The sequence below is a fragment of the Shimia gijangensis genome (assembly GCF_900142085.1).
Classification (GTDB): Bacteria; Pseudomonadota; Alphaproteobacteria; order Rhodobacterales; family Rhodobacteraceae; genus Shimia; species Shimia gijangensis.
On record NZ_FQZQ01000019.1, the window covers coordinates 1 to 57,671 of the forward strand.

The 57,671-nt window shown below is 54.4% G+C and carries 50 protein-coding genes and 2 tRNA genes (1 of these 52 running past the window's edge); 28 read left to right on the forward strand and 24 right to left on the reverse strand.

Going from position 1 to position 57,671, the window contains the following annotated elements:
- Positions 1 to 277: 277 nt before the first annotated feature.
- From BUC32_RS15190 to BUC32_RS15200, 3 genes are all read right to left on the reverse strand, one after another.
- Positions 278 to 351: transfer RNA gene (locus BUC32_RS15190), tRNA-Gly, on the reverse strand.
- A 67-nt stretch (positions 352 to 418) separates the two neighbouring features.
- Complete coding sequence (locus tag BUC32_RS15195; RefSeq protein ID WP_073254717.1) at positions 419 to 1,765, reverse strand: T6SS phospholipase effector Tle1-like catalytic domain-containing protein; 1,347 nt, start codon at positions 1,763 to 1,765, stop codon at positions 419 to 421.
- A gap of 82 nt (positions 1,766 to 1,847) precedes the next feature.
- Positions 1,848 to 3,902, reverse strand: coding sequence for an ASKHA domain-containing protein (locus BUC32_RS15200; protein WP_073254720.1), 2,055 nt, complete (start codon positions 3,900 to 3,902; stop codon positions 1,848 to 1,850).
- Positions 3,903 to 4,155: 253 nt separating this feature from the next.
- Here BUC32_RS15200 and guaB point away from each other — a divergent pair, with 253 nt between their 5' ends.
- The 3 genes from guaB to BUC32_RS15215 all read left to right on the forward strand — a co-directional run bounded on the left by guaB (position 4,156) and on the right by BUC32_RS15215 (position 9,155).
- Positions 4,156 to 5,604, forward strand: coding sequence for an IMP dehydrogenase (gene guaB / locus BUC32_RS15205; protein ID WP_073254723.1), 1,449 nt, complete (start codon positions 4,156 to 4,158; stop codon positions 5,602 to 5,604).
- Positions 5,604 to 6,767 (forward strand): RsmB/NOP family class I SAM-dependent RNA methyltransferase, encoded by a 1,164-nt coding sequence (locus tag BUC32_RS15210; RefSeq protein ID WP_073254726.1) that lies wholly within the window; start codon positions 5,604 to 5,606, stop codon positions 6,765 to 6,767. The genes guaB and BUC32_RS15210 overlap by 1 nt, the downstream gene beginning before the upstream one ends.
- Positions 6,768 to 6,860: 93 nt before the next feature.
- The gene (locus BUC32_RS15215) at positions 6,861 to 9,155 is read left to right on the forward strand and encodes an ATP-binding protein (protein WP_073254729.1); all 2,295 of its coding nucleotides are present in this window, start codon (positions 6,861 to 6,863) and stop codon (positions 9,153 to 9,155) included.
- Here BUC32_RS15215 and BUC32_RS15220 read toward each other — a convergent pair.
- The gene (locus BUC32_RS15220; protein WP_073254732.1) at positions 9,137 to 9,733 is read right to left on the reverse strand and encodes a sulfotransferase family 2 domain-containing protein; all 597 of its coding nucleotides are present in this window, start codon (positions 9,731 to 9,733) and stop codon (positions 9,137 to 9,139) included. The genes BUC32_RS15215 and BUC32_RS15220 overlap by 19 nt on opposite strands.
- Positions 9,734 to 9,926: 193 nt before the next feature.
- On the opposite strand from BUC32_RS15220, the gene recA reads away from it, so the two are divergent.
- The 4 genes from recA (at position 9,927) to BUC32_RS15240 (ending at position 15,100) form a co-directional block, all read left to right on the forward strand.
- The gene (gene recA, locus BUC32_RS15225) at positions 9,927 to 11,009 is read left to right on the forward strand and encodes a recombinase RecA (RefSeq protein WP_073254905.1); all 1,083 of its coding nucleotides are present in this window, start codon (positions 9,927 to 9,929) and stop codon (positions 11,007 to 11,009) included.
- Between the two features lie 236 nt (positions 11,010 to 11,245).
- On the forward strand, positions 11,246 to 13,918 hold the full coding sequence (alaS, locus tag BUC32_RS15230; RefSeq protein WP_073254735.1) for an alanine--tRNA ligase: 2,673 nt from the start codon (positions 11,246 to 11,248) through the stop codon (positions 13,916 to 13,918).
- 3 nt (positions 13,919 to 13,921) lie between these two features.
- The gene (locus tag BUC32_RS15235) at positions 13,922 to 14,209 is read left to right on the forward strand and encodes a DUF1330 domain-containing protein (protein WP_073254737.1); all 288 of its coding nucleotides are present in this window, start codon (positions 13,922 to 13,924) and stop codon (positions 14,207 to 14,209) included.
- A gap of 111 nt (positions 14,210 to 14,320) precedes the next feature.
- The gene (locus BUC32_RS15240) at positions 14,321 to 15,100 is read left to right on the forward strand and encodes a class II glutamine amidotransferase (RefSeq protein ID WP_073254740.1); all 780 of its coding nucleotides are present in this window, start codon (positions 14,321 to 14,323) and stop codon (positions 15,098 to 15,100) included.
- Positions 15,101 to 15,104: 4 nt separating this feature from the next.
- Here BUC32_RS15240 and BUC32_RS15245 read toward each other — a convergent pair whose 3' ends face one another.
- The 5 genes from BUC32_RS15245 to BUC32_RS15265 form a co-directional block, all read right to left on the reverse strand.
- A complete protein-coding gene (locus BUC32_RS15245) occupies positions 15,105 to 16,112 on the reverse strand; it encodes a ligand-gated ion channel (RefSeq protein ID WP_175556949.1) in 1,008 nt (335 codons plus the stop codon).
- Positions 16,113 to 16,277: 165 nt separating this feature from the next.
- A complete protein-coding gene (gene typA / locus BUC32_RS15250; RefSeq protein WP_073254746.1) occupies positions 16,278 to 18,098 on the reverse strand; it encodes a translational GTPase TypA in 1,821 nt (606 codons plus the stop codon).
- Between the two features lie 60 nt (positions 18,099 to 18,158).
- Positions 18,159 to 18,494, reverse strand: a complete 336-nt coding sequence (locus tag BUC32_RS15255; protein WP_073254749.1) for a DMT family transporter — start codon at positions 18,492 to 18,494, stop codon at positions 18,159 to 18,161.
- A 150-nt stretch (positions 18,495 to 18,644) separates the two neighbouring features.
- Positions 18,645 to 19,265, reverse strand: coding sequence for a YitT family protein (locus BUC32_RS15260; RefSeq protein ID WP_245815193.1), 621 nt, complete (start codon positions 19,263 to 19,265; stop codon positions 18,645 to 18,647).
- 138 nt (positions 19,266 to 19,403) lie between these two features.
- Positions 19,404 to 20,618 carry an NADP-dependent isocitrate dehydrogenase gene (locus BUC32_RS15265; protein ID WP_073254755.1) on the reverse strand — a complete coding sequence of 405 codons (1,215 nt, stop codon included), beginning with the start codon at positions 20,616 to 20,618 and terminating at the stop codon, positions 19,404 to 19,406.
- A 182-nt stretch (positions 20,619 to 20,800) separates the two neighbouring features.
- On the opposite strand from BUC32_RS15265, the gene BUC32_RS15270 reads away from it, so the two are divergent.
- Together BUC32_RS15270 and BUC32_RS15275 are read left to right on the forward strand one after the other, a co-directional pair.
- Positions 20,801 to 22,624, forward strand: a complete 1,824-nt coding sequence (locus tag BUC32_RS15270) for a glycerophosphodiester phosphodiesterase family protein (protein ID WP_073254758.1) — start codon at positions 20,801 to 20,803, stop codon at positions 22,622 to 22,624.
- Entirely contained in the window at positions 22,611 to 23,174 is a 564-nt protein-coding gene (locus tag BUC32_RS15275) for a hypothetical protein (RefSeq protein WP_073254761.1), read from the forward strand. Before BUC32_RS15270 ends, BUC32_RS15275 begins: the two co-directional genes overlap by 14 nt.
- 1 nt (position 23,175) lies before the next feature.
- Here the strand turns inward: BUC32_RS15275 and BUC32_RS15280 are convergent, their stop codons facing one another.
- The 3 genes from BUC32_RS15280 to BUC32_RS15290 are packed head-to-tail and all read right to left on the reverse strand — an operon-like array spanning position 23,176 to position 24,655.
- Entirely contained in the window at positions 23,176 to 23,766 is a 591-nt protein-coding gene (locus BUC32_RS15280; RefSeq protein WP_073254764.1) for an HD domain-containing protein, read from the reverse strand.
- Position 23,767: 1 nt separating this feature from the next.
- Complete coding sequence (locus BUC32_RS15285) at positions 23,768 to 23,995, reverse strand: hypothetical protein (protein WP_073254767.1); 228 nt, start codon at positions 23,993 to 23,995, stop codon at positions 23,768 to 23,770.
- 3 nt (positions 23,996 to 23,998) lie between these two features.
- The gene (locus BUC32_RS15290) at positions 23,999 to 24,655 is read right to left on the reverse strand and encodes an alpha/beta hydrolase (protein WP_073254770.1); all 657 of its coding nucleotides are present in this window, start codon (positions 24,653 to 24,655) and stop codon (positions 23,999 to 24,001) included.
- A gap of 157 nt (positions 24,656 to 24,812) precedes the next feature.
- Here BUC32_RS15290 and iscR point away from each other — a divergent pair, with 157 nt between their 5' ends.
- From iscR to BUC32_RS15345, 11 genes are all read left to right on the forward strand, one after another.
- Positions 24,813 to 25,274: a Fe-S cluster assembly transcriptional regulator IscR gene (gene iscR / locus BUC32_RS15295; protein WP_073254773.1), complete on the forward strand. Its 462-nt coding sequence runs from the start codon at positions 24,813 to 24,815 to the stop codon at positions 25,272 to 25,274.
- A complete protein-coding gene (locus BUC32_RS15300; RefSeq protein WP_073254776.1) occupies positions 25,271 to 26,317 on the forward strand; it encodes a cysteine desulfurase family protein in 1,047 nt (348 codons plus the stop codon). The genes iscR and BUC32_RS15300 overlap by 4 nt, the downstream gene beginning before the upstream one ends.
- A gap of 20 nt (positions 26,318 to 26,337) precedes the next feature.
- Positions 26,338 to 27,861: a Fe-S cluster assembly protein SufB gene (gene sufB / locus BUC32_RS15305; protein WP_073254779.1), complete on the forward strand. Its 1,524-nt coding sequence runs from the start codon at positions 26,338 to 26,340 to the stop codon at positions 27,859 to 27,861.
- Positions 27,854 to 28,081: a hypothetical protein gene (locus BUC32_RS15310; RefSeq protein ID WP_073254782.1), complete on the forward strand. Its 228-nt coding sequence runs from the start codon at positions 27,854 to 27,856 to the stop codon at positions 28,079 to 28,081. The genes sufB and BUC32_RS15310 overlap by 8 nt, the downstream gene beginning before the upstream one ends.
- Before the next feature lie 2 nt (positions 28,082 to 28,083).
- Complete coding sequence (locus BUC32_RS15315; RefSeq protein ID WP_073254785.1) at positions 28,084 to 28,398, forward strand: heavy metal-binding domain-containing protein; 315 nt, start codon at positions 28,084 to 28,086, stop codon at positions 28,396 to 28,398.
- A 46-nt stretch (positions 28,399 to 28,444) separates the two neighbouring features.
- Positions 28,445 to 29,200, forward strand: a complete 756-nt coding sequence (gene sufC / locus BUC32_RS15320; RefSeq protein ID WP_073254788.1) for a Fe-S cluster assembly ATPase SufC — start codon at positions 28,445 to 28,447, stop codon at positions 29,198 to 29,200.
- Entirely contained in the window at positions 29,200 to 30,486 is a 1,287-nt protein-coding gene (gene sufD / locus BUC32_RS15325) for a Fe-S cluster assembly protein SufD (protein WP_073254791.1), read from the forward strand. Before sufC ends, sufD begins: the two co-directional genes overlap by 1 nt.
- Positions 30,486 to 30,971, forward strand: a complete 486-nt coding sequence (locus BUC32_RS15330; RefSeq protein WP_073254794.1) for a YIP1 family protein — start codon at positions 30,486 to 30,488, stop codon at positions 30,969 to 30,971. Before sufD ends, BUC32_RS15330 begins: the two co-directional genes overlap by 1 nt.
- Complete coding sequence (locus tag BUC32_RS15335) at positions 30,968 to 31,549, forward strand: YIP1 family protein (protein WP_073254797.1); 582 nt, start codon at positions 30,968 to 30,970, stop codon at positions 31,547 to 31,549. The genes BUC32_RS15330 and BUC32_RS15335 overlap by 4 nt, the downstream gene beginning before the upstream one ends.
- Complete coding sequence (locus BUC32_RS15340) at positions 31,549 to 32,769, forward strand: cysteine desulfurase (protein WP_073254800.1); 1,221 nt, start codon at positions 31,549 to 31,551, stop codon at positions 32,767 to 32,769. The genes BUC32_RS15335 and BUC32_RS15340 overlap by 1 nt, the downstream gene beginning before the upstream one ends.
- Before the next feature lie 51 nt (positions 32,770 to 32,820).
- Positions 32,821 to 32,897, forward strand: a tRNA-Arg gene (locus tag BUC32_RS15345).
- 146 nt (positions 32,898 to 33,043) lie between these two features.
- Here the strand turns inward: BUC32_RS15345 and BUC32_RS15350 are convergent.
- The 4 genes from BUC32_RS15350 to BUC32_RS15365 all read right to left on the reverse strand — a co-directional run bounded on the left by BUC32_RS15350 (position 33,044) and on the right by BUC32_RS15365 (position 40,770).
- Positions 33,044 to 34,351, reverse strand: a complete 1,308-nt coding sequence (locus tag BUC32_RS15350) for an aspartate aminotransferase family protein (RefSeq protein ID WP_073254803.1) — start codon at positions 34,349 to 34,351, stop codon at positions 33,044 to 33,046.
- The gene (locus BUC32_RS15355) at positions 34,348 to 36,762 is read right to left on the reverse strand and encodes a GcvT family protein (protein WP_073254806.1); all 2,415 of its coding nucleotides are present in this window, start codon (positions 36,760 to 36,762) and stop codon (positions 34,348 to 34,350) included. Before BUC32_RS15355 ends, BUC32_RS15350 begins: the two co-directional genes overlap by 4 nt.
- Positions 36,759 to 39,146 (reverse strand): GcvT family protein, encoded by a 2,388-nt coding sequence (locus tag BUC32_RS15360; RefSeq protein WP_073254809.1) that lies wholly within the window; start codon positions 39,144 to 39,146, stop codon positions 36,759 to 36,761. The genes BUC32_RS15355 and BUC32_RS15360 overlap by 4 nt, the downstream gene beginning before the upstream one ends.
- A 91-nt stretch (positions 39,147 to 39,237) precedes the next feature.
- A complete protein-coding gene (locus BUC32_RS15365; RefSeq protein WP_073254812.1) occupies positions 39,238 to 40,770 on the reverse strand; it encodes a trimethylamine methyltransferase family protein in 1,533 nt (510 codons plus the stop codon).
- 113 nt (positions 40,771 to 40,883) lie between these two features.
- Between BUC32_RS15365 and BUC32_RS15370 the strand changes: the two genes are divergently transcribed.
- A complete protein-coding gene (locus BUC32_RS15370; protein WP_245815194.1) occupies positions 40,884 to 41,828 on the forward strand; it encodes a LysR family transcriptional regulator in 945 nt (314 codons plus the stop codon).
- 123 nt (positions 41,829 to 41,951) lie between these two features.
- Positions 41,952 to 43,295 carry an MmgE/PrpD family protein gene (locus BUC32_RS15375; RefSeq protein ID WP_073254815.1) on the forward strand — a complete coding sequence of 448 codons (1,344 nt, stop codon included), beginning with the start codon at positions 41,952 to 41,954 and terminating at the stop codon, positions 43,293 to 43,295.
- Between the two features lie 54 nt (positions 43,296 to 43,349).
- On the opposite strand, the gene BUC32_RS15380 is transcribed toward BUC32_RS15375, so the two are convergent.
- A complete protein-coding gene (locus BUC32_RS15380; RefSeq protein WP_073254818.1) occupies positions 43,350 to 43,919 on the reverse strand; it encodes a YcbK family protein in 570 nt (189 codons plus the stop codon).
- A 313-nt stretch (positions 43,920 to 44,232) separates the two neighbouring features.
- Here BUC32_RS15380 and BUC32_RS15385 point away from each other — a divergent pair, with 313 nt between their 5' ends.
- From BUC32_RS15385 to BUC32_RS15400, 4 genes are read left to right on the forward strand one after another with little or no spacing between them, the layout of a single operon-like run.
- The gene (locus BUC32_RS15385) at positions 44,233 to 45,855 is read left to right on the forward strand and encodes a L,D-transpeptidase family protein (RefSeq protein WP_139280750.1); all 1,623 of its coding nucleotides are present in this window, start codon (positions 44,233 to 44,235) and stop codon (positions 45,853 to 45,855) included.
- Positions 45,856 to 45,882: 27 nt separating this feature from the next.
- The gene (gene lpxD, locus BUC32_RS15390; RefSeq protein ID WP_073254821.1) at positions 45,883 to 46,974 is read left to right on the forward strand and encodes a UDP-3-O-(3-hydroxymyristoyl)glucosamine N-acyltransferase; all 1,092 of its coding nucleotides are present in this window, start codon (positions 45,883 to 45,885) and stop codon (positions 46,972 to 46,974) included.
- Between the two features lie 32 nt (positions 46,975 to 47,006).
- The gene (locus BUC32_RS15395) at positions 47,007 to 47,264 is read left to right on the forward strand and encodes an acyl carrier protein (RefSeq protein ID WP_073254824.1); all 258 of its coding nucleotides are present in this window, start codon (positions 47,007 to 47,009) and stop codon (positions 47,262 to 47,264) included.
- A 27-nt stretch (positions 47,265 to 47,291) separates the two neighbouring features.
- Positions 47,292 to 48,500, forward strand: a complete 1,209-nt coding sequence (locus BUC32_RS15400) for a beta-ketoacyl-[acyl-carrier-protein] synthase family protein (protein WP_073254827.1) — start codon at positions 47,292 to 47,294, stop codon at positions 48,498 to 48,500.
- Between the two features lie 58 nt (positions 48,501 to 48,558).
- Here BUC32_RS15400 and BUC32_RS15405 read toward each other — a convergent pair whose 3' ends face one another.
- The gene (locus BUC32_RS15405) at positions 48,559 to 49,143 is read right to left on the reverse strand and encodes an invasion associated locus B family protein (RefSeq protein ID WP_175556950.1); all 585 of its coding nucleotides are present in this window, start codon (positions 49,141 to 49,143) and stop codon (positions 48,559 to 48,561) included.
- A 430-nt stretch (positions 49,144 to 49,573) separates the two neighbouring features.
- On the opposite strand from BUC32_RS15405, the gene BUC32_RS15415 reads away from it, so the two are divergent.
- Positions 49,574 to 51,133, forward strand: a complete 1,560-nt coding sequence (locus BUC32_RS15415) for a helicase HerA-like domain-containing protein (RefSeq protein WP_073254836.1) — start codon at positions 49,574 to 49,576, stop codon at positions 51,131 to 51,133.
- 56 nt (positions 51,134 to 51,189) lie between these two features.
- Here BUC32_RS15415 and BUC32_RS15420 read toward each other — a convergent pair whose 3' ends face one another.
- From BUC32_RS15420 to BUC32_RS15445, 6 genes are all read right to left on the reverse strand, one after another.
- Complete coding sequence (locus BUC32_RS15420) at positions 51,190 to 52,491, reverse strand: branched-chain amino acid ABC transporter permease (protein WP_175556951.1); 1,302 nt, start codon at positions 52,489 to 52,491, stop codon at positions 51,190 to 51,192.
- Positions 52,488 to 53,498: a branched-chain amino acid ABC transporter permease gene (locus BUC32_RS15425; RefSeq protein WP_073254913.1), complete on the reverse strand. Its 1,011-nt coding sequence runs from the start codon at positions 53,496 to 53,498 to the stop codon at positions 52,488 to 52,490. The genes BUC32_RS15420 and BUC32_RS15425 overlap by 4 nt, the downstream gene beginning before the upstream one ends.
- Positions 53,499 to 53,571: 73 nt before the next feature.
- Positions 53,572 to 54,090 (reverse strand): hypothetical protein, encoded by a 519-nt coding sequence (locus BUC32_RS15430; protein ID WP_073254839.1) that lies wholly within the window; start codon positions 54,088 to 54,090, stop codon positions 53,572 to 53,574.
- A 3-nt stretch (positions 54,091 to 54,093) separates the two neighbouring features.
- On the reverse strand, positions 54,094 to 54,840 hold the full coding sequence (locus tag BUC32_RS15435; protein ID WP_407695252.1) for an ABC transporter ATP-binding protein: 747 nt from the start codon (positions 54,838 to 54,840) through the stop codon (positions 54,094 to 54,096).
- A gap of 55 nt (positions 54,841 to 54,895) precedes the next feature.
- Complete coding sequence (locus BUC32_RS15440; protein ID WP_073254845.1) at positions 54,896 to 55,678, reverse strand: ABC transporter ATP-binding protein; 783 nt, start codon at positions 55,676 to 55,678, stop codon at positions 54,896 to 54,898.
- Positions 55,679 to 55,775: 97 nt separating this feature from the next.
- Positions 55,776 to 56,960 carry an ABC transporter substrate-binding protein gene (locus tag BUC32_RS15445; RefSeq protein WP_073254848.1) on the reverse strand — a complete coding sequence of 395 codons (1,185 nt, stop codon included), beginning with the start codon at positions 56,958 to 56,960 and terminating at the stop codon, positions 55,776 to 55,778.
- Positions 56,961 to 57,124: 164 nt separating this feature from the next.
- On the opposite strand from BUC32_RS15445, the gene BUC32_RS15450 reads away from it, so the two are divergent.
- A protein-coding gene (locus BUC32_RS15450) for a PQQ-dependent sugar dehydrogenase (RefSeq protein ID WP_073254920.1) crosses the window boundary here: on the forward strand, positions 57,125 to 57,671 show its 5' portion. Its footprint extends 557 nt past the window's final position; the window shows 547 of its 1,104 coding nt (coding positions 1-547); the start codon lies at positions 57,125 to 57,127; its stop codon lies beyond the right edge, outside the window.

Here is a 57,671-nt window from a genome sequence, read left to right on the forward strand (position 1 = left end):
CTTTCTCATCTTCCACTCCTCAGTGGCTACGATGAGCCAGAAACTCTCCCTTATCAAATCACCCTAATTGGACCCATAGGCGCTGACGTCAGACATTGATTATGAGCCTATGAGACGTATTTTGTCGTTCTTCCTTGGGTACAACATAACGATAAGCATACACGTCACCGCGTTTATGCAGACCTTTGGGAAGATGAGACATTTCGGTATTCCTAGCTGGCAAAGCGTTTCTCCTAAAGTATAACTCAGGACGCTAAGTGCTTGGAAGTGTTGAACGTGGAGCGGGTAACGGGAATTGAACCCGTAACTAAAGCTTGGGAAGCTGCCGTGATACCTTTTCACCATACCCGCCGCTGGGGTTGAGATAACGCGCGGAACTTGGCGGGTCAATGTAGGATCGCCGCTTTCAAAACAATCTCTATGGAAGGTTTGGCGGATCGTAATTTTGGGACGGCGTGTCTCGACGCTGATAGGCGCTGTCATCCACATCGCTTTTGTCTGCAATTTTGCGGGGTTCTTTCAACGGCAGATACCAGATCAACCCACGCCTGAACCAATTTGTCTCTCCTTTTTCCCTACGCTTCAAAGACTTAGGTAGGATTTCTAATATGTGCCAAAGCGGAGCACCCTTGCTATGCCAGAAGGAATTGTGGATCGGCGCCAGGGGGTCTGGTTTGGCATAAGGCAACCCTCCGGGAGTACGGGCGTCTGGATCAAGACCTTTGAGGTCCTTATTGGCGCGACGGGTAGAGAGTTTCAGCCCATAAGACCGTGGACGTGGAAGGGGTGGTTTGCCGGCCTTTTTGCGCGCGGCGTTGTCTTCGGCATCTGCCTGACGCTCGGCTGTGGCCAGTTCATTCAGCGACCACAAAAGGGTCAGCTTGCCAATGCCGCTTTCATTTTCCGCGGGCGATCCGCCAATGTCCGAGTGAAATCCCGGAAACCAGCGTTGGATAAGGTATTGGCGGCGGCGGCGGGACTCGTGGCGAAAGTTGTTGCCGTAATAAACCGGCTGGCCGTCCGCATCCGGTTCCGGATCCCAGTGTTGGGCGCGAAACATTGTCCGACGTTCGTCAATGGACAGAGCATGAGTCACAATCCGTACCGAAACGTTGCTGTTGACGTTGGCATGTGTTCCGATCTCGGCCAGGCTGCCAAATTTCCGAAGGTTATGAAGCGGACGGCGGAACCGGATCAGTGAATTGACCGTGTCAAACAGCATCAGCGCGCGGATTGGAGCTGACTGTGGGCGCATGACCCGTTCATATTCGCGCAACGACTGAAAGACCTTGTCGTCACTGGCACTTTTGCCAAAGTCGGTTACCCGTCTATAGGCACGGAATACCGGTTCGATCAGGTGAATGTGGTTGGCATCCACCAAACCGAAATTATGGATGAATCCGGCCAGAATTCGAGCAGCATAGGCGCCGCGTGAAAACCCGACGATGTAAATCTGATCATTGGCAAAATTGCCCGAACCGCGCTCTTCCTCTTTATCTTCGTGGCTTTGGTAGGTCTCGCAGAGATAGCGATATGCGCCAAGCACATCATCTTCCAGGCCCAGCCCAAAAGTTTGCCCAAGAAAGCCTGTTACAGCCTGCCGAAGGCGACCAAATTTTTGCGACCCGTCATAGGTGCCTATGCCCATGAAATATCGTGCTTTTTGCGTCGTCTTATCGAGCGCACGATACAGTTTTAGCACGTTGGAATCGCGATCGCCGATCTCGTTTCCGGTGCCATCAATACATACGATAATCTTGGCCATAAATACGCGCGCCAATCATTGTTAGAATGGCGCGATAGTGCAGAGCCACAGGTTGTCCTGTCAAGCTTGGAGCAGATGTTGCTTATCCGCGGCGGCGTCTGCGACGACGTCCACCACCTTCGCCATCCGTGTCGCCACCGCCTGTGTTAAAGTTCACATCTGGCAGCGTCACGATCTTGGATAATTCCGGGAACGGGTCCGTCGCATGTGGGATAGCGCTGGCATTGATGAAATGCTCTTGAAACCTTGGCTCAATGGCGGTTTCGACTTTGGTGATCTCGCCAACTGTGGTCTCAATCTCGCGACGAGAGCCGACATTGCACAGCGCGATCCGCGCGCCTGTTCCGGCGGCGTTGCCCGCAGACGTGACCTTGTCCAGCGGTGCGTCCGGGATCATACCCAGCACCATAGCGTGTTTGTTCGAGATATGGGCACCAAAGGCGCCAGCCAGCACAACTCGATCCACGGTTTCGACGTTCATTTCATCCATCAAAAGGCGGGCCCCGGCGTAAAGCGCGGATTTGGCCAGTTGAATGGCGCGAATGTCGCCTTGGGTGACAGAAATCAGGGGCCCACCATCTGCGCGTGCGTCGTGGATCACATAGGCGTGGGTCCGTCCCTCGGGGATGCAGCGCTCGGTGCCAGTTTTTTCGGCCGAGCCTATCAGCCCGCTGGGGTCAAGCAAACCCGCCATGCGCATTTCGGCGACGGCCTCAATAATGCCAGATCCGCAGATGCCTGAAATGCCCGTGGTGGCGATGACATGTTCAAAACCGTCCTCATCGGACCACGTATCTGATCCAATCACCCGGAATCGGGGCTCTTTGGTGACCGGGTCAATTTCTATTCGCTCAATGGCCCCGGGGGCGGCCCGTTGGCCACTGCTGATTTGGGCACCTTCAAATGCAGGCCCCGTGGGGGAGGAACACGCCAGTACACGCTCTTTGTTGCCCAGCAGGATTTCGGCATTGGTGCCGACGTCCACAACCAGCACAAGGTCTTCGGATTTGCCCGGTTCTTCGGCCAACGCTACCGCTGCGGCATCTGCACCGACGTGACCTGCAATACACGGCAGGATGTAGACTTGGGCGTTTTCATTCATCACGTTGAGATCAAGATCCCGCGCATTCATCGCCAGCGACTCTGACGTGGTCAGCGCAAAAGGCGCCTGACCCAATTCCACCGGATCAATGCCCAACAACAAGTGGTGCATGACCGGGTTACACACGAATACGGTTTCCAGAATTTGGAAAGGGCGAATGCCAGCCTCGGTTGAGATGGCCTCGGTCAGACCGTTGATGGCGGTGCGCACGGCGGTGGTCATTTCTTTGTCGCCACCGGGGTTCATCATCGCATAGCTGACCCGGCTCATCAGGTCTTCGCCAAAGCGAATTTGCGGATTCATCACCCCGGACGAGGCTTTAACCTCGCCGTTGCGCAAGTCGCAAAGATGTGCTGCGATGGTGGTTGAGCCAAGATCAATCGCCAGACCATAGATGCGGTCTTCGGTCAGGCCCGGCCAGATTTCCACAACCTTGTGGCAGGTATCCTTGTGGGACTTGTGCAAAGCCACGGTGACCTGCCATTGACCCTTGCGCAAAACGGGCTGTAGGCGGGTCAGGACAGTCAAGTCGGCCGTAATGTGCTCAATGCCCCATTGATCCTGTAACGCACGTTCCAGCCGCTCCAGATCGCCAGTAGGCTCGTGCATATCGGGTTCCTGGACCTCGACAAAGTATAGATGCGTGGCCGGGTCCATAACGATGTTGCGTGATGAGGCGGCTTTGCGCACAACTTGCCTGTGCACCTGAGATTCTGGTGGAACATCAATTACGACGTCACCTTGCACAGCCGCCTGACAGCCCAGCCGACGCCCGTCGATCAGCCCGCGTTTGTCCTGATAGCGTTGTTCGACAGAATTCCATTCGCTGAGCGCGTCTTGGGCCACGGTGACGCCGTGCTTGGAGAATTCTCCATACGACGGTGTGATCTGGCATTTGGAGCAAATACCGCGACCACCACAGACCGAGTCCAAATCCACTCCCAGCTGACGGGCGGCTGTCAAAATGGGGGTTCCGACCGGAAAGTGTCCGCGTTTGCCCGAAGGGGTAAAGATCACGAGGGGATCGCTGCTCATTGATTAGTCCTGTCGTCTTGTTCGCTCGTTTCAACATATCTGGCCTTTGAAGGTGTGAAAGGCAAGGAGCGGCATCAAAAGGTTTACCTGCGGCATGGTAATCAAATTCGAGGCCTTCGGCAGGGGCGTTTTGGCAATTGGGGAGACCGAGATTGTCCGTTTCCCAATGGGTGTGGCGAATTTGGGGGTTTCGCAAAGACCCATTGCATGTAATAGGAAACCGCCAAACGAGGTCATGCCAAGGAGATGTGTGATGGAGATTCGTGAGGCTCTCACTTTTGATGATGTACTGTTGGTTCCGGCGGCGTCTGCCGTGTTGCCTTCTACGGCGGATACGCGCACCCGTGTGACGCGGTCGATCTCCATGAATATTCCTCTTTTGTCGAGCGCGATGGACACAGTGACCGAAGCCCGTATGGCCATTGCCATGGCGCAGGCTGGCGGTATGGGGGTTATCCACAAGAACCTTGATGCTGAAACTCAGGCACGTGAAGTACGGCGGGTAAAGCGGTTTGAATCCGGAATCGTCTACAACCCGGTCACTTTGACCCGCGATCAAACCATCGCTGATGCCAGAGCCTTGGTCGAACGCTATAACTTCACCGGATTCCCAGTTGTAGATTCGACAGGTCGGGTAGAAGGCATTGTGACCAACCGGGATATGCGGTTCGCGACGTCAGACGACATGCCAGTCAGAGAAATGATGACGACTGATAACCTTGCTATTTTGCATGAGCCAGCTGATTTGGAAGAAGCCAAGAGCCTGATGCGCGCACGCCGCATTGAAAAGCTGTTGGTGACCGATGGCGAAGGCAAGCTGACCGGTTTGTTGACCCTGAAAGATACTGAGCAGGCTGTTTTGAACCCAACAGCCTGCAAAGATGATCTGGGGCGTCTGCGCGTCGCGGCGGCATCATCAGTGGGTGACAGCGGCTTTGCGCGGTCTGAGCAATTGATTGATGCGGGTGTGGACATCGTTGTTGTCGACACAGCGCACGGCCACTCTGAGGGCGTGATCGAAGCGGTGCGACGCATCAAGGCTCAGTCCATTGATGTACAGGTAATTGCGGGCAATGTGGCCACCGGTGACGCGACCAAGGCCCTGATTGATGCTGGCGCTGACGCGGTCAAAGTGGGCATCGGACCGGGGTCGATTTGTACCACACGTATGGTTGCGGGTGTGGGCGTACCTCAACTGACCGCGATTGACGACTGTTCTTCAGCCGCCGGAGATACGCCGGTGATTGCGGATGGTGGCATCAAGTTTTCGGGCGATTTTGCCAAGGCAATTGCAGCCGGTGCCAGTTGCGCCATGGTTGGGTCGATGATTGCGGGCACTGATGAAAGCCCCGGAGAAGTCATTCTTTATCAAGGCCGTAGCTTTAAAGGCTACCGTGGTATGGGCAGCCTTGGCGCAATGGCGCGTGGGTCGGCGGATCGCTATTTCCAAAAGGATGCGGCCAGCGACAAACTGGTGCCGGAAGGAATCGAAGGTCAGGTGCCTTACAAAGGTGGCGCGGGTGCCGTCATTCACCAATTGGTTGGCGGTTTACGCGCGGCTATGGGCTATACAGGCTGCGCTACGGTTGAAGAAATGCGCAAGGATTGCAAATTCGTGAAGATCACCGGCGCAGGGCTCAAGGAAAGTCACGTTCATGACGTGCAGATCACCCGCGAAAGCCCCAACTACAGGGTCGGTTGATGACGCCGGCTGCACGCGTTCAAACAGCGATAGAGCTGCTGGATCAGATTCTCGAAGGTACGCCTGCGGAAAAAGTACTGACCGGCTGGGCCCGCAAATCCCGGTTTGCCGGATCAAAAGACCGGGCCGCCGTGCGCGATCACGTTTTCGACGTTTTGCGCAGACGGCGGTCGGTATTGGCGGCTGATACCGTTGAAACCGGGCGGTCCTTGATGATTGGGCTGTTGGCTCAGGATGGTGCGGATCTGGAAGACTTGTTTTCCGGGCAGGGCTATGGACCCAGTGTCCTGAGCGTAGAAGATCGTGCAATGGATGAGGTCATGCAATCGGAACGCGCTCTGGATTTGCCAGATTGGGTACAGCCGTTGCTTCAGGCATCGCTTGGCGACGCCTTTTTGGAGAATGCCAAGGCTTTGCGGAAGCGTGCGCCGGTATTCCTGCGTGTCAATTTGCAAAAAACAACCCGCGAGGCGGCGATTGATCTTTTGCGAACCGATGGGGTTGAAACGGTCGTTTGTCCCTTGGCGGACACGGCGCTTGAGGTGATCGAAGGCCCGCGAAAGGTGCCCAATTCACAGGCATTCAAGGAAGGTTACATTGAAGTTCAGGACGCCTCTAGCCAGGCTGCTATTGCACAATTGCCTCTGCGGGATGGCATGCGGGTGCTTGACTATTGTGCCGGAGGTGGTGGCAAGACACTGGCCATGGGGGGACGTATTGGCGGAACGTTTGTGGCGCATGATGCCCTTCCACAAAGAATGTCTGATTTGCCTGTAAGAGCAGATCGTGCTGGGCTTCAGGTCCAGATTTTTGATGATAATCAACTGACGCGGGAACCAGGTTTTGATTTGGTATTTTGTGATGTACCCTGTTCCGGGAGCGGTACATGGCGTCGCAGCCCCGATGCCAAATGGCGCTTTTCTCCCGATGACTTAAAGGCCCTTTTGGACGTGCAGTCTGAAATACTAGACAACGCTTGCGATCGCGTTAACTCATCAGGAACAATTGCTTACGCGACATGTTCAATGTTGAGAGAGGAAAACGAAAATCAAATAGATCGTTTTATAGCCAGACATAGTGACTGGACGTGCAGCGCAACCCATCATTGGCAAATCACCGAACGTTGCGATGGTTTCTTTCTGGCCCTGTTGACCCGAACCTGACAATTCCTGTATTCAACCTATAAGTGTATTCTGTTTTAAATGCCTGTTAAGGCTTTTGATACACCGTGTTCTAAAGTTTGACAGGAGGGCAGAATGGCGTTCACGGCGCAGGAAAAGCTGCAAGTGGCTAGCGTTGCCCCAACGGTGTTTTTGTGGGCCATGGCTGGGGGGCTTTTGGTGGCCTCGATGGCTTTTGTTCATCCTCAGTTGCGTTTTGCGCTGGGGTTAAGCGGCGGAATTGTTGTTGCGGTCAACTTGATTTCCCTCGCGCGCAGGCGGATGCAAAAACGCAACTCCAGTACCGTTTCGCGAGCGCTTGGCGCAATGATTGCCCGTAGACCGCATCAGCAGTATTTGAGTGATGCTCTCGGTATTGTGCTGGCGTCAAACTGTGACACCAGGGCTGAGGGAAGCCTGATCTCGACGCGGCTCAGGGATGCCACAGCAGATGCAGACGGGCTTGTGGCCTCCTTGCTTCAACAGGCTCGAAAAGAAGGCAAAGCAAGTGACCTGTGTGCGGTTCGCAACGGGCGTCTGAGCGTGCATGTGGCTGAAGTGGCTCAAGGTGTTTTCCAGTGGCAGATTGAGCGTGATCAGGGCGATGTGCGTAACACGCATGCTTCTGGTGTTCCCAGGTTGCCAATGATCACTGTCGGTCGCCGGGAGTCTATTTTGTTCATGAATGCCGCTGCTCGTGATATTCTGGGCGGACGCAAGGCTGTCCTAAGCGAGATTTTCGGTAAAAAGGACCCGGTTTCCGGAGAGGCGAACACGGTTGAAACGCCGGATGGGCGCCGCCAGTGTCTGGTTGCTGAATTTCCTCTGTCTTGCGGGCGGCGTGAAATCTATTTGCTACCCACCGTCATGCCGCCAACAAAAAACAGTGCAGTACAGTTTGACGATTTACCGGTGGCTTTGTTGAAAGTCGATGTGAACGGGCAGATTCAAACCGCCAATCGCGCCGCGCGAACATTGGTGCGCAGACCCATTGAGACGGGCACCAGCATGAGTGACCTGATGGAGGGGTTGGGGCGCTCGATTGGCGATTGGCTAACCGAAGCAGCGGCTGGCCACGGCGATCACCATTCAGAGTTTTTGCTCCTGAAAAACGATGATCGAGAAGTCTTTGTACAAGTCAGCTTGAATCGCATTGTCGAAGGCGAACAGACAACCCTCATTGCGGTTCTGAGTGACGCAACTGAGCTTAAATCGCTTGAGGCACAGTTTGTCCAAAGCCAAAAGATGCAGGCAATTGGCCAGCTTGCCGGCGGTGTTGCGCATGACTTCAACAACTTACTGACAGCAATTACCGGTCACTGCGACCTTTTGCTTCTGCGTCATGATCAGGGAGACCCCGATTTTGGCGATCTCACGCAGATCAATCAAAATGCAAATCGGGCGGCGGCTTTGGTTGGGCAACTTCTGGCGTTCTCCCGCAAGCAAAACCTGCAACCCAAAGTCTTGAATTTGCGTGATACCATGGCTGATCTAACGCATTTGCTGAACAGGCTTGTCGGGGAAAAAATTGCTCTAAACCTCGTTCATGATCCGGTCTTGCGTTCGATCCGGGCCGACAAGAGGCAATTGGAACAGGTTTTAATGAACCTTGTGGTCAATGCGCGTGATGCGATGCCGGACGGCGGGGAAATCACGATCAGAACAGAAAGCACTGTTCTGGAGCACCCACTTGAGCGAGATCGGGTGACCGTTCCTGTGGGCAAATACGTCGGAGTAAAAGTCTCAGATGAAGGGTGTGGTATTGCACCGGAAAAGCTTCAGAAGATTTTTGAACCCTTTTATACAACCAAACGCACCGGAGAGGGTACGGGACTTGGATTGTCAACGGCTTATGGGATCGTCAAGCAAACCGGCGGGTACATATTTGTGGACAGCGTATTGGGTGAGGGCACAACCTTCTCGCTTCTGTTTCCTGTGCACGAACTCTATGAGAAGCCAACGGAACCCCCTAAGCAAATGCGTGAAGAAGGTGATGTTGAAGTCCGCGGTGGGGTGGTTTTGCTGGTCGAAGACGAAGCTCCTGTTCGCAGTTTTGCCTCCCGTGCGCTGCGACTCCATGGATTTAGTGTTCTTGAGGCCGAATCCGGTGAGGAGGCATTGGAAGTTCTTGAAGATCCGGACGCGCATGTTGACTTGTTTGTCAGCGATGTGGTTATGCCGGGAATAGACGGGCCAAGCTGGGTCAGGCGCGCACGTGAAACCCGACCCAACATCAGAGTTGTCTTTATGTCTGGCTATGCCGAAGATAGTTTTTCAGACAAGCAGGCGGCTATAGAAGGGTCAGCATTTCTACCAAAACCCTTTTCTTTGAGTGACTTAACGGGACTTGTTCAAGAGCAGATTGGCCTAGGTCACGACAGGCTTTCATAAAGCTCGAACTCGGCCGGGCATCGGCTTCGTAGTTGTGTTTCAACGCGTGGCGATAGTCGCAATTCCATCGGTGGTGAGACATTCTCGCGTGATAACGCAATTTGGGTATCCAATCTGTCCTGTAAGAAGGCTAGCAACTTTGCTTGATCCTCATAACGAAACAAGTGTTTGACGCTGGTGCCATTTGGTCGAGGCTCAAGGAATTTGGCCTGGCTACCGACATTGGAAAAGCAAGGTCTGACGCCTCTGACATAAGCTTCAACAAACTCGTCAAAACTCACGTCGTGAGTAGAGTTTGGGCGCCCCTTCATAAAGTCCCGACGACGAAATCGATACCAGCTTCCTAACCAGCTTACGGGTTCGCGCATTACAGCGACCGTTTCCATATTGTCTTCTTTACAGGCCTTTTCAAACATTGGCCGGAAAAAGCGATTGTATCGGTAGACTGGCGCATGTTTTAGCTCAGGCGGGTCCGAGACAACTATGGAAGCCAAAGGTGCCAGAGCCTTTTCAAGGGCGGTGGTGCCGGTTTTGGGAACCGAGAGCAGAACTAGTTTTTCTTTCCAAAAAACAAGCATTTGAGAGCCTCAATCATTTTTTGTTTGGTTTCATTCTTTTTCGTAAACTACTCTTTAACGCTTCCGCGAAAAAGTATTTTTGAGAAAATTCTATTGAAATGTTCTTGTTTTGATCTCATAAGGGGTGAGAACAAGACGGGAACACAGGCAATCATTGCTGCCATCGGCGGTGTATGGAATAAGGATGCAAATCATGGCAACGGCAGAGCTATTTGAAATGAGCAGTAAAAAATCCGCAGACAAACAAAAGGCGCTGGACAGCGCCTTGGCCCAAATCGAACGTCAGTTCGGTAAAGGGTCGATTATGAAATTGGGTGCCGACAATCCGGCGCAGGAAATTGAATCCACTTCAACCGGCTCTTTAGGGTTGGATATTGCACTAGGTATTGGTGGTCTCCCTAAGGGGCGTATCATTGAGATCTACGGCCCCGAAAGCTCGGGTAAAACCACTCTGACCTTGCATTGCATTGCGGAAGAACAAAAAACGGGCGGTGTATGCGCCTTTGTGGACGCGGAGCACGCGCTGGATCCACTTTATGCAAAAAAGCTGGGTGTTGATCTGGACGAATTGCTGATTTCGCAGCCCGATACAGGCGAGCAGGCCCTGGAAATTACCGACACTCTGGTGCGGTCCGGGGCTGTAAATATGGTTGTGGTCGATTCGGTTGCGGCTCTCACTCCAAAATCAGAACTTGAAGGCGACATGGGCGATTCCAGTGTGGGCGTGCAGGCCCGACTTATGAGCCAGGCAATGCGCAAACTAACCGGTTCAATCTCACGTTCGAATTGTATGGTGATTTTCATCAACCAAATCAGGATGAAAATTGGTGTGATGTTTGGCAGCCCGGAAACAACAACAGGTGGCAATGCGCTCAAGTTTTATAGCTCGGTTCGTCTGGATATTCGCCGTATTGGCGCCGTCAAAGACCGTGACGAAATCGTCGGCAACGCAACGCGCGTGAAAGTTGTGAAAAACAAGGTGGCACCACCCTTCAAGCAAGTTGAGTTCGACATCATGTATGGCGAAGGGATTTCGAAAAACGGTGAGCTTTTGGATCTGGGTGTCACGGCTGGCGTCGTGGCCAAGTCGGGATCTTGGTTTAGCTATGGTGACGAACGGATTGGACAAGGCCGTGAGAATGCCAAGCAGTTTTTGCGGGAAAACAAGCGGATTGCCTATGAAATTGAGGACAAAATCCGCGCTGCTCATGGGCTGGAATTTGATATGCCCAAGGGCGAGGATGACAATGATGTCCTGATGGATGACGAAAAGTAGACCTGCCTTTTAGGCAAATCTTCTTGGATTTTTCAGAGAAGCGGTCATGTCATGAAAATGACGTGGCCGTTTCAATAAAAAGTTCTAACCTCGCGACCTTAGACAATCGACTTACAAAAAAGGCCGGCGAGGAAATTGATCATTTGGTCCTTCTACGCTTTGACATGTGGACAGGCGCGGGCAGGGGTTATAAACCCTCGTGGAACGTCTGAAACCAGCCGCGAGAGACCAATTTTATGCCCAGTCTGAACGACATCCGGTCCACATTCCTGAATTACTTCGCCAAGCAAGGCCATGAGATTGTATCGTCCAGCCCACTTGTGCCCCGTAACGATCCAACCCTGATGTTTGTAAACTCAGGCATGGTGCAGTTTAAGAACCTGTTTACCGGTGTTGAGCATCGCGACTACCAACGCGCCACGACCTCGCAAAAATGTGTACGCGCAGGCGGCAAACACAATGACCTCGACAACGTAGGCTATACCGCGCGTCACCACACATTTTTCGAAATGCTCGGCAACTTTTCGTTTGGAGATTACTTCAAGGAAGAGGCTATCCCGTTTGCCTGGAACCTGATCACCAAAGAGTTTGGAATCGATCCTAAACGGCTTTATACCACTGTGTATCACACAGACGACGAAGCCTATGATATCTGGAGGAAAATCGGCGTTCCGGAAGAGCGGATTATCCGCATCGCGACATCAGACAATTTCTGGCAAATGGGTCCCACGGGGCCATGCGGCCCCTGCACCGAGATTTTCTATGATCACGGCGACCATATTTGGGGTGGCCCTCCTGGTAGTCCCGAGGAAGATGGTGATCGCTTCATTGAAATCTGGAACATCGTTTTCATGCAGAACGAACAGTTTGAAGATGGTTCAATGCGCGCACTGGACATGCAGTCGATTGATACCGGCATGGGGCTCGAGCGTATCGGCGCGCTGTTGCAAGGCAGCCATGACAATTATGATACGGATCTTTTCAAATCCTTGATCGAGGCCTCAGCAGGCGCAACTTCGACCGATCCTTTTGGCGACAAGAACGTGCATCACCGGGTGATTGCGGACCACTTGCGGTCCACGTCGTTCCTGATTGCTGATGGGGTGATGCCGTCAAATGACGGGCGGGGATATGTGCTGCGCCGGATCATGCGACGTGCCATGCGACACGCCCATCTGTTGGGGGCCAAAGATCCGGTTATGTATCAATTGGTGCCATCGCTGGTCAGCCAAATGGGGGCTGCGTTCCCTGAACTGGGGCAAGCACAAGCCTTGATCGAAGAAACTCTGAAGCTGGAAGAAACCCGGTTCAAGCAAACTTTGGACCGCGGACTCAAGCTGCTGGATGACGAATTGGATGGTTTGGATGAGGGCTCGCCATTGGCGGGTGAAGCCGCGTTTAAACTTTATGACACTTATGGTTTCCCATTGGACCTGACGCAGGATGCGTTGCGCGAAAAGGGCCGTGAAGTGGACACCGACGGCTTTGATGCGGCAATGGAAGCGCAGAAAGCTAAGGCGCGCGCGGCGTGGTCGGGGTCAGGTGACGCGGCAGATAATGCTGTTTGGTTTGATCTTTTGGATGCAGATGGGGCCACTGATTTCCTTGGCTATGATACCGAAAAAGCCGAAGGCCAGATCAGTGCTCTGATTGTGGATGGTGCCGAGGTTGATAAGATTGACGCCGGAACGACCGGTTGGGTCGTCGTAAACCAAACGCCGTTTTACGGTGAGTCCGGCGGTCAGGTCGGAGACACAGGTGTGATCCGTCGTCTTGAAAACCGCAATGAGGTTGCGGTGGTCGAGGATACGCGCAAGTTTGCAGATGCGAAAATCTATGCCCACAAAGTGCGCGTAGAAAGCGGTGCGATGACCAAAGGTGAGCCGGTCGAGCTTGAGGTGAATCACGGGCGCAGAACGGCGATCCGCGCCAATCACTCGGCCACGCACCTGTTGCACGAAGCACTGCGCGAGGCTTTGGGCGATCACGTCGCGCAGCGTGGCTCGCTTAATGCAGAAGACCGTCTGAGGTTTGATTTCAGCCATGCCAAGGCGCTGAGCGCTGACGAATTGCACAGGGTTGGCTTGGATGTGAATGCCTATATTCGCCAGAACACGGCCGTGGAAACCCGGATCATGACGCCGGATGATGCCCGCGGGATTGGGGCTCAGGCATTGTTTGGTGAAAAATACGGCGACGAAGTTCGGGTTGTTTCGATGGGCCGCGCGGAAACTGGCAAAGGCATGGATGGCACAACCTATTCGCTGGAGCTTTGTGGTGGCACACATGTCAGGCAGACCGGTGACATTGGTGTTTGTGTGATCCTTGGCGACTCGGCCTCAAGTGCTGGGGTGCGTCGTATCGAGGCGCTGACAGGCGAGGCAGCTTTTACGCATCTTGAGCGCGAAGCGGGTCGCATGGCAGATGTGGCAGGCGCGCTCAAAGCTCAACCTGTGGATGTTCTGGATCGCCTGAAAGCGATGATGGACGAACGTAAGGCTTTGCAGAATGAGGTTGCGCAACTGCGCCGAGAACTGGCGATGGCCGGTGGCGCCGGGCAGGGTGGTGGCGCAGACGACAAAGAGATCGCCGGCGTAAAGTTCTTTGCGCAGGTGTTGTCTGGCGTGTCTGGTCGCGATTTGCCCCCTTTGATCGACGAACACAAAGCCCGCATGGAAAGCGGCGCGGTTCTTTTGATTGCGGATACCGGCGACAAGGTTGCGGTGGCCGCTGGTGTCACCGACGATATCAAAGGAAACGTGTCGGCGGTTGACCTCGTGCGTGCTGCCGTGGAAGCTCTGGGTGGCAAGGGGGGCGGTGGCCGCCCTGACATGGCGCAGGGTGGCGCCAAAGATGCAAGCAACGCCGAGGCCGCGATATCCGCCGCCGAAGCTGTGATCGGAGGATAAGATATGGGTGCGCTTTGGATTGCTCACGTAACAGTCACGGATGCAGAGGCTTACGGAAAATACGCAGCGCTGGCCGGGCCCGCGATTGCCAAGCACGGCGGTCATTTCATCGCGCGTGCCGGGCGGTTCGTGCAGCTTGAGGGCAAAGAGCGTCCTCGCAATGTTGTCGCAAAGTTTCCGGATGTGGACACAGCGGTGGCCTGCTATCACAGCCCCGAATACCAAGAGGCGCTGGCTCATGCGCGCGGAGCGTCGGAGCGTGAACTGATGGTTGTTGAGACGGACGAATAACCGTTCAGGCTTTTCAAAAATTCAAAATACGTTAACCTTACAAAAATACTTGGTTTTATATTGAACCTTTTGGGAAAACCGTATAGGCGTTCCCCAAAAGGAGTCTGGGTCATGTGTCGTTCGGCCGCCTATATCGGGCAACCCTGTTATCTTGAGGATGTCGTCACCCGGCCAGATCATTCGCTGATCCAGCAAAGTGTAAGCGCAACGGAATGTAAGACACAGACCAATGCTGATGGTTTTGGTGTGGCGTGGTATGCTCGGCGACCCGAACCTGGTTTGTACCGTGACACGCATCCGGCCTGGTCTGATCCCAACCTCAAGTCCCTGACCGCGCAGGTGCGCTCACCGCTATTTCTGGCGCATGTGCGGGCCTCAACCGGGACCGCGACCAGCCGAAATAACTGCCATCCCTTTGTGGTTGGACGTTGGTCGTTTATGCACAACGGTCAGGTTGGCGGGTTCGAAACATTTCGCCGGCGTGCGGACATGCTGATCCCGGATGAGCTGTATCACCAGCGCAAAGGCGCAACGGACAGCGAGGTGATGTTTCTGTTGGGATTGGTCGAAGGACTGGAAGAGGATCCCAAGGGTGCAATGGAAATTGCCGTCGGAATTTTACAAAGAATGAGCCAGGACAAGGGTAGCAGGCCGCATATGCGCATAGGTGCGGCCTTTTCCAATGGCGAGACCCTGTATGCGATCCGCTATGCATCAGACAATCGTGCACCAACCATCTATCACCGCTGGAGCGAGACACGGCAGGGACGCGCCGTGGTGAGCGAACCGTTGGACAAAGGCGAAGCGGGATGGCACGAAATTGCACCCAATTCGTTTTGTACATTCCGTGGACAAAACGTTCGGGTCGAGCCATTCGAGCCGTTGGCCTGACGTCTTAGATCAGATAAAACTTCACTGCCCAAAACAGGAAGCCCGCGTGAATTGCCGGATAAATCCACACCACAAGGTACCTGTCTATTTTGCGCGCCAAAGCTTCACGATCATTGATTTTGAGGCGTCGCAAAGCGATGTTCACCAAAACCATTGAGCCCGTAATGACAAACATGCCGACCAACAGGGAATCAATAAAGGTCAGATAACCCAGTTTTGGCAGAGTTGTTGAAATAGCAAAGTTAAACGCCACAAAAACCAATAGATTGGCCGAGGCCATATCAATTCTGCGGCGGTATTCCTGAAGGAAAAAGGTGGCCCAGCTAACCATCAAAATGATCATCAAAGGAAGCATGAGGCGAAGGACATAAAACACTATGTGTCGGCGTCCTTCAAACCGAAGCGCGATTTGCGATGTTTCGAGCCCAGTAAAGCCAGTGACAAATTTGGTTTCCATCTGGGCGCCATAAAGAACCCATTCTTCTTCGCCCAATAAGCCGCCCAATCCGGATTGATCTTCCAGAGGGAAAAACTCGACAAAGTTACGTGGGAAAAGTGAGGAAATTTCTACGTAAAATGTTTGTTTATCAAATGGGTATCTGCGAAAATTAAAGTGAGGGGCCTGCAGCGTTGCAGAGAACCTCTCTACATAGGCAGCATTTCCGTCACTTTGCAACATGACGATGGCTTGCTGGACAAACCGGCGACCTTGTTGGTTTTGCAGAAGGAACGCGGGCAGGGTAATTCCCTGTTCTGTAGCCAGTTCTACAAATTCATCGGGCCGGTATCTGCGGTAGTCCTGTGTGCTGTCATCATCGGCAAACGCAAGTCTCGGCAAGTTAAGTTGCATCACCAATGTGCCAACGACTCCAAAGTTTTCCTCTTGCTGGTTTACACCGGTGATTTGATTGATTTGGATGCCCACACCAACCTGCAAAGGCCCTTCCGAGGGGGGCGGAAGTCTGGAAAGCTGCGCCATATCAAAGCCGTCGGCGCGCGACTGCTGTGTCATTGCCCCAAAGGCAAAAGTTGCCACTGCGATTACGAGTACAATAGTTGTAAAAAGTCTATTCATTTCAATCGAGCGGCCCCCAAAGTCGGGTTTAACTTACGATCAAAAAACAGGTTGAAACAAGCCCGCAAAGAAAAAGGGCGACCGTTTAGGTCGCCCGATGTCTTACTGCGCTGATTTCGCCATGCGTTTGCGCTCATGAGGATCCAGATGGCGTTTGCGCAAGCGGATCGAGTTCGGCGTCACTTCGACCAGCTCATCGTCATTGACGTAAGCAATGGCTTCTTCCAGCGAAAGCTTGATCGGCGTGGTCAGGCGCACGGCCTCGTCTGTACCGCTGGCCCGCACGTTGGTTAACTTTTTACCCTTGAGTGGGTTCACTTCCAGATCATTTTCACGGCTGTGTTCGCCAATGATCATACCGGTATAGATTTGCTCTTGAGCGCCGATCATCATCTTGCCGCGATCTTCCAGGTTCCAAAGGGCATAGGCCACAGAGACACCGTTTTCCATCGAGATCAGAACACCAGCACGACGGCCCGGGATTGAACCTTTGTAGGGGGACCAGCCATGGAACACACGGTTCAGAACCCCGGTGCCGCGCGTGTCGGTCAAGAACTCACCGTGGTAACCAATCAGGCCGCGAGACGGGACATGTGCAATGATGCGAGTCTTGCCTGCCCCTGCGGGGCGCATTTCAACCAATTCACCTTTGCGGGCACCGGTCAGTTTTTCAATGACGGCGCCCGAGTATTCATCATCCACGTCAATGGTGGCTTCTTCGATTGGCTCCATCCGTTGTCCGTTGTCTTCCTTCATAATGACCTGCGGACGAGAGATTGACAGCTCAAAGCCTTCGCGACGCATGTTCTCGATGAGAACACCCATCTGCAATTCGCCACGTCCAGAGACTTCGAATGCTTCTCCTCCGGGGGTGTCAGCGATCTTGATGGCGACGTTGGATTCGGCTTCTTTCATCAGGCGGTCGCGGATCACGCGTGATTGAACTTTTTTGCCGTCACGACCAGCCAATGGGCTATCATTGATACCAAAGGTCACGGTGATGGTGGGCGGGTCGATTGGCTGTGCTTCAAGAGGATCATCCACCGCCAAGGCGCAGATGGTGTCAGCCACTGTCGCTTTGGACATGCCCGCAATTGATACGATGTCACCGGCTTGGGCTTCGGGAATGTCTTGCTGTGCCAAGCCGCGGAACGCCTGAACCTTGGTCACACGGAATTGTTCGATTTTTTGACCGACGCGGGTCAAAGCCTGAACCGTGGCGCCAACTTTGAGCGAGCCGGCTTCAACCCGACCGGTCAGAATACGGCCCACAAACGGGTCAGCGCCCAATGTGGTGGCGAGCATCCGGAAGTCTTCGTTCTGATGCGCCAGTTGCTTTGGAACCGGAACGTGATTGACGATCAGGTTAAACAGTGCGTGCAGGTCCTTGCGGGGACCATCCAGCTCGGCGTCGGCCCAGCCCGAGCGACCAGATGCATACATATGTGGGAAGTCCAGCTGATCTTCGGAGGCATCCAAAGATGCAAACAGATCAAAGCATTCATCCAATGCGCGGTCAGGTTCGGCATCCGGTTTGTCGACCTTGTTCAGGACCACAATTGGTCGCAAACCCAAAGCAAGCGCTTTGGAGGTCACAAACTTGGTTTGCGGCATTGGGCCTTCGGCGGCATCAACCAGCAATACAACACCGTCCACCATCGACAGAATACGTTCCACTTCACCGCCAAAATCGGCGTGACCGGGTGTGTCTACAATGTTGATACGGGTGCCTTTCCACTCAACCGAGGTTGGCTTGGCAAAAATGGTGATGCCTCGCTCGCGCTCAAGGTCATTGGAGTCCATGGCACGTTCAGCCACCTCCTGATTTTCCCGGAACGCGCCGGACTGTTTCAGAAGTTCGTCCACCAGCGTTGTTTTGCCGTGGTCCACGTGTGCGATGATCGCAATATTGCGAAGGTCCATAGGATAAGCCTTTCCTGTTCGCGCCCGCCCTATATCGCAAGCGCAGAAAAGGCCAGCCCTTTAATGGGACGCTGTATTGGAAAACAGGTGGATCACCAAAATACCCACAACGATCAGCCCCATTCCAAAGACAGCTGGCAGATCGAGCCTTTGATTGAACACGAAATATCCAATGATCGCGATGAAGACGATGCCAAACCCCGACCAGATCGCATAGGTGATGCCCACTGGAAGGTATTTCAAAGTTAGTCCCATCAAATAAAATGAGATCGCATAAGCGACAACAACCATCATAGAGGGCCACAGGCGGGAAAACTGCTGGCTGGCTTGAAGGGCGGATGTACCGATGGTTTCGGTGAGGACGGCTGCGATCAGCAGCAGGTAACCTTTGGGCATGAAGGGTCTTTCGGAGTCAGCGCGTCAGAGAATGTCTGCTTTGCTCCTAAACGCTCTGAGATGGAAATGATGATCGGATTCCGACATCTGGCGTTCAAATTTGAGTAATCATTCAAATACTATGAGCTATTGGTCTGAACTCAATCTGTTCTAGCGCGCGATATATCTGTCGCGGCGATGATTGGTGATAATCATAATGTTTGTGACCGCCGCTCCGATCAAAGAATAGAAAACGGTCATTGGTTCGAACATCATGATTGCCAACAGGAAAACGCAAGCGTCAAAGCTCAGTTGCACCCAACCAGCCTTGATGCCTTTTGCATCCTGAAGCCAAAGCGCGACTATTCCGACCCCTCCGAGGGTTGCCCCGTGGCGAAACAGAGCCAACAGCCCGGCACCTGCGGTAATGCCCGCCAACACAGCACCTGCCAATGGATGAAGGGTTGAAAACCCCATGACCTGCGGCAGCACAAAGGTCCAAAGCGTCATGGTGCCCACAGCGGCAAAGGTTTTGATGGTGAAACGTAATCCCATGCGCAAAAACGCCACCAGATAAAACGGCAGGTTCAACACGAAAAACACTGCCCCAAAGGTCCAGCCGCCCCAATAGGACACCAATAGCGAAAGACCAGCAATTTGCCCGGTAATCAATTGACCTGCCTGTAAGAATTGCACGGACAAAGCCATGAACAAGGTACCGACAAGGATACCTTGAATGTCTTCGTTCAGACTGTGACGGTCTGCGGGTGGGGTTTCTAACAGCATAGCCATGCGCGGCTATTGGATCCAATCTTGCTCCGTGTCCATAGCGTACGCTTTAAATTCCACAGGGTGAGACGCAACGCCGCGATCTGGCGAAACAAGAAAGACGGACCATAGGCCCGTCTTTTATTGTTTTGTTAAAGGGTTTTAACCCGCCAAGGCTTTGTTCAGATTCTCGTCAATCTTTTCAAGGAATCCCATAGTTGTCAGCCATCCTTGGTCGGGGCCAACCAACAGCGCAAGATCCTTAGTCATGTGTCCGCTTTCAACCGTGTCGACGATCACCTTTTCCAGCGTATTCGCAAATTTCATCAGGTCTGCATTATCGTCCAGCTTAGCGCGGTGCTTGAGCCCCCCGGTCCACGCATAGATTGAGGCAATCGAGTTGGTCGAGGTCTGCTCGCCTTTCTGGTGCTGGCGATAATGACGCGTGACCGTGCCGTGTGCGGCTTCGGCCTCTACAATTTTGCCATCCGGCGTCATCAATTGTGAGGTCATCAACCCTAACGAGCCGAACCCCTGGGCCACAGTGTCCGACTGCACGTCTCCATCATAGTTCTTACACGCCCAGACAAATTTGCCATTCCACTTCATGGCACAGGCGACCATGTCGTCAATCAGGCGGTGTTCGTACCAAATGTCGGCCTCTTTGAACTTTTCAGAAAATTCTTCTTCAAAGACTTGCTGGAACAACTCCAGGAAACGTCCATCGTATTGTTTGAGGATCGTATTCTTGGTTGAAAGATACAAAGGCCATTTAAGGTTCAGGGCGTAATTCATTGATGCACGCGCAAAATCCATGATCGACTGATCCAGATTGTACATCGACATAAAGACGCCGGATGCAGGTGCATCAAACACTTCGCGCTCAATCACTTCTCCGTCTTCACCGGTGAATTTCATGGTTAACTTGCCTGGTCCGGGAAACTTCATGTCGGAGGCTTTGTATTGATCGCCAAAGGCGTGGCGACCGATCACAATCGGATTGGTCCAGCCCGGCACGAGCCGAGGCACGTTCTTACAAATGATGGGCGCGCGAAACACAACGCCACCCAGAATGTTGCGAATGGTCCCATTGGGCGAAGGCCACATCTTTTTCAGGCCGAACTCCTCAACGCGGGCTTCATCCGGGGTGATAGTGGCGCATTTGACCGCAACGCCAACCTCTTTGGTCTTTTCGGCCGCATCAATGGTGATCTGGTCATCTGTTCGATCGCGCTCTTCCATTCCAAGGTCATAGTAGAGCAGGTCAAGGTCCAGGTAGGGCAGGATCAGTTTGTCTTTGATGAACTGCCACATGATGCGGGTCATTTCATCGCCGTCCATTTCGACGATGGGATTGGCTACCTTAATCTTGGTCATGGGTACTCTTTCTGAAAACCGAATGATGTTGCCCGATCTCTAACCTATCGTAATGGTGAAGGGAAGAGTTGTATGCAATTGTATACCTAAAATTATTTTACCGATTATGAGCTATCGACCGGCATATCCGGTGGGGCTAAGGTACCACAGAAGATGTATGCTGGAGAAGCCTTGTGCAAACAATGACTGTCATAGAAGCCTATGGTCTAGCTTGGCGCTTGCGCAGGTCGTTTTTCATCTCTCATTTGGTCTTCAATCTTTTGTTGACCGCTTTCGTGGCGCCATTCATGGCTGGGGTCATGCGATTGGTTCTGGCGCTGTCGGGGCAGCCAGCTCTGTCAGATTTCGACATTGCCTACTTTGTTTTTTCACCCGTCGGATTTGTGGCATTGCTGCTGGTTCTTGGGTTGTTTCTGACGCTTTATGTGCTCAACGCCGCGTTCATGATGGCCATCGCGCTGCGCAACAAAACGACAGGCGAACACGGATTTGCAGATGGGTTTGTCTCGGTTTTACCAAGAGTGCCCGCGATTGTTCAGTTCGCAGTGTTTTTTACCTTGCGGGTTATGGCCATTCTGTTGCCCTTTGTGACTGTGTCGGGCGGGTTATTCTGGGTGTTTCTAACCAGTTATGACATCAATTATTACCTACAGAACAAGCCGCCTGAGTTTTTGATCGTGGGCTCTGTGATTGTGTGTCTTCTTGCTTTTGCCGCAGTCCTTTTGTTGCGCCACCTGTTGTCGTGGGCGCTGGCCCTGCCGATGGTCATTTTCGCAAATATGTCCCCTCAAAACAGTTTTGGGGCAAGCAAAGCGGCCATGCTTGGTCGCCGGATGTCGTTACTGAAAAAGATTCTGACTTGGGGCATTGGGTCTGGCATTGCCTTGGCGGTTCTGTTCGGGGCGTTTGGCCTTGTTGCTGACAGAGTCTTGGAAGCGTTTGGAAGTGATCTCAGAGTGTTAGCTAAAGTTCTTCTGGTGTTTGCCAGCGGGTGGGCCTTGTTGAATTTGGCAGCAACGTCTTTGACAACTGGCGCACTGGCCGTTCTTTTGATCGACAAAGCCGGTTGGCCGGACAGGAAGGTGCGGGCCCCGTCAACGACTGCATTGCGGCGTGTACGGCTAAGCATTGGGATCGCGGCATTGGTTGGTTTCGTTTCCGGTGGTCTGGCTTTGATTGATTTTGCCCGCATGAAAGTGCCCGATCAGGTTGAGGTGATTGCACATCGTGGTGCCGCTGGGGTGCGCCCTGAAAACACGATGGCGTCGATTGAAAAAGCCATTGAAGACGGTGCCGATTGGGTGGAAATAGATGTGCAGGAAACTGGGGACGGCCAAGTGATCGTCATACATGACAGTGATTTCATGAAAATCGGCGGAGATCCGGTCAAAGTGTGGGATGCGACCATGCAGGATGTCGCGCGTATCGATATCGGAAGTTGGTTTGACCCGGTCTACGCGGATCAGCGCGCGCCGCTGTTGTCCGAGGTACTTCTGGCGGCAAAAGGACATGCCGGTGTGTTGATTGAGCTAAAGTATTACGGCCACGACGTGATGCTGGAACAAAGAGTTTCAGATATCGTGACCGCCACAGGCATGGACGCACATGTGATGTCGATGTCTCTCAAATACCCGGCCGTGCAAAAGATGAAAGCGATCCGGCCTGATTGGCCATCAGGCCTGTTGTCGTCAGCTTCTGCTGGACGGATCTGGCAGCTGGAGGCGGATTTCGTGGCTGTGAACAAGGCCTCGGCTACGCCAAGGCTAGTACGCGAAATGCGAAAAGCGGGCAAAAAGCTTTATGTCTGGACCGTGAATGAACCGCTTGAGATGTCGCACATGCTGTCGATGGGCGTAGATGGGTTAATCACGGATGAGCCCGCCATGGCACGGAACGTGATCAGTCAACGCCATGAGCTTACGACACCGGAGCGAGCGGTGCTGGCGCTGGCCAATAAAATCGGGGTTGCGCTGGACACAAAAGAGTATCGTGATGAATCTCCTTAAATTTGTGATTTTGAGCGTAGCCACTGCCGCACCGCTTGCTGCGCAGCAATCGTCTGACGGGTTCTCAAAGCGGGTCGAACTGATGGCGCATCAGCGTCTTGAACGACTTAGGATGATGCCCGAAACCGAACTCGCCCCGTTCACCACAGATGGCTGTTCGGGTGGGATGTCGGCAACATGGGATATGGTTGCGCGGTTGTTTCCAGAATTCGCAGAAATGCATATGGAAACCCCACCATGGGAAAGCTGCTGCATCGTGCATGACCGGGCCTATCATTTGGGAGGAGAGATTTCCGTGCCTGAGGCCAGTTTTGACGCGCGCCTCAAGGCTGATGAAGACTTGCGATCTTGTGTCAAATCCACGTCGGAAACCCGTCGAGACCAGTTGAAATCACAATATGGCATTAGTGATGTGCGGATTGATCAGGCCTATGATTTGATTGCGGCCAGCATGTTTGATGCAGTGCGCGTCGGGGGTGGGCCCTGTTCGGGGCTGACATGGCGTTGGGGATATGGTTGGCCGCAATGCGGGATCTTCGCCGACTGGTAGATCAGTTTGCCGCAAACCATTTGGCAATGCGATCTTTCAAAAAGGTCCAGACGGCGGGCGCGCCTTTTTCAACTTTCCAGCCAACTCGATCTTCAAGCTGTTGTCGGGTGACATTGTATTCCGGCCACGTACCACCGCCGGTTTCCAGATTGCAAATCACAGGCTGAACCCGGTCTACGGATTTTGCAAAAACCGCGTCGTCGCTTTCTGCGGCTTCAAATTCGTCCCACAAAATCCGAAACTCCCGGGCCTGATCATCCGGTAACAGGCCAAAGATGCGATCCGCAGCAGCGGCTTCGGCCGCTTGTGTTTCGGTGCTACCATGAGCATCACCGCCCTGCGAATGAATGGGGACATCGCCGACATCAATCTCAACCAGATCATGGATCAGCAACATTCGGATGACGCGATTGATGTTGACGGGCCGGTTGGCGTGTTCGGCCAACACCATCGCATACAGTGCGATATGCCAGCTGTGTTCACCGGAATTCTCGCGCCGGGTGGCATCGAGAATTTTGGTGGCCCGGAGGACGGTTTTCAGGCGGTCCGCCTCGTTCAGAAATGCGATCTGGGAGGTGAGGCGGTCCGTCATATTACTTCAGTGCATAGCCTGCGGCTTTGAGCTTCGCGGTAAGCTGAGTGCGGGCGCGCTCTTCGGCGGCGTAGACACGCACGGCCGTCATGAACGCCTCGTGCATGGTGTTTGACGACGCCTCAAGCGTTTCTGCGATCTCTTGTACTAATTGCTCATCACCCATGGCGTCCTTGGCTTTCAGCACGTCCAACGCGAGTTTTTGAGCAAGATCGTCGAAATAAGCCATGGATTAACGCGTATTTTCGGTCAGGCGGCGTTTCACATAATCGCTGACATTGCCAACCATCGTGTCCATATGCTCTTCGGTTTCAAAGAAGTGCCCCGAACCTTCGATCTCTTGATGGGTGATCGTGATACCTTTTTGCTCGTGCAACTTGTTGACCAACCCGTGCGTGTCAGCAGGAGGCGCTACACGGTCAGCCGTGCCATTGATAATCAGGCCAGACGACGGGCAGGGTGCCAGGAACGAGAAATCGTACATGTTTGCGGGCGGTGCTACCGAGATAAAACCAGTGATTTCCGGACGGCGCATCAAAAGCTGCATGCCGATCCAGGCGCCAAACGAGAAACCCGCAACCCAGCAATGCTTGGAATTGTTGTTCATCGACTGCAGGTAATCCAGCGCCGATGCGGCATCTGACAATTCGCCAACGCCTTGATCGTATTCCCCCTGGCTGCGGCCAACACCACGGAAGTTAAACCGCAAAACGGTGAACCCCATGTTGTAGAAAGCATAGTGGAGGTTATAGACCACTTTGTTGTTCATTGTGCCGCCAAATTGCGGGTGCGGGTGAAGCACGATCGCAATGGGGGCGTCTTTTTCTTTTTGCGGGTGGTAGCGGCCTTCAAGGCGGCCTTCGGGTCCGGCGAAAATGACCTCGGGCATATGATTCCTGTCTCATGCGGGGGTGCCGATGTAATTCTTGACGAATTTACTTGGGCACCTTAGAACGGTTCTAAGATTTGTCCGGCAGATGCCGGAAGCGCTGCAAGCGATTTAGGCGTTTTAGCGTGTAAGGTCAATCAATTGCTGGGGGCATGTTGTGAAACTCTCGACCAAAGGGCGTTATGCCGTCGTGGCATTGACCGATATTGCATTGCAGGACCCCGATAAGCTGGTGACGCTTTCGGAGATTTCTGGGCGGCAGGACATCTCGCTGCCTTATCTGGAACAGCTTTTTGTCAAGCTGCGTCGGGCAGGGCTTGTTGAGTCCGTGCGCGGTCCGGGTGGTGGGTATCGCTTGGCACGCGCAACGTCAGAAATTCGGGTTGTGGATGTATTGGCTGCGGTGGATGAAACCGTTTCGGCATTACATACAGGGGCAGGGGCGACCGGTGGCTCATCCGGGTCGCGCGCTCAGTCTTTGTCTAACCGCCTGTGGGAAGGCCTGTCAGCGCAAGTTTATGTGTTTTTGCACCAGACACGGCTGTCAGATGTTGTTGAAAATGAACTGGCACCTTGTCCCGCGATCCCCGGCATTTTTGCGGTGGTGGATGCAGAATGAAGCCACGGGTCTATCTGGACTATAACGCAACTGCTCCGCTGCGCTTTGAGGCGCGCGAAGCGATGATTTCTGCCATGGATGTGGTCGGCAATCCGTCCAGTGTGCATGCAGAAGGTCGTACAGCCAAAGGGTTGTTGGAGCGCGCACGCGGTGAACTGGCGACTGCCCTTGGGGCGGATGGCGCGGATATCGTGTTCACATCGGGGGCGACAGAGGCGGCCTCTCTGGCGTTAGCTGGTCGCGGGTTTCATGGCGGAGACATCGAACATGATGCAGTTGCGGCTTGGGTGCAGGTGGATTTGCCCGTGAGTCGCAATGGTCAAGTTTCGGTCAGCGATCCGGCGAAAAGCACGTTGCAATTGGCCAACTCTGAGACCGGCATTGTACAAGACCTGCCTGATGGTCTCGCGGTGAGCGATATGACGCAGGCCTTTGGCAAGCTGCCTGTTGCCTTCAACTGGTCCGGCGCAACGCTGGCCTTGTCATCGGCTCATAAACTGGGTGGCCCCAAGGGCATAGGCGCGTTGATCGTCAAGCGTGGCACGGATGTTGCGGCCCAAATGCTCGGTGGCGGACAGGAAATGGGTCGGCGTGCCGGCACGGAAAATGTGATTGGCGCTGCGGGATATGCCGCGGCGGCCACGGCAGCGATGCGTGATTTGACCGATGGTGTGTGGGATCGGGTTGCAAATCTGCGCGATTTGCTGGAAGAGACCCTTGCTGCCGAAGCAAAGGGTACTATTTTTGTCGGGAAAGGCGCAAAACGCCTGCCTAACACGCTTTGTCTGGCCACTGCTGGCTGGAAGGGTGAGACGCAAGTGATGCAGATGGACCTGGCCGGATACGCCATTTCGGCAGGGTCCGCTTGTTCTTCGGGAAAGGTGCGCGCCAGCCGTGTGCTTAAGGCGATGGGATACGAAGATGAAGTCGCCGCAGGGGCGATCCGGGTCTCAATGGGACCAGAGACAACAGAACAAGACGTGATGGGTTTTGCCGAGGCGTGGCTGACCCAACTCGGGAAACACCGCGCTCGCGCGGCTTGAGCGAACAACAGGAGAAGATCATGGCCATTTTGGACCAGACAGACGTGAAAGAAGGCGTTGATCAGGAAACGGTCGATGCGGTTCGTGAAGTCGGCGAAAAATACAAATACGGCTGGGAAACCGAGATCGAAATGGAATATGCCCCCAAGGGGCTGACCGAGGATATTGTACGCCTGATCTCTGACAAAAACGAAGAGCCCGAATGGATGACCGAATGGCGTCTTGAGGCTTTTGCGCGCTGGCAACAGCTCAAGGAACCAGACTGGGCGATGCTGGATTACCCTGAGGTCGATTTTCAGGATCAGTATTACTATGCCCGTCCCAAGAGCATGGAAAAGAAACCTGAGTCATTGGATGATGTCGATCCGAAGCTTTTGGCTACCTACGAAAAGCTTGGCATTCCCCTGAAGGAACAGATGATTTTGGCAGGTGTTGAAGGTGCTGACGCGACTCCGGCTGAGGGGCGCAAAGTTGCTGTAGATGCGGTTTTTGATTCTGTTTCTGTGGGCACTACGTTTCAGAAGGAGCTGAGACAGGCGGGTGTGATTTTCTGCTCGATTTCCGAGGCCATTCGTGAACACCCCGAACTGGTTAAGAAATACCTTGGCTCGGTTGTGCCTGTTTCGGACAATTTCTATGCTACATTGAACAGTGCAGTCTTTTCTGATGGGTCATTTGTCTACATTCCGCCGGGCGTTCGTTGCCCGATGGAGCTATCGACCTATTTCCGGATTAATGCCGAAAACACAGGCCAGTTCGAACGCACCCTGATTATTGCCGACAAAGGCTCCTACGTGAGCTACCTTGAGGGCTGCACCGCGCCCCAACGCGATGTCTCGCAATTGCACGCCGCTGTGGTCGAGATTGTCCTGCTGGAAGACGCCGAAGTCAAATACTCTACCGTTCAGAACTGGTATCCCGGTGATGAAAACGGCAAGGGCGGCATCTATAATTTTGTCACCAAACGCGCCGATTGCCGTGGCGACCGGTCCAAAGTTATGTGGACGCAAGTCGAAACCGGATCGGCAGTTACCTGGAAGTACCCATCCTGCATCCTGCGCGGCGACGACAGTCAGGGCGAGTTCTACTCAATCGCCATCACCAACAATCATCAGCAGGCTGACACCGGCACCAAGATGATCCACTTGGGCAAGAACACCAAGTCGCGCATCGTGTCCAAAGGTATCTCGGCAGGCTTTGCCCAGAATACGTATCGCGGGCTGGTGTCGATGCACCCCAAGGCCAAGAATGGTCGGAATTATACGCAATGTGACTCGCTTTTGATTGGCGATAAATGTGGCGCACACACGGTGCCTTATATCGAGGTACGCAACAATTCTGCGCGGGTCGAACACGAAGCAACGACGTCCAAAGTCGATGATGAGCAAATGTTCTACTGTCGCCAGCGCGGCATGGATGAAGAGGCCGCCGTGGCGCTGATCGTGAACGGGTTTGCCAAAGAGGTGCTGCAGGCCTTGCCGATGGAATTCGCCATGGAAGCGCAACAGCTTGTGGCGATTTCACTGGAGGGATCCGTTGGCTGATCAACACACAAAACCACTGTCAGTGAAGATCGAAAGCTGGCTACCTTACGCTTTGCCCGTCCTCGGCGGCACGATCGGCGTGGCTTATGTCAACATGGTACCAACCGCCTTTTTGAATCCGGTTGCAGGCATTGTATTGGGTGCAGTCGCTGGGCGCATTGCGGCGTTCTTCATTGTCAAAGCAATGCGCAAATCGCGCCGCAAATCCGGGGGGCAATAACTATGATCATCACAACCACGCCATCCGTTGAGGGCCGCAAAATCATTGAATACAAAGGTATCGTAGTAGGCGAAGCCATTATGGGCGCCAATGTGGTGCGTGATGTGTTCGCGTCAATCACCGATATCGTCGGGGGCCGGTCGGGCGCTTATGAAAGCAAATTACAGGACGCACGCGACACGGCACTGCGCGAATTAGAAGACCGCGCCAACGCCGTTGGGGCGGACGCCGTTGTGGGTGTCGATCTGGATTATGAAGTTGTGGGCGGTTCGATGTTGATGGTTTCGGCCAGCGGCACAGCCGTCATATTGGGCTAGGGACCCGGGCAGCCAAGGTTGTCTGTGGATACGCGAAGGAAGAAAAATGCTGGAAATCAAAGACCTGAAGGTCAAACTTGAAGAAGAAAATAAGCAGATCCTCAAAGGTGTGAACCTAAAGGTTGAGCCGGGCACAGTACATGCCATCATGGGTCCGAATGGATCGGGCAAATCGACCTTGTCGTATGTGCTGTCTGGCCGTGGTGGGTATGAAGTCACTGACGGCTCGGCGACACTCGAAGGAAATGATCTGTTGGAGCTTGAAGCGGAAGACCGCGCTGCGGCGGGTCTTTTCCTTGCTTTCCAGTATCCGGTGGAGATTCCGGGCGTGGGCAACATGACGTTCCTGCGCACCGCAGTAAACGCACAGCGCAAAGCACGCGGCGAAGACGAAATGAGCGCGGCTGAATTTCTGAAAGTGGTGCGCGCCAAGGCCAAAACCCTGAAGATTGACGCGGATATGTTGAAACGCCCGGTGAACGTGGGTTTTTCGGGCGGTGAGAAAAAGCGTAATGAAATCCTGCAGATGGCCATGCTTGAGCCTAAGATGTGCATCCTGGACGAAACAGATTCCGGTCTGGATGTGGATGCGATGAAGCTGGTGTCCGAGGGCGTGAATGCGCTGCGTGACGAAAATCGTGGTTTTCTGGTAATCACTCACTATCAACGTCTGTTGGATCACATCAAACCGGATGTGGTGCACATTATGGCCGATGGCCGCATCATCAAATCTGGTGGTCCGGAACTGGCGCTTGAGGTTGAAAACAACGGCTATGCTGACATTCTGGCGGAGATGGCCTGATGGCTTTGGATGACCGCAAACTGTCCGCCACCGAGGAGCGTCTCGCGGCGATGACCATGCCAGAGGTTGGATGCACTGCTGATGCCCGACAGGCCGCTTTGGCACGTGTTCGGGCCATGGGGCTTCCGGGGCGCCGTGATGAGTATTGGAAATACACGCGGCCTGATACTTTGGTGCAGCCAAAGGCGCTTCCGGCTGCAGTATTTGATGGCGATGAAACGCCGCTGTTCGATGCGATTGATCGTTTGAAAATCGTCTTTGTGGACGGTGTTTATAACGCTGGGCTTTCGGATGAACTCGAATTGGAAGGCGTTCAGATCGATCGCCTTGAGGATATTTGCTGTCAGAAAAATCACTGGGCAGAAGACCTTTACGGTACGTTGGAAACAAACGGCCAAAGCCCGGTCGAACGCCCTCTGGCGGCCCTGAATACGGCATTTGCTGGCGATGGAGTGGCCATCCGGGTGACGGGTAAGCCGTCGAAACCGATCAGCCTGATCTATATTCATGACGCCGAAGATTCAGATGTGTTTCTGCATCACGTTGTGCGAGTCGAAAACGGGGCCGAGGCCACCATCCTGGAAAACGGACCGGCGGCTGCTCGATTTAATAAGTGTATGGAAATCGACATCGCAGATCGCGGAGCGCTGCATCACGTGCGTGCGCAAGGCCGGGATCACGAGCGCCGTGCCGCGACTCATATGTTTGCGCGTCTGGGGCAGGAGAGCGTGTTCAAGACCTTTACGCTGACGGCCAATGGCGTGATGACACGTAACGAAGTGGTTCTGGAACTCACCGGTGATGATGCTATTGCACACGTCGCCGGAGCTGCTTTGGGTGATGGTGACTTTCACCATGACGACACAGTGTTTATCACTCATGAAGGCGTCAATTGCGAAAGCCGCCAAGTGTTTAAGAAAGTGTTGTGCAACGGCGCAACCGGCGTATTTCAGGGCAAAATTCTGGTCAAGCAATCAGCGCAGAAAACCGATGGTTATCAGATCAGCCAATCGCTTCTTCTGGACGACGACAGTCAGTTCTATGCCAAGCCTGAGCTTGAGATTTATGCAGATGATGTAGCTTGTTCGCATGGCTCAACCTCTGGCGCGATTGACGAAGATGCGCTGTTTTATCTGCGTGCGCGCGGCGTGCCACATGGCACCGCAACGGACCTTCTGACGTTGGCTTTTCTAGCAGAAGCGGTGGAAGAAATCGAAGACGAGGCACTTGCCGACGACATTCTGACTCGGCTTGAGGGTTGGTTGACCCGCAGGCGCCACGGCTGATGTCGGTGATCGGCGACATGCTGTCCAGCTATGGCGGGCCACATAAAGTTGTGGCGCGTCATCTGGCCATGGGGCCGCGAGAAGATCGCGCCCTGGCCATTCTTATGGCGGGATGTGTGTTGCTGTTTGTCTCCAGCTGGCCTTACAACGCCCGGGTGGCGCATTTTGAAGGGGTAGATATCGGACCTTTGATAGGTGGATCCTTGTTTGGGCTGCTATTCTTAGCGCCACTGGGGTTTTATCTGATCGCTGCGATTGTCAGCCTTGTGCTGGGGCTGTTTGGTTGGACGGGCGGCGCCTATGCTAGCCGTCTTGCGCTGTTCTGGGCCTTGCTGGCATCGTCACCTTTGATCCTGTTGCACGGGCTGACCCGAGGGTTTCTGGGCCCTGGGATGCAGGAACAAATCGTCGGTCTGATTTGGTTTGTCGTGTTCATGTGGTTCTGGATGTCGGGCCTGTTTCAGGCCGGAAAGGATGCCGCATGAAAGAACTTCTACGCGCGCTTTTGATGCAAACCATAGCCCGGCCTGCGGATGCAGCCCGAACGCTAGTCGGATTGAACCTGCCGCGAGAGGCGGGCTGGATGGCGCTCTTTCTGGCGACCATAATCAATACGTTTGCCTATTTTGCCACCCATGCAATTGTCGTCCTGCCAGACGATTTTTGGGTTCCGGTCTTTAATGTTCCGATCATCTATCTGACTCTGTCATTTTCGTTTTCGACAATGGCAATATTTGGCGTGTACTGGACAGGACAAACTCTTGGTGGAAAAGCGCATTTTCCGGTTTTGGTATCCATGTTGGCCTGGCTGGTTTGTGTGCAAAGCCTGGCGGATTTCGTGTTTCTCGGCCTGCTAATGATCGTGCCAACTTTGGCGGGGTTGTTTTCGCTAGCGGCGGGCCTTTACGGCATCTGGATTTTTCTGAACTTTGTAAAGGTCGCGCATGGGTTTACCACCATGGGTAAGGCCATTCTGACAATCACACTGACGCTTGTGGGCTTGATCGTGGGGCTTTCTGTGTTCCTGTCGGTCATAGGGATCACGGCGATGGGAATTAGCTGATGTACGACGTCACCAAAATACGTGCCGACTTTCCGATCCTTGCACGAGAAGTGAACGGCAAGCCGCTTGTTTACCTTGATAATGGTGCCTCGGCGCAAAAACCCAAAGCTGTGATTGACGCTGTTACGCAGGCCTATGAAATGGAATATTCAAATGTTCACAGAGGCTTGCATTACCTTTCTAATCTCGCAACAGACAAATATGAGGCCGTGCGCGGCACCATTGCTCGGTTCCTGAACGCCAAAACCGAAGACGAGATTGTGTTAAATTCCGGCACCACCGAAGGCATCAACATGGTGGCCTACGGATGGGCCATGCCCAATATGCAGGCCGGAGACGAGATCATCCTGTCGGTGATGGAGCATCACGCCAATATCGTACCATGGCATTTCTTGCGCGAACGACAAGGCATTGTGCTTAAATGGGTCGACGTAGACGCGACAGGCGCACTTGATCCTCAGGCTGTGATCGATGCGATTGGCCCGAAAACCAAATTGGTGGCGATTACACAATGTTCCAATGTTTTGGGGACAATGGTCGATGTGAAAACCATCACCGAGGCCTCCCACACCCAGGGCGTGCCGGTGTTGGTAGATGGCTCGCAAGGCTCGGTGCATGCACCCGTCGATGTTCAGGACATTGGTTGTGATTTCTATGCGATCACCGGCCACAAACTCTATGGCCCCTCCGGCTCAGGTGCGATCTTCTGTAAATCCGAGCGGATGGCCGAGATGCAACCCTTCTTAGGCGGTGGCGACATGATCAAAGAGGTGTCAAAGGACACCGTGATCTACAATGATCCGCCGATGAAATTCGAAGCCGGCACGCCCGGTATTGTTCAGACCATCGGCCTGGGCGTGGCTCTGGAATACCTTATGGAACTTGGCATGGACAACGTGGCCGCACATGAAGCGGGTTTGCGTGATTATGCCGTTCAACGTCTGAGCGGTCTGAACTGGCTTCAAGTGCAGGGCACCACACCAGACAAGGCCGCGATCTTTTCGTTCACGCTGGATGGTGCTGCGCATGCGCACGATATCTCGACGATTCTTGATAAAAAGGGTGTCGCGGTACGGGCAGGGCACCATTGCGCAGGTCCGCTGATGGACCATTTGGGGGTCACAGCAACCTGCCGCGCGTCTTTTGGGCTTTATAATACCTCCGATGAGATCGACAAATTGGTTGACGCGCTGGAACTGGCCCACGAATTGTTCGCTTGACGACATTTACAGATTGCGGGGGATGGTTGCTCTGGCTATACCCCCGCTCAGGCACCTGTAGCTCAGCTGGATAGAGCGCTGCCCTCCGAAGGCAGAGGCCAGAGGTTCGAATCCTCTCAGGTGCGCCACTTTATTCCAACATTCGGACGTCGATTTCATGTCTGTGATTCAGACAGGCATCCACTAACCCCGGCAACATGCGTAAACAGCCTCCTTAGAAAACCTAAAGGGCCTGTTGCAGCGTTAATTGTTTGGCCACTTTTAGCTTAAGGTTTCACAAATTTTGGAACGCTCGGTCCAGCGCTTCGGCGGTCTGGTCCACATCATCCATCGACAGGCATAGAGGCGGTACCATACGCAAGACAGATTGGTCCGCTCCCGACTTGGACAAGATCAACCCTTGCTCGCGACACGCCTCAAAAACGCTGGTGGTTGCGTCGCGATCCGGGGTTTTAGAGGCGCGGTCGCTGACGATCTCAATCGCAAGCATCAGGCCCTTGCCACGCACATCCCCGATCTTTTCGTGACGGGTTTGCAAGTCTTTCAGGCGTTCCAGAAGCGCTCCGCCAACACGTGCAGCATTCTTTTGCAGGGTTTCTTCTTTCATCACTGCTAAAACGGCTCGCGCCGCGGCCGCCGAGGTCGGATTGGCACCGTAGGTGTGGAACATGAATTTTTCCGCCATAGGAGCGGCAACATGCTTGCGCGCAACCACGGCGCCAATGGGAAATCCATTGCCCAAACCTTTGGCCATGACCACGATGTCAGGCACCACGCCGTCAGCTTCAAAGCCCCAGAAATTCGCACCTGTCCGACCAAAACCAGACTGCACTTCGTCGGCGATATATAGACCGCCTGCTGCCCGGACACGCTCGGCCGCACCGGACATATATCCGGTTGGCATTTCGATGATACCGCCATAACCCTGTACGCTTTCCACGAAAATGCCTGCGACATTGCCAGAGGTGGCCGAGGCGATGGTGCGATCAATTTCATCAAGGTAAGGCTGGGTGCCGGGGCCAAAAATACCCCGGTACTGGTTGGGTTCGGGAACAAAGGCGACATTGCCGGGCATGCCCGGGTGACGCCAACCTGAGATCCCTGTGATAGACTGGGCCGCAGCGGTTGGACCATGATAGGCCGTCCGCAAGGCCAGCAGATCAAGGTTGCCAGTGAAGGTTCTCGCCATGGTCATCGCCAAATCAACGGCTTCGGACCCAGAGTTTGTCAGATGCACCACCCATTCGTGGCCCTTGGGCATCGTCGCGGCCAGTTCTTCAGCCAAATGCGCAGGGGTAGGGTGGTAGAACATGGTGGTACAATGGGTAAGCTCTTGCGCCTGCTCCATGGCCGCCGCCACCACCTTTGGGTGAGAGTGGCCAACCGAAATACAAACGTTCATCCCCAGAAGGTCGGTATATTTGCGGCCTTCGGTGTCCCACAGATATTGCCCTTGTCCTTTACGGAACACGATTGGGTCGCGAAACGGCGTAAAGCGGGTCAGCGATGAGGCATAATACTTGTCCCGGCGTGCGGCAGTTTTGTTCAGGTCCCATTCGTTGATGGGGAGTTGATCTGTCATGAAAGTGCTCCTTTGGCGCGCAAACGGGTATTGTTTGGATCAAATGGTGGTTGGCTTAGTATTTGGGCTGGCCGCTTTTGACCAAGAACGGATACGTGAAGCCCGTCGCGTGCGGTTGCATCGCGTAAATAGGCAAGCGCCAGAACTTTGCCGGTGCGGTGGCCATAAGCGCCAGATGTTACAATGCCAACACAGCGGCCGCCTTGCCACAAACCGTGGGCGTAAAACGGATCAACGTCACCGCCTTCAAGCTCCATCAACACCATATCCCAGTCATTGGCACGCGTCTCTAGGGCTTCACGCCCGACAAAGTCGCGTTCTTTGGGTTTCACGAAGCCGCCCAGACCAGATTCAATTGGCGAGCGTTCTGTGGTCAGATCGCTGCCCCATCCACGATACCCTTTTTCAAGGCGCATCGAGTTGGCGGCATACGCCCCGTAGTATCCAAGGCCCAAAGGTTTTGCCGTGTTTTCGAGCAGAGTAAACAGCTTTGCTGCATCAGCGGCCGGAACGTGCAGCTCCCAACCGGCCTCGCCAATGTAAGACACCCGCATGGCGCGTACTTTGATGCCGTTGATATCCACAGATTTCACTGTCAGCCAGGGAAAGTCTTGGGGTGCGATATCAGTCAGTGAAGCCCAAACTTCCGGGGCTTTTGGCCCCATCAATCCAATCACAGCGATCTGATCAGTGACCCTATCGACAGTGACGTCAAAGGCCGTGGCATGCGCGGTCAGAACGTCCAGATCGATTTCCTCAGCTGCCGCCGCAGAGGTGAGATAGCCGTGGTCCTCTCCCAAACGGGCAATGGCGAATTCGGACAGAACACCACCGGCGGGGGTCAGAACCTGGTTCAGCCCGATCCGACCCGTTGCAGGTGCGGTGTTGGCGCCCATCGTACCAAGGAATTTGGCTGTATCCGGACCCGAAATTTCGAACTTCGAAAACACAGACAGGTCTGCCATGGCCACGCGTGTGGTGGCGGCCTCAACTTCAGCGGCGACTTTCGGGAACCAGTTTGCGCGGCGGAAGGTTTCATCGGCGATTTCGTCCGACGAATCCGAGAACCAGTTCGGGCGCTCCCAGCCATAGGCGGCTCCCATGATCGCGCCACGTTCGATCATCAGATCATGCAGCGGCGACAGGCGTTTGCCACGTCCTGCCGGGCGCTCTTCGTTGGGGTAATGTACGCCAAATTGCAGGCCAAAACACTCGATGGCCTTTTCAACGCGGTAGTCCCTGTCAGCCCATGAGCCAAACCGACGGCTGTCGACAGCCAGGGGATCCATCGGCGGTGCGCCATGGGTCATCCAATGGGCCAGGAACCAACCGGCTCCGCCACCCTCCATCACACCCATGGACGAACCGGTCAACAACCATGCGTTTTCAAGCCCATGTGCCGGGCCGATCAACGGGTTTGCGTCAGGTGTGAACGTGATCGGTCCATTGATGACCGATTTCACGCCACCGGTTTCCAACGCCGGGATACGCTCCATCGCGGCCATAATGATCGGCTCAACCCGGTCCAGATCAGGTGGCATCAAATCCGCACCAAATTCGGGCGGAACCCCATCGACAGACCACACCTGCGCATCTTTTTCGTATGGCCCGAGGATGAGGCCATCGCGTTCCTGACGCACATACCAGCTTTCCTCGGGATCGCGGATCATGGGCAACTCATCCAGACCTGCGGCCTGCCTGTCTGCGACGGCCTGTACGGTGTCTGTCACCAGATACTGGTGTAGAACAGGTACGGATGGGATGTTGAGACCCATCATGTGGCCAATTTCCCAGCCCCAAGTTCCGGCAGCGTTCACAATGTGCTGCGCGTGCACGACGCCTTTGGCCGTGTCGACCACCCATTCGTCACCGTCTTTTCGGATTTCCGTGACCGGGCATTGCCGCCAGATTTCGGCGCCTCCGCGTCGGGCCACATCGGCCATCGCGTTGGTTGCAAGACTGGGATCCACATGGCCGTCATCAGGTTCATATATTCCGCCAAGCAACCCATCAAGCTGAGTTAACGGGTGCAATTCTGCAATGCGTTCTGGCGTCAGAACCTCGAGTGGGTATCCGGTGAATTCTGACAGGCCCGCTACATGGCGAAACTCGTCCATCCGATCGGGATTGCGTGTGATACGCATAGCGCCTGACGCATGAAACCCGCAGCTCAGGCCTGTTTCCTTAGGCAACGTATCACGATAGAGACGGACAGAGGTTGCCCGCAGTTCCTGAATGGTTGGGTTATGAGCAAAATGCGTGCACAGCCCCGCGGCGTGCCAGGTCGATCCATGTGTGAGATCGTTTTTCTCTACCAGCAACACATCTTTCCAGCCCTCTTTGACCAGATGGTACATGAGCGATACACCCATCACCCCACCACCAATGATCAGAACTTGCGCTTTTTTCATGTGCGCATCCTTTCGCCTTTAGGATCAAACGGCGGGCGGCGCAGCGGTTTCGCCGCGTAATCCTGCCCGGCAACGCGCACGGTGAACTGGCGCGCAAACAAAGTATCCAGAGTGTCGCCAGGGCTCACAGAAATCAGCCCAAATGCGAGGTTCAGCCCAGTGCGCGCGCCAACAGCACCACTTGTGGTTAACCCGATATGATCTGTGCCCTCGTAGATTGGTTCGTCGTGCAGCATCAGGGCATTCCCGTCTACCTCCAACAAAACCATCCTACGTTGAAGGCCATCGCTGCGTTGCTGTTCAAGAACAGATTTGCCCAGAAACGCCTTGGTCCAGTCAATGGTAAACCCAAGTCCCGCTTCCAGTGGCGTGATCTCAGGTCCGAGATCATGTCCCCAGTGTTTAAAGCCCTTTTCAATGCGGCACCCATCCAGCGCATAGTGCCCAAGCGGCTCGCCGCCTGCGGCCACAAGTGCTTCAAAAACAGGGGCCGCCTGAGACGCCTCAACGGTCACCTCCCAACCCAGTTCCCCAACAAAGCTGACCCGCGTGATACGACATGACACTCCGGCAAGGGTGATATCTGTTGCATAGCCAAAAGGCACATCGGTCCAAGAAGGTGTCAAGCCTTTCAGCATTGTGCGGCTGCCCGCGCCCATTACGCCGATCGTGCAATAATCTTCGGTGCGATCCAGAATTTCCACATCACCTGTAAGATGACGGCGCAGGTAAGCCAGATCGCGCATCCGCGTGGCAGCCCCCGAGGTCAGATGAAAATCCGTTTGTGAAAGGCGGGTGATGGTGACGTCCATCTCGATCCCGCCATTCTCGTTGAGAACCTGTGTATAGACCGCACGACCCACAGCCACATCCATCTGAGCAGTGGTTAGCCAGTTGAGGGCTTCCAAGGCGCCCGCACCAAAAACATCCAGTTTGGCGAATGGTGACAAATCGATCAATACGGTTCCTGTCGCCATCACCGCAGCTTCGCGCTTGGCAATAGGCAACCATGGTTGCGGGCCAACGGCATAGGGTAGGTTGCTCTCGGATGGATTGACCGCATACCACAGGCCGCGTTCCCAACCGGCTGTCAGGCCAAAGACTGCGCCCTTTGCGGCCCAATGGTCATGCAGCGCTGACTGGCGAAGATTACGCCCCGCCTTGGGTTGTTTGTAGGGCCAGTGCATTGCAAACAGATCCGAAACAGTTTCCTGCATCCTTTCAGCCATATGAGCAGAGCCAGCGGTGCGTGGGTCAGCGCGTGCAATATCGACTTCCCACATATCCATCGGGGGAACACGGTCCAAAACCCAATCCGCCAAGGCCCGGCCAATCCCTGCAGAGGACATCACGCCGACCGAGTTCATGCCCGCCGCCACAAACAATCCGTCAACCTGTGGCGTCTCACCGACAAGGGGCCTGGTATCCGCGGTAAAGCTCTCGGGGCCATTCATGAAGTGTTGAATACCGGCGATCTCAAGAGCTGGAATCAAATCAAGTGCGGCCTCCATAAAAGGCGCAAACTGATCCCAGTCCTCTGGCAACTCCAGAAACGGGCGATCCCCTTCGGGACCAAAAGCGTTCCAACATTTTGCATCCGGTTCAAAGCCACCGATCACAAGTTTGCCGGCATCGCCTTTGATATAGATACCCCGATCCAGATCACGGATCACCGGAAACGGCTCTGGCAAATTCGCCATTGGCTCGGTGACCACATACATGTGTTCAACAGCCTGTAAGGGCAGGGCCACACCTGCGGTCTCAGCAAGCGCCTTGCTCCATGCCCCGGCACAAAGGATCACAATGTCGGCTGCAATTTCTGTCCCATCAGCCAATTGAACGCCGCAGGCTTGACCGTCTTGTGTCAGAAGCGACGAGACTTGCACATTTTCGTGGATTTCCACGCCGCCTGACCGCGCGCCGCGTGCATATGCCATGCACAGGTCGACCGGATTGACGTTGCCATCTTCGGGCACATAAAGCGCGCCAACATGGTCTGACAAGTCCAACCCGGGCACGTGGACATCCTTCGTAGACACAACTTGAGGCGTCAGGCCCTGCGTCAAGCCCAGGTCGGCAATCCGGTGCAGCTCGTCCAGACGTTCGGTTTCTCGGGCCAGCCAATAGCCGCCTGTTTTTTTGTACCCCGTCGAAAGGCCGGTTTCCTGCTCAAGTTGGGGAAAAAGTTTCAGCGCATGCGACGCAAGCCTGGTCATATTGGGGGTTGCCCGCAATGGACCAACGATCCCGGCGGCATGCCACGACGTACCTGACGTCAGTTGATTGCGTTCAAGCAGCACAACATTTGACGCGCCGCGCTGTGCCAGATGGTAGGCGACACTTAGGCCGATCACACCGCCGCCAATAATGATTGTTTTGCTCATCTGAATTGTCCCGCTACGAAGCCGGGCTGCGGCTTTGAGACAACAGAGCTGCCCGCAATCCCGTCTGCCAATCTGTGCGTGAAGCGGCCCATCAGAAGTAATCCATATCTGGCGTTTCGGACTTGCGTTGTGCCATATAGTCCTTCAGTTCAGCATCTATTGACGGATCCAGACCCGGGTCATTGTACCCTTCCAACGTTTCTTTCCAAATTCGATTGGCACGCGTGGTGGTGTCCTGAGAGCCTGCCGCCTGCCATTGCTCAAACGCCGAGTCGTCAGGTGTCAGCGGGCGGAACAGGGCTGACATAAAGTTGGATTGAGTGTGTTCTGACCCCAGAAAATGCTGGCCCGGTCCGGTGGCGGCGATCGCGGCCATGGCTTGTGCGTTTTCGCTCAGATCAATGCCGTCAAAGAAACGTCCGACTTTGCCACACAGATCATGATCCATGATCGTTTTCTCAAACGATGTGACAAGCCCACCTTCGAGCCAACCTGTGGCATGGTTGATCACGTTTGCCCCGGCAAACATTGACATCAACAACCCCCATGCGGCCTCTTGCTGGCTTTGGGCATCTGCGATTTTTGACGAGGACAGTGTGCCAACCGTATGGAGCGGTACGCCGAGGCGCCGGGCCAGCTGTCCGGCCGCGAGCACCAAAAGCCCTGCTTCGGGCGTTCCAAAGGTTGGTGCGCCGGTTTTCATGGACATTGTCGACGCAAAACTGCCCATCAGGCAGGGCGCGCCGGGGGACGCGAGCTGCACCAGCGTCAACGTTGCCAAGGCTTCAGCCAGCACTTGGGCCAGTGTTCCGGCAACCGTGGTTGGCGACATTGCTCCTGTGAGAACCCAAGGCGAACAAGCCACGGGCTGGCCCGCTCTTGCGTAGGTTTTGAGGGCGCCAGACATATGTGAGTCCATCACCAAAGGCGCGTTGGTGTTTGAGACACAGTAAAGCACCGCGTTTTCAGCCATGAAATCCGCGCCAAATACGATTTTCGCCATATCGAGCGCATGTCCGGCGCGCTCTGCTCCGATAAAGGCCCCCATGAAGGCCCGATCTGAGTGGCGGATGTGGGAATACAGCATGTCCAGATGCCGCTTGTTGGCGGGCAGGTCGACCGGCTCACAGACGACCCCACCGGAATGATGCAACCAGGGCAACGAATGGTGAAGTTTAACCAGCGTCTCAAAGTCACCATGGGTCGCATAGCGTCGACCTTTGTCCAGATCATGCACAAATGGCGGCCCCCAGGACGGGCACAAAACAGTGGCGTCGCCTCCCATTTGTACGTTGTTCGCCGGATTGCGGGCATGTTGCACAAACTGAGCAGGCGCAGTGACCTGAATGGTCTTGCGACAAAAGCCGGGTACAAATCGGACGCGCGTTCCCTGGACGTCACAACCCGCTTGCCGAAATAGCTCGAGACATTCTGGATCGTCGTGAAACTCCATGCCTGTTTCGGCCAGAATTTGATCTGCGTTCGCTTCGATCAGGCTTAAACCTTCTTCGTTCAGCACATTAAAGGTGCCAAGCTTACGCTGAATAAACGGTGCACGAGGGGGTGCACTGGGTGCGGTTTGTGTTCGGCCGCTGCGGCGGCGATTTTTACGACTTCGTTCCATACTGTGAACCTTGCAACTGACTTGACATTTGCCAATCAAAATCAATTAGTATTCACAATATTTATACTCTTAGGTTGCCTATGCCGAATTCGCGTCCACCTCACAGCCGTCCGTTGACACCGCGTCTAATCCGTTCACTGGAAGTTCTTGTGGCGGTTGCGGAAACAGGCCAGATGCGTATGGGGGCCAAGCTGCTTGGGCTTTCTCAACCCGCCGCGTCTCAGCACATTGCGAATTTGGAAAAAGAGTTTGGCACGCGGCTTGTTGACCGCAGTACGCGACCGGCCCGGCTGACACACGCCGGGCTTAGGCTGCACAATCGCGCGCAAAAGATCCTGAACGCTTTGTCCGATATGGAATCTGAAATGCGCCACATTGGGCAGGCATCGATCAATGTGTTGCGTGTCGGCATTCAGGCTTCAATTGCGACCACGATCACGCCGTCGCTGATCGCATTGGCACAAGAGCAATTTGGCGTTGAAGATATTATCCTGCATGCTGGACAAAGCGGCGACCACGAACATCTTCTCAGGACAAAGCAAGCTGATCTGGCAATTACGTCAAACCCGTTTTTGGATATGGACGGTCTTGAACGTCATCACATTATGAAAGAAGCGTATCTGCTTGTTTTACCACCTGATTACGCGGGGCCTACTGATAGCTTAGAGGCCGTTCAGGAGTATTTACCGCTGATCCGTTTTGGGGATACCACAAATGCCGGACGTCAGATTGCCCAGCATCTGCGACGATTGAGGTTTGAGCCCAAAAAGGTCATTCAGGCCGATCGATCCAGCATGGTCACATCCAGCGTTGCCGCCGGGCAGGGATTTAGCTTGTTGACGCCGACATTGCTGATTGATGGCATGGTGGAAGACATGCGGATGAGCTTGCGCGTCCTGCCCGTGACAGGGTTGTCACGCACATTGACGGTAGTCGCACGAAAAGGAGAACTGCGTGAATTGCCTGCAAAGATCGCAGAGCTGACAACCAGGGAACTCACGCGCAAGATCGAAGAGTTTGTTGGGGGGATTGGTTTGGAGGCAGTGACGCTCGGGTAGTGGCAAACGTGATGCGGACCGAAGTGGGTATTCCTACGAATTGCCGCGCTGCGGCGGTCAAGGCGGCTTGCCCGACTCAAAGAATTCGGTTCACGTGCTGACAAACAGTACAAGGATACCGGCATGACCGTGACGTTTGACCAGTTTGCAGCCAATCTGACCTACACCGATATTCCACAAGATGTGCTGGCCATTTTACGGCGTAGCTTTACCGATACGATGGGAGTTGCGGCTGTTGGCAGTACCACTTCGATGTCCGGCCTGGCACGCAAAGCGGCATTGGCAGTGTTTGGCACCGGAACAGCAGGCAGTTCGCGCATGTTAATGGATGGCCGTTCAGTGAGCCCGGCGGGCGCGGCGATGGCGGGGGCCTTTCTGGTCGATAGTATTGATGCACACGACGGGGTAACTCCGTGTCAGGGGCACGCAGGCTCAGCCGTTTTTCCCGCGCTGATCGCGATGGCACAGTCGCGGGGCAAACCGATGTCCGGCGCTGAGTTTGCCACATATTTGGCCGTTGCCTATGAAGTTTGCTACCGCGCAGGGGAAACCCAACACGCCACTTGTGAGGATTATCATACCTCGGGTGCATGGACTTCCGTTGGCATTGCGACCTCCGGGGCACGCATGTTGAATTGTGACCCCGAGGCCATTCGCCATGCTGCAGGAATTGGCGAGTATCATGGGCCACGCAGTCAAATGATGCGTTGCATTGATTTCCCCACCAATGTTCGGGACGGTGTTGGCTGGGGCGCGCCTTCGGGAGTGACGGCAGCCTATCTCGCATCCGAAGGCTTTACCGGTGCGCCGGCGCTGACTTGTGAAGGGGCCGGGTCGGAAACCTTTTGGCAGGATTTGGGTCAGGGGTGGCGGATCACTGATTACACCCACTACAAAGCCTATCCTTGTTGCCGGTGGTCCCATGCAGCGATCGATTCCGTATCCTATCTGATTGCGGAACATGGCTTGACCCATGATATGATCAAGAGCGTTGAGATACGCACCTTCCACTATGCGACCCGTCTCGCGGGTCAGGAACCCGCCAACCTCGATGAGTTTACTTATGCGATTGCGTTTCCAGTGGCGGCAATGATTGTGCGGGGTCAGGTTGGTGTGGCCGAACTGACGCCGGAGGCGTTGAGGGATCCGGATATTCTACGGATAAGTCGGGCGACCAAACTGATTGACGATGACCATTTCACCGAAATCAGCCGCCACAAACGGTGGGCTCAGGTGACCTTGGTTCTGAAAGGTGGTCGGCGTATTGAGGATATCCCCCGCACGCCGCGAGGGGATGCAGATTTGCCGTTAAGTGACGCTGAAATCTCTTCGAAGTTTCATTTGCTGGCTGATCCGGTGCTGGGGTCAAGCCGAGCCAATGAAATTGAACAACTATCAGGTCAGTTTGACAAACTATCCGCGACTGACTTGCAGCGGCTGTTCACGCTTTGCACGGATGCGACATAAAAAAACCGGCCTAAGACAGGGCCGGTTTCGTTGAAATGCTTGTTGGATAAGGAGTTAGCGACCCCAGGTGCGCACCGGGCCGCAATCCATATGTACAAAATTTGATCCCGAATACCGGCCAACACCGCCTGCACGACAGGCTGACGCGGCGCGTGCCATCTGGCTGACGGACCGTGAGGCCAAACGCAAATCGGCGGCTTGTCCCTTCATGTGCAGAGAGTTCTTGGCGACACCGCGTGATCGTGACCGCAGCATGGCATTGGTCTGCGGGCTGCGGTAGCCCGACAACAGCATATAGGGTTCGCTCACATCCATCATGTTGTGTGACGCGGCCATGATGTCGATGGTGCGCAGATCAATTTCTTTCACGCCATCAGTGCGCCAGTCGCGCATGAATTTGTGAATTTCTTTGACGGCGTCTTTGATATAGTCGCCTTCGATCCAATAGATCGTGTCCAGACGTTCGCCTGTGCGGCCTGAATACATGCGGATACGGCGAATATCACCAGAACCGCGCAAAAAGCCTGCTGCATTGGAAAAAGTTGGCGCTGCCACTAGAGTGGTTGCCGCGAAGGCGCGCAGAAGTCCGCGCCGTGTCATGCTCAAAGAGCTGGATTCGGTCATAGTCTAAGCGCCTGTCCCGTCGCTACCTCATCCGCGATTTCTGCGGGTTTTTTGTTACCATCCCCAAGTGTGCGCAATGTATGCCACATATCGAATCGCCGACCAAGTGCTGTTTTGTCACGCATCAAATTATCAAGAGATTTAGGCGTAATTATGCTGAAAGCCGAAATGTGTGCCCGATGAGCCAAGAAACTGCGCCCTGACCGCATCATGGGTCTCGGGAATGTTGCATCTAAAGCATTTGTGAATAGACAGGGCATGGTTTTCCGGGAAAAAAGGGGAAACGTTATTTTTTCGGACGGAGTTAGACTAGATGATGCGTCCTTACTTTTCAGTTAAACGAATTCTTGGGGTCGCTGGACTCTGCGGACTTTTGCTGGCCGCGCCTCTGACAACGCCAGCTCAGGCACAAGTGACAGCCTTTAAGCAGGCTGTTGCAGAGACTGCAGCGCGAGATGACGATATCGCTGCGTTCTATCGCGAAAACGGATATCAGCCGATTTGGACCGTTGAAGGCCCCAAAGGGCTTGACCGACGCAAAGCCTTAATGGCGGCCCTTCAGGACGCTGATGACCACGGTCTTCCGACGGATCGCTACAAATTTGACCTGCTGTTTCAACAAATGGCAGAGGCCCGTAGCCCGCGTGACTTGGGCATTCTCGAAGTTGAAATGAGCAAATCCTATCTGGCGTATGCACGTGATATTCAGACCGGAATGTTTGTTCCCGCGTCACTGGACGGCGGCATCCAACGCAAAGCACCCTTGCGGGATCGCAAATCCTATTTGACCGGGTTGGAAAAAACGTCGGAAGCAAAAATCTATTTCCGCGCGCTGCCACCACAGAGCGCAGATTATCTTCGCCTGATGAAAGAAAAAATGCGTTTGGAACGCGTGGCTTCTCAGGGCGGATGGGGCCCAAATGTTCAGGCTAAGAAACTCAAGCCCGGTGACACTGGTACAGCCGTTGTGGCGATGCGCAATCGCCTGATCGCGTTGGGGTACCTGAACCGCAGTGCAAGCCGCAGCTTTGATGCGCCCTTACAAAAGGCGGTTCAGGCATTTCAACTGGATCATGGCCTTGAAGCGGACGGAGTTGCCGGTGGTGCGACGATCACCGAGATCAATCGCCCGGCTACGCAGCGCTTGCAATCGGTCATTGTGGCAATGGAGCGGGAACGCTGGCTGAACCTGCCTGAAGGCCGTGGCGAACGCCATATATTGGTAAATCTGACAGACTTTCATGCCCGTGTTGTCGATGATGGCAAGGTAACCTTCAAGACCCGTTCGGTGGTGGGGAAAAACCAACATGACCGCCGCAGCCCGGAGTTTTCGGATGTGATGGAGCACATGGTCATCAATCCAACGTGGAATGTACCACGTTCTATTGCGACCAAGGAATATCTGCCGATGCTGCAACGCAACCCGAATGCGGTCAGCTATCTTAAGGTGATTGATGGTAGCGGTCGGGTCGTAAACCGTGCCGATGTTGACTTTACCCAGTTTTCAGCGCGCAGTTTTCCGTTTGATATAAAACAGGCACCTGGCACGCGCAACGCTTTGGGACTGGTTAAGTTCATCTTTCCCAACAAACACAATATCTATCTGCACGACACCCCGTCCAAAAGCCTGTTTTCCCGCGAAAGCCGCGCTTTCAGCCATGGGTGCATTCGTTTGCAGCAGCCGTTTGATTTTGCCTATACGCTTTTGGCCGCACAGGAAGACGACCCCAAGGGCGTGTTTCACAAGCATCTGAAAACCGGACGCGAAACGCAGGTTGATCTGGAAAAACAAATTCCGGTGCACATCATTTACCGCACCGCTTTCACCAATGCCAAAGGTCCGGTGCAGTACCGACGCGACGTCTATGGACGCGACGCTAAGATCTGGAAGGCAATGGCCAATGAAGGGGTGGTCTTGCGGTCGGTTCAGGGCTAAGTATTTCTCGCAACTCGCGGGGGAATTATGGTTTATTCGATCCAGCAGATTGCCGACGCCATCGGGGCCGAGGCCTTTGGGAATACCGATCTCATTGTTGAACGGGTGACAGAACCGGCAATGGCAGGTGCAAATGATCTTGCGTTGTTGACGAACCCTAAATTTGCGGGTGGGCTTGCGCAAGGTTCTGCGCGTGCAGCGATGCTCTGGCCGGGGGCTGACTGGCAGGAGTTGGGTCTGGAAGCAGCGATTGAATCCCCACGAGGCCGATATGGCCTGTCTGGCCTGTCTGCACTGATGGATCCCGGTCAGCATTTTGGAGCGGGTATTCATGCTTCTGCGGTGATTGATCCGACCGCCGAGATTGGCGAAAACGTTGCGATTGGCCCGCTCGTGGTGATTGGTGCCCGAGCTAAAATTGGCGCCAACAGCATTATTGGGCCACAGTGTTCGGTAGGCGCCGACGCGACCCTCGGCGCAAATGCCTATTTGCGGGAAATGGTTTCGATTGGCGCCCGCGCAACAATTGGCGCGCGGTTCATTGCACAACCGGGGGTTCGTGTCGCGTCAGACGGATTTTCCTTTGTGACTCCGGAAAAGTCTGGTGTCGAAGCAGCCCGTGAAACCCTAGGGGATCAGGGCGACGTAAAATCGCAAGAATGGACCCGTATTCACAGCCTTGGGTCCGTGACCATTGGCGATGATGTCGAATTGGGCGCAAACACCTGTATCGACTGTGGTACAATTCGCGACACCCGGATCGGCAATGGCGTAAAAATGGATAATCTGGTCCATATCGCCCACAATGTGGTGATTGGTGACAACACGATCCTTGCCGGGCAATGTGGTATCGCCGGGTCAACCGTGATTGGTAAAAACGTCGTCATGGGCGGTCAGTGTGGCGTAACGGACAATACGACCGTGGGCGACAATGTAATTGCTGGCGGGGCCACCAAAATGATGTCCAAAGTACCGGCCGGTCGCGTGGTTCTGGGCTCTCCGGCTGTCAAAATGGAGACTCACCTGGAGATGTATAAAGGGCTACGCCGCCTGCCGCGCCTGATCGCAGATGTCGCGAAGCTGCAGAAAACCATTTCCAAGCCGGACACGAAGGACTAAATGACAGCCAAACCTGTCGAAAGGATTACAACATGAGCGTCAAGGACAAGGTCATCGAGATCATCGCCGAACAGGCTGTGCTGGAGCCTTCGGACGTCACCATGGAAAGCACGCTTGAAGACCTGGGCATCGACAGTCTTGGTCTGGTTGAGAGCATTTTTGCGATTGAAGAAGCCTTTGATATCTCGGTGCCCTTCAATGCCAATGATCCCACCGAAAGCGATTTTGATATCTCTTCTGTCACAAGCATTATTGCTGGGATCGAAAAACTGGTTGCAGAGCAATCCTAACACGGCACGCTTAAGGGGCCCAATGTCATGAAACGCGTCGTCATCACAGGGGCAGGGACCATCAATGCCCTGGGCCAAAACGTGGAAGATACGTTTGCCGCAATGAAAGACGGCCGATGTGGGATTGGTCCGCTTGAGATGCGCGATGTAGACCGGCTCACGATCAAGATCGGCGGGCAGGTGCATGGGTTCGAAGCGGAAGCCCGCTTTAACCGCCAGCAAATTGCCCTTTATGACCGCTTTACCCAGTTTGCGCTGGTGGCAGCGCGTCAGGCGATCAAACAATCCGGGCTCGAGTTCTCTGGCGAGATGGCGGCAAAGTCCGGCGTTGTTCTGGGAACGTCGGGTGGTGGTATGCAGACTTTGGATGAAAACTACCGATCGGTTTATGAAGACGGCAAAAACCGCGTGCACCCGTTTGTGGTGCCCAAATTGATGAACAATGCCGCTGCCAGCCATCTGAGTATGGAATTCAACCTTAAAGGGCCCAGCTTTACTGTGGCGACAGCCTGTGCATCCTCAAACCATGCGATGAGCCAGGCGTTTCAGCTGGTGCGCACGGGGATGGCGCCCGTGATGGTGACGGGCGGGTCTGAATCCATGCTGTGCTTTGGCGGCGTGAAGGCATGGGAAGGTCTGCGCGTGATGTCCAAAGATGCCTGCCGCCCGTTCAGTGCCAATCGCAATGGCATGGTTCAGGGCGAAGGTGCAGGGGTGTTTGTGTTTGAAGATTATGATCACGCTCGTGCACGTGGTGCGGATATTCTGGCCGAGGTCGTCGGATTTGCGATGACGTCGGATGCGTCCGATATTGTGATGCCTTCCAAACAAGGGGCCGCGCGGGCGATCTCGGGAGCTTTGGCGGATGCCAAAGTGAACCCGGAAGAAGTGGGCTATATCAATGCGCACGGCACTGGCACAGCCGCCAACGATAAAACCGAATGCGCTGCTGTGGCAGATGTGTTTGGTCCTCATGCGGACAATCTGATGATCTCATCGACGAAATCCATGCATGGCCATCTTATTGGTGGCACAGGGGCTGTGGAACTTCTTGCTTGCATTATGGCGCTGCGCGAAGGGGTGATTGCGCCGACCATCAGTTACGAAGAGCCCGACCCCGAATGCGCGTTGGATGTGGTGCCCAATGAGGCCCGTGATGCCAAGGTCGACGTGGTTTTGTCCAACGCCTTTGCCTTTGGCGGTCTCAACGCTGTATTGGCGCTGCGCAAGGTCTGAGCCAATAGAAAAAGCCGCCCCGAAAGGCGGCTTTCATTTTGTTCACTCGTTTGGCCGCTTAGTTTGGAACGGGGTTCGACTTTTCATAGGCTTCTTTGAAACCTTTGAGCGACATGTTCACAGTCACGACCTGATCTGGCGCCAAAGCAGGAACCAATGACACGGTGACATTGTTGCCGCCTTTGTATGCTTCAGCCTCAAGCGCCGAAAGCCCCATGCGGGCCAGACATCCGATTTGCAGACAATAGGCATAAGGAATGCGGTTGGCAGGGACACCGTCCAGAGCCAGTGTCAGCTGTTGTGGCAGCAAGGTCTGCAAAGGCACAACAAATGTGGCTCCTGCAGCCGCCGGAGCGCCGGCGGGAAGACGGTATACGGTGACTTCGGCAATTGAGTTGCCATTGTTGTCTTTCAGCAGCTGATACATCCGGCATGGACGTGGTTCAGGGCCGGTTCTGGCGCACTGTAGATCCCAATCCCCGATAATTTCCGATGTGGTGTCATCACCGCTGGCGACACCCTCAGAAGTGCTGGGCTGAGTGTTCAGCAGCGAGCCGTCTGACAAGGAACCCACCTGAGCCGAAAGAGGCGCGGCAAGCAGCATGACAGATGCGGCTGCAATAAGATGACGAAATTTGTACATAGTGGGGTCCATCCCTAAAATTCTCGATTCACGATCCGACTTACCATGCCTTTTAAAGGTTGTCATTGAGGCTGGTCAGTTTCTGAAGATTGGTAGCAAAATATTGCTGTCGGGCCAGACAGATAGGTCAAAAAAAGAAAAGAGGCCCGAAGGCCTCTTTTCCATTTTACTCCCCGTCGGACTGGCCGACTTATTCATTGAGGGAACGTTATGAAGAAATGTCGCACCCGTCAACAGGAAAAATACGCTCTTTGCGTTTTGTTTTTACACGAAAAATGGGCCGTGCAATACGCAACGGCCCAATTCGACAGGGAGGAAGTCTGTCTGTTCGAACCCTTTGATCCGATCTAATACAATCAACACTGGCAGAGATTGGTTAAGAATGTATTTTGATCTTGTTCTGGTGCGTTTTTGAAAAGGATTTGGCTGTTTGGAAAACTCGATTTTCATTGGTGGGGGTGGTGAAGACTATGCCACCAAACAAGGGCTGACCCTGAAATACGCGAACCGCCATGGGCTGGTTGCGGGCGCGACGGGTACAGGCAAAACCGTGACCTTGCAGATTCTCGCAGAAGGGTTCTCCAATGCGGGCGTTCCGGTTTTTCTGTCGGATGTCAAAGGTGATTTATCCGGGCTGGCAGAGGCAGGCAGCGAAGCTTTCAAACTGCATCAGGCTTTTTCGGACCGTGCCACCAAGATTGGTTTTGACGATTACACCTATGAAAGCTTCCCAGTGACTTTTTGGGATTTGTTTGGCGATCAGGGCCACCCTGTGCGCACCACAGTGGCCGAAATGGGTCCCTTATTGCTTTCGCGCCTGATGGAGCTGAGTGACGCGCAAGAGGGCATTCTGAATATTGCCTTCCGACTGGCGGACGAGCAGGGTTTGCCACTGTTGGACCTCAAGGATTTGCAGGCGCTCTTGGTCTGGGTTGGCGAAAACCGTCAAGAGCTTGCCCTGCGCTATGGCGCGATTTCAGTGGCCTCAGTCGGGGCCATTCAACGCCGTCTTTTGATTCTTGAAAACCAGGGTGGTGCCAAACTGTTTGGTGAGCCTGCGCTTGAGCTTTCTGACATTATGCGCACGGAACCTGACGGACGCGGGCGGATCAATATTCTGGCCTCGGATAAATTGATGAGCGCACCGCGGCTCTATGCGACGTTCCTTTTGTGGTTGTTGTCTGAATTGTTCGAAGAGCTGCCCGAGGTTGGCGACCCGGACAAACCCAAACTGGTGTTTTTCTTTGATGAGGCGCATCTGCTGTTTGATGGGGCCCCCAAGGCCTTGGTCGACAAGGTCGAACAGGTGGCGCGTCTGATCCGATCCAAAGGCGTCGGCATCTACTTTATTACGCAAAATCCCGCGGATGTGCCCGAAGATGTTCTGGGCCAATTGGGCAACCGTATCCAACATGCGTTGCGGGCCTTTACCGCGCGCGATCGCAAGCAGCTTCGCATGGCGGCAGAAACCTACCGCGAAAACCCAAGGTTTTCCACAGAACAAGCCATCCGAGAGGTCGGCGTGGGCGAGGCCGTGACCTCGATGCTTTTGAAAAAAGGTGTGCCCGGCATTGTTGAGCGAACTTTGATCCGCCCGCCGTCGTCCAAGCTTGGTCCAATTGACCCGGCTTTGCGAAAACAGGTTATCAATACATCTCCGGTGGCAGGGAAATATGAAAACCTGCAAGATCGTCGGTCAGCCTATGAAATCCTGAAACAGCGCTCGGAAAAGGCTGCCTCCGAAGCTGCGGCTGCTGAAGAGCGCGAAGAAGAGATGAGCACTGCAGAACGCGAATACAGCGCCGGGCGCCGGTATTCAGGCACGCGTGTTAAACGCTCCAGTTCGCGCACATCACGGCCCTCGCGGCGATCATCGCGCAACGACAGTTTTGGCGAAGCCATGGGCAAAATGGTTATGAAAGAACTCAGCGGCACCACAGGGCGGCGACTTGTGCGTGGTATTTTGGGTGGGCTGTTCAAAGGGCGGTGATGCCCGGACCCAAGATCACAAAAAGAAAGGGCGCCCCGTTAGGACGCCCTTTTTTGCTACTTCTCTGGGATCAGCCCCCTTGGACTGAACCTCAGGACCATCAACAGGATCACGCCCATGGTCAGCAAACGCATGTGAGCTGCACTGGCGATCAGATGCTCTTTCAGGGAACTGTCATCCGCCATGCCAGAGGTCACCAGTTGCATCAGGTCCGGGCCCCAGACCTCTACCTTGGTGTAGAGGAAGTAGATCAGAAATCCGCCCAGAACCGCGCCCAGGTTATTGCCGGACCCACCAACAATCACCATCACCCAGATCAGGAAGGTATAGCGCAAGGGCTGATAGCTGCCCGGAGTCAGTTGTCCATCCAGCGTGGTCATCATCGCACCGGCAATACCGCACACAGCCGAACCCAGCACAAAGATTTGCAAGTGACGTTTGGTGACGTGTTTGCCCATGGCTTCAGCCGCCACCTCGTTGTCACGAATGGCGCGCATCATGCGGCCCCATGGGCTGTGCAACGCCAGTTGAGCGGCGACAAGGATCAGGATCAGCACGGCCGAGAACAAAAGTGAATAACCCAGCTTCACGTAAAGCGTCGACGCGGTGACCGGGTCAATACCAAGAGACTGAGCGGAGGCCACAAAGCTTTCGCTTTTCTGCAAGTCGATTTCGTATGGCATCGGGCGGGGCAGGCCGGACACGTTTTTCACGCCTCTCGCCAGCCAGTCTTCGTTTTTCATTACCGCGATGATGATTTCCGCAATACCCAGTGTTGCAATAGCCAGATAATCCGAGCGCAGGCCCAAGGCCGTTTTACCCACAAGCCAGGCAGCCCCAGCGGCCAACAGGCCGCCAATTGGCCAGGCCATCAACACCGGCAAGCCAAGCCCGCCGAGGTATCCGGTTGCAGCGGGGTTCACAGCCTCAATTGCCTGTGCGGCCGGGTCAAAAATGAACCGGTACAGAACAAAACCAACGATCAGGATCGCAACAATGGCAGCGGCACGCGCACGACCACGCAAGCGATTGTTGGCGATAACAGCGACAACAATGGTTGCCGCCCCAGTCACAAGTGCCAAGATCATGCGCCCACCACCAGCGGACCATGCTTCACCAATGGGCTGGGTCGATGTCAGCACCACGGCCAGACCGCCAAGGGCCACAAACCCCATAACACCGACATTAAACAGACCGGCAAAGCCCCACTGTAAGTTTACGCCCAGTGCCAGAATGGCCGAGATCAAGCCAAAGTTCAGGATACCAAGGGCCGAGTTCCACGACACCAACAACCCTTCGCCCAGAATCAGCGAGGCCATGAGCAGGAACAACAAAGACGTTCTCAAGGAATAGGTCATACGGATTTCCCCTTGAAGATACCTGTGGGCTTGAACAACAAGACCACAATCAGGATCACAAAGCTCACCGCGAATTTGTAATCAGTGGACAAAAGCTGCACGAGGCTGTCGGGTTCAAGTGATTCCGGCAACCAGTATTTCAGAACTTTCTTCCAGGCGTAGGTAATCGTCACCTCGGAAAAGGCGATAATGTAACCACCGGCAATAGCGCCAAGCGGATTGCCCAACCCGCCAACAATGGCCGAGGCAAAGATCGGCAGTAGCAGCATGAAGTAAACAAACGGCTTGAAGGATTTATCCAGCCCATAAAGCGTGCCCGCGATGGTTGCCAAAGCGGCCACAATCATCCAAGTGTACATCACAACCCGTTCCGGGTTGATGCCCGAAAGCAGCGCCAGATCTTCGTTATCTGAGTAGGCACGCATGGATTTCCCGGTACGGGTTCGGTTCAGGAACCAGAACAACAAGGCCACACAGACCACGGCCACGATCACCGTGATGCCTTGGGTGGTCTTGATCGCCAGGCCTTCGCGCAAGCCGGTCATTTGTTTGAATTCACGTACTGAAACGATGAACCGCTCACCATCCGAGAATCTCTGATCATTCACACCAATGATAAACCGCACAAGGCCATTCATGATGAACATGACCCCCATCGACACGATCACAAGGATCACCGGCTTGGCCTTTTGCTCCCGGTAGAATTTGTAGACCATCCTATCCGTGAACAGCACCAAGGCCATGGTTGCGACAATGGCGACTGGCAGCGCGAGTAGTGCCGTGGGAAGAGGCCCAAGGCTTACCCCCATTCCCTGCAACCACCAGGTCACAAGTACTGTGACCATGGCGCCAAAGGCCATCGTGTCACCGTGCGCAAAGTTCGAGAACCGCAGGATACCGTAGATCAGCGTGACGCCCAGCGCGCCCAAGGCAAGTTGGCTGCCGTAAGCAATCGCCGGGATCAGCACAAAGTTTGAGAGGGCCACGAGACCGTTTAGAAAGTCTATCATGTTTTAACTCTCGGAGTTTGGAAGGGGAAAAACGTGTTCGGTCGCGTGAAAACGCGAGTTTGCAGGCTCATCATCGCATCTCTTTGCATTTGTATTCGATCACAGACCGGGCTTTGGTCTTGAAAACAGTGGGTGTTTCCAATTTTTGCGTCTGGGTTTGAAATATTTGATAGGAAGGTTCGGCTGCGGGGCTTCCGGCCTTACGGGCCACTGGCAATTCTGGTCCGAACCACCCTTCAACGCGTTCTTCAAAATTGGCTTTGCGCCAGACAGCGTCCGCGCCCAGAACCTTTGACAATGTTCGATACGTCGTATTCACCTTAGAGGTGACTTCGCCGCGGCCAGTCACAACCACCGCTCGGGGCCAGGCTTCGCGCTTTGGTGTAAACGGCGCATACGAGGACCGATAGACCGCTTCTTCAAAGCTAAGTACCACTTTTCTCGATGTATCGACTGCGCAGGTGCCATTGGTCTGGCATGTCTGCACGGACTGGCACTGCAAAGAAATTTCGCGATAGGGCGTCACGACGATGGCTTGGGCCGCTACCGGTGTAAGCATGACTGCAATGGCTGAAATGGTCAGTCGCATAGATTACCCTCCCAAGAACGATTTGCGGACTTCGGGGTCGGCCAACAGTTCCTTGCCGGTGCCCGTATAGGCATTTGCACCCTGCACAAGAACATAGCCTTTGTCTGCGATTTCAAGAGCTTGGCGCGCATTTTGTTCGACCATCAGGATCGGGATGCCTGTGCGGCTGACTTCAATGATACGATCAAACAGCTCGTCCATCACAATAGGTGATACACCGGCGGTTGGCTCATCCAGCATCAGGACTTTGGGTTGGGTCATCAAGGCGCGGCCCACCGCAACCTGTTGGCGTTGTCCACCGGATAGCTCACCGGCATGCTGATGGCGTTTGTCTTTCAGGATCGGGAACAGATCATACACCTGCGCCATGGTATCGCTGAAATCATCAGTGCGGATGAAGGCACCCATCTCAAGGTTTTCTTCCACCGTCATAGATGTAAAGATATTGCTGGTCTGCGGCACAAACCCCATACCCTTTTGTACACGTGCCTGTGGGCTCAGTTTGGTGATGTCCTCGCCATCCAGCGTCACGACCCCGGAATGCACATTGAGCATCCCAAACACCGCCTTCATCGCAGTTGATTTGCCAGCACCGTTTGGCCCGACAATCACGGCAATTTCGCCTTTGTCGACCGCGACTGTGCAGTCATGCAGGATATCCGGCCCTTTGCCGTATCCTCCGGTCATGTTTTGTCCGTTCAGAAAGCTCATGCTCTCTCCTGTTCTTGTCTTTGACGTCGGCCAGTCCATTGGAATGGTGCCGCCAGCGCGCGTATGGAAGGTTTCGGGTGCCGGGGCACGCCGTTTAGGCTTCCATCATGTCCTTGTTTTTCAGCCCGGTACCGAGATAGGCTTCGATCACCTGCTCATTGGCTTTGATCTCTGCCAATGTCCCTTCGGCCAGTACTTTGCCCTCGGCCATGCAGATCACCGGGTCACAGATTTTCCCAATGAAATCCATGTCATGCTCGATCACCACAAAGGTATAGTCGCGCTCTTTATTGAGGCGCAAAATTGCGTCGCCGATGGTGTTGAGCAGGGTTCGGTTCACCCCGGCGCCAACCTCGTCCAGAAACACGATCTTGGCGTCGACCATCATCGTGCGGCCCAGCTCCAGCAGTTTTTTCTGTCCGCCCGAGACCTGACCCGCTTTGTGATCGGCGAGATGCTCAACCGTCAGAAATTCAAGCACTTCATCAGCCTTGGCACGCAAAGCACGCTCTTCGTCGGCGATGCGTTTGCGTCCGAACCATGTGTTCCACAGGGTTTCACCCGATTGCGCACCGGGCACCATCATCAGGTTTTCACGGCAGGTCATCGAAGAAAATTCATGCGCGATCTGAAAAGTTCGCAGCAGACCTTTGTGAAACAACTCGTGTGGCGGCAATCCGGTGATGTCTTCACCATCCATTGTGACCGTACCTGACGTTGGCTTAAGAACGCCCGCAATCACGTTGAAAAGAGTTGTTTTTCCCGCACCATTTGGGCCAATCAACCCGGTGATCGAGCCGGGCTCAATCGATAGGGTGGCTCCGTCGACGGCATGAAAACCGCCAAAATGCTTGTGAACGTCCTGAACGACGATCATATGCTATCCCCCGTGTTGGCGTTTTTTTTACGCCCTTTTAGATGTTGAAACAGCCCGGGAAAACCCGGGCTGTTCAATTTTAATCAAAGTGGATCGATTAACGATACTTCGCGGTTGTGATTTTGCCGCCTTTGATGACGATCTCACGATAGCCCCCGGCCGCTTCACCACCACCGATCAGCTCAACCGCGGTTGCGCCAACATAGTCGATTTCGCCGCCAGCCGCGAGGATTTCGAGACCCTTGGCCAGCTCGCCAGTGTTGATTTTCTCGCCCGGTGCGTTTGCGACGTCCATGATTTTACCAGCGTAGTCGCCAGGGTTGCTCGAACCCGCGGCTTGCATGGCCAGCATGATCAGCGCCGCGGCGTCATAGCTTTCACCAATGTAGGGGCCAGATGCATCAACTGTTTCCGAAGAAATCGCTTCGACGATCATTGTCGTGTTGGCGCTTTCCGAACCCGGAACCGTGCCGATCGAACCTTCGATCTCGTCGCCGAATGCCTCTTCCAGCGCACCACCGATCATACCATCTGGCAGGGCGAACGTGTCAAATGCACCTGTGTCCAAAGCAGCGCGGATGACACCGGGGCCACCTTGGTCGACATAACCGGCTACGATCAGGATATCGCCACCTGCAGATGCCAATGAGGCAACTTCGGCCGAGTAGTCGGCTTTGCCATCTTCGTGTGCGAATGTTGCGGTGACTTCACCACCGGCCGCCGCGTATGCGCTGGCGATGCTGTCAGCCAGACCTTTACCATAGTCGTTGTTGGTGTAGGTGATCGCAGCCGATTTAAAGCCCTGCTCCATCAACACATCTGCCAGAACCTGACCCTGACGGGCGTCCGAAGGCGATGTGCGGAAGAACATGCCGTTGTCTTCAGCGGCCGACAATGCCGGAGAGGTGGCCGAAGGCGAAATCATGACCATGCCGTTTGGCACGGCGACGTTTGCCAGAATGGCACCGGTCACACCAGAACAGTCCGCCCCAACGATGCCTTTGACACCTTCAGAGGTGATCAGACGTTCCGCCGCAGCAGAGGCAGCCGCCGCATCGATACAGGTCGAGTCACCGCGCACCGAAGACACGGTCGCGCCACCCAAGAGCTTGCCCGAGTCGGACACTTCTTTCATGGCGTATTCGCTACCGGCAGCCATGGCAGGGGTCAGCGATTCAATCGGGCCGGTAAAGCCCATGATCACACCCAGTTTGATATCTTCAGCGGATGCGGCGCCAGCCAGCAAAGCGGTGGCAGCAGTCGCCATCATTAGTTTTTTCATTGTTATCTCCCTAGTCAGTTTATTTTTCTGTCCAGCCCAGACCCTATTCGGGGTTTTTTCAAAAGAAAAGGGGGGGGAAACGGGAATTGCCGCCAGGAAAGGCCGGAAAATGGTGATCTTCGTGCTAAATTGCCAGTCACTAATCCAAAATGGAGAAATCAACCATGATCCTTCGTCTGTTTGTTGGTCTTGTTCTGGGGGTACAGCTGAGCATCGCCCAAGCCCAGACTCTGGAGACATCACAAGGTAGCGCCCGACTTGAGGTCATGGCTGATGGTTTGGCAACCCCTTGGGCGATAGGGTTTCTTCCGGACGGTGGCTTTTTGATTTCCGAACGCGAAGGACGGCTTTGGCGCGTTGACGATCAGGGTGCCAAGTTCAGAATTTCGGGATTGCCAGATATTCACAGCAAAGGGCAAGGTGGTTTGCTGGATGTGATGGTGCCCCGGGACTTTGCGCATAGTCGGGAGGTTTTCTTTAGTTTTGCCAAGCGTTTGAAGGGGGGAACGGGGACAGCTGTCATGCGTGCTACGCTCAATGCCGGGTCAGATCGTCTGACCAATCAGACCGTCATTTTTGAAATGAACACAGGTGTCTCAGGTGGTCGGCACTATGGAAGTCGTATTGTTGAGGCCCGGGATGGCACGTTGTTTGTGACTCTGGGAGAGCGGGCGGACCGCGATCAGGCGCAGAACCTGGCTTCGCACAAAG

Coding starts and splice junctions, on each gene's coding strand:
- BUC32_RS15195 (WP_073254717.1), bottom strand. CDS start 1,765: ATGGCCAAGATTATCGTATGTATTGATGGCACCGGAAACGAGATCGGC.
- BUC32_RS15200 (WP_073254720.1), bottom strand. CDS start 3,902: ATGAGCAGCGATCCCCTCGTGATCTTTACCCCTTCGGGCAAACGCGGA.
- guaB (WP_073254723.1), top strand. CDS start 4,156: ATGGAGATTCGTGAGGCTCTCACTTTTGATGATGTACTGTTGGTTCCG.
- BUC32_RS15210 (WP_073254726.1), top strand. CDS start 5,604: ATGACGCCGGCTGCACGCGTTCAAACAGCGATAGAGCTGCTGGATCAG.
- BUC32_RS15215 (WP_073254729.1), top strand. CDS start 6,861: ATGGCGTTCACGGCGCAGGAAAAGCTGCAAGTGGCTAGCGTTGCCCCA.
- BUC32_RS15220 (WP_073254732.1), bottom strand. CDS start 9,733: ATGCTTGTTTTTTGGAAAGAAAAACTAGTTCTGCTCTCGGTTCCCAAA.
- recA (WP_073254905.1), top strand. CDS start 9,927: ATGGCAACGGCAGAGCTATTTGAAATGAGCAGTAAAAAATCCGCAGAC.
- alaS (WP_073254735.1), top strand. CDS start 11,246: ATGCCCAGTCTGAACGACATCCGGTCCACATTCCTGAATTACTTCGCC.
- BUC32_RS15235 (WP_073254737.1), top strand. CDS start 13,922: ATGGGTGCGCTTTGGATTGCTCACGTAACAGTCACGGATGCAGAGGCT.
- BUC32_RS15240 (WP_073254740.1), top strand. CDS start 14,321: ATGTGTCGTTCGGCCGCCTATATCGGGCAACCCTGTTATCTTGAGGAT.
- BUC32_RS15245 (WP_175556949.1), bottom strand. CDS start 16,112: ATGACACAGCAGTCGCGCGCCGACGGCTTTGATATGGCGCAGCTTTCC.
- typA (WP_073254746.1), bottom strand. CDS start 18,098: ATGGACCTTCGCAATATTGCGATCATCGCACACGTGGACCACGGCAAA.
- BUC32_RS15255 (WP_073254749.1), bottom strand. CDS start 18,494: ATGCCCAAAGGTTACCTGCTGCTGATCGCAGCCGTCCTCACCGAAACC.
- BUC32_RS15260 (WP_245815193.1), bottom strand. CDS start 19,265: ATGGCTATGCTGTTAGAAACCCCACCCGCAGACCGTCACAGTCTGAAC.
- BUC32_RS15265 (WP_073254755.1), bottom strand. CDS start 20,618: ATGACCAAGATTAAGGTAGCCAATCCCATCGTCGAAATGGACGGCGAT.
- BUC32_RS15270 (WP_073254758.1), top strand. CDS start 20,801: ATGACTGTCATAGAAGCCTATGGTCTAGCTTGGCGCTTGCGCAGGTCG.
- BUC32_RS15275 (WP_073254761.1), top strand. CDS start 22,611: ATGAATCTCCTTAAATTTGTGATTTTGAGCGTAGCCACTGCCGCACCG.
- BUC32_RS15280 (WP_073254764.1), bottom strand. CDS start 23,766: ATGACGGACCGCCTCACCTCCCAGATCGCATTTCTGAACGAGGCGGAC.
- BUC32_RS15285 (WP_073254767.1), bottom strand. CDS start 23,995: ATGGCTTATTTCGACGATCTTGCTCAAAAACTCGCGTTGGACGTGCTG.
- BUC32_RS15290 (WP_073254770.1), bottom strand. CDS start 24,655: ATGCCCGAGGTCATTTTCGCCGGACCCGAAGGCCGCCTTGAAGGCCGC.
- BUC32_RS15300 (WP_073254776.1), top strand. CDS start 25,271: ATGAAGCCACGGGTCTATCTGGACTATAACGCAACTGCTCCGCTGCGC.
- sufB (WP_073254779.1), top strand. CDS start 26,338: ATGGCCATTTTGGACCAGACAGACGTGAAAGAAGGCGTTGATCAGGAA.
- BUC32_RS15315 (WP_073254785.1), top strand. CDS start 28,084: ATGATCATCACAACCACGCCATCCGTTGAGGGCCGCAAAATCATTGAA.
- sufC (WP_073254788.1), top strand. CDS start 28,445: ATGCTGGAAATCAAAGACCTGAAGGTCAAACTTGAAGAAGAAAATAAG.
- sufD (WP_073254791.1), top strand. CDS start 29,200: ATGGCTTTGGATGACCGCAAACTGTCCGCCACCGAGGAGCGTCTCGCG.
- BUC32_RS15330 (WP_073254794.1), top strand. CDS start 30,486: ATGTCGGTGATCGGCGACATGCTGTCCAGCTATGGCGGGCCACATAAA.
- BUC32_RS15335 (WP_073254797.1), top strand. CDS start 30,968: ATGAAAGAACTTCTACGCGCGCTTTTGATGCAAACCATAGCCCGGCCT.
- BUC32_RS15340 (WP_073254800.1), top strand. CDS start 31,549: ATGTACGACGTCACCAAAATACGTGCCGACTTTCCGATCCTTGCACGA.
- BUC32_RS15350 (WP_073254803.1), bottom strand. CDS start 34,351: ATGACAGATCAACTCCCCATCAACGAATGGGACCTGAACAAAACTGCC.
- BUC32_RS15355 (WP_073254806.1), bottom strand. CDS start 36,762: ATGAAAAAAGCGCAAGTTCTGATCATTGGTGGTGGGGTGATGGGTGTA.
- BUC32_RS15360 (WP_073254809.1), bottom strand. CDS start 39,146: ATGAGCAAAACAATCATTATTGGCGGCGGTGTGATCGGCCTAAGTGTC.
- BUC32_RS15365 (WP_073254812.1), bottom strand. CDS start 40,770: ATGGAACGAAGTCGTAAAAATCGCCGCCGCAGCGGCCGAACACAAACC.
- BUC32_RS15375 (WP_073254815.1), top strand. CDS start 41,952: ATGACCGTGACGTTTGACCAGTTTGCAGCCAATCTGACCTACACCGAT.
- BUC32_RS15380 (WP_073254818.1), bottom strand. CDS start 43,919: ATGACCGAATCCAGCTCTTTGAGCATGACACGGCGCGGACTTCTGCGC.
- BUC32_RS15385 (WP_139280750.1), top strand. CDS start 44,233: ATGATGCGTCCTTACTTTTCAGTTAAACGAATTCTTGGGGTCGCTGGA.
- lpxD (WP_073254821.1), top strand. CDS start 45,883: ATGGTTTATTCGATCCAGCAGATTGCCGACGCCATCGGGGCCGAGGCC.
- BUC32_RS15395 (WP_073254824.1), top strand. CDS start 47,007: ATGAGCGTCAAGGACAAGGTCATCGAGATCATCGCCGAACAGGCTGTG.
- BUC32_RS15400 (WP_073254827.1), top strand. CDS start 47,292: ATGAAACGCGTCGTCATCACAGGGGCAGGGACCATCAATGCCCTGGGC.
- BUC32_RS15405 (WP_175556950.1), bottom strand. CDS start 49,143: ATGTACAAATTTCGTCATCTTATTGCAGCCGCATCTGTCATGCTGCTT.
- BUC32_RS15420 (WP_175556951.1), bottom strand. CDS start 52,491: ATGACCTATTCCTTGAGAACGTCTTTGTTGTTCCTGCTCATGGCCTCG.
- BUC32_RS15430 (WP_073254839.1), bottom strand. CDS start 54,090: ATGCGACTGACCATTTCAGCCATTGCAGTCATGCTTACACCGGTAGCG.
- BUC32_RS15435 (WP_407695252.1), bottom strand. CDS start 54,840: ATGGACTGGCCGACGTCAAAGACAAGAACAGGAGAGAGCATGAGCTTT.
- BUC32_RS15440 (WP_073254845.1), bottom strand. CDS start 55,678: ATGATCGTCGTTCAGGACGTTCACAAGCATTTTGGCGGTTTTCATGCC.
- BUC32_RS15445 (WP_073254848.1), bottom strand. CDS start 56,960: ATGAAAAAACTAATGATGGCGACTGCTGCCACCGCTTTGCTGGCTGGC.